This is a genomic window from Halomonas citrativorans (assembly GCF_014898005.1).
GTDB classification, from domain to species: Bacteria; Pseudomonadota; Gammaproteobacteria; order Pseudomonadales; family Halomonadaceae; genus Vreelandella; species Vreelandella citrativorans.
The window spans coordinates 115,343-173,013 of record NZ_JABUYX010000005.1; the positions used below are offsets into that span (position 1 = coordinate 115,343).

At 52.2% G+C, this 57,671-nt stretch carries 58 protein-coding genes and 1 pseudogene (2 of these 59 running past the window's edge); 14 read left to right on the plus strand and 45 right to left on the minus strand.

All coding sequences use genetic code 11. From position 1 onward, the window contains the following. Positions 1-473: pseudogene (locus tag INT20_RS08180) on the plus strand (transposase) (it extends 179 nt beyond the left edge of the window). Positions 474-604: 131 nt separating this feature from the next. Here INT20_RS08180 and INT20_RS08185 read toward each other — a convergent pair. Beyond that, a complete protein-coding gene (locus INT20_RS08185; protein ID WP_193054791.1) occupies positions 605-1,537 on the minus strand; it encodes a LysR substrate-binding domain-containing protein in 933 nt (310 codons plus the stop codon). Between the two features lie 103 nt (positions 1,538-1,640). On the opposite strand from INT20_RS08185, the gene INT20_RS08190 reads away from it, so the two are divergent. Next, entirely contained in the window at positions 1,641-2,483 is an 843-nt protein-coding gene (locus INT20_RS08190; protein WP_193054790.1) for a PhzF family phenazine biosynthesis protein, read from the plus strand. 90 nt (positions 2,484-2,573) lie between these two features. Here the strand turns inward: INT20_RS08190 and INT20_RS08195 are convergent, their stop codons facing one another. Beyond that, the gene (locus tag INT20_RS08195; protein WP_193054789.1) at positions 2,574-3,023 is read right to left on the minus strand and encodes a GNAT family N-acetyltransferase; all 450 of its coding nucleotides are present in this window, start codon (positions 3,021-3,023) and stop codon (positions 2,574-2,576) included. A gap of 99 nt (positions 3,024-3,122) precedes the next feature. After that, complete coding sequence (locus INT20_RS08200) at positions 3,123-3,875, minus strand: NAD(P)H-dependent oxidoreductase (RefSeq protein WP_193054788.1); 753 nt, start codon at positions 3,873-3,875, stop codon at positions 3,123-3,125. A gap of 88 nt (positions 3,876-3,963) precedes the next feature. Between INT20_RS08200 and INT20_RS08205 the strand changes: the two genes are divergently transcribed. Further along, entirely contained in the window at positions 3,964-4,842 is an 879-nt protein-coding gene (locus INT20_RS08205) for a LysR family transcriptional regulator (protein WP_193054787.1), read from the plus strand. Positions 4,843-4,860: 18 nt separating this feature from the next. Here INT20_RS08205 and INT20_RS08210 read toward each other — a convergent pair whose 3' ends face one another. Then, positions 4,861-5,358, minus strand: a complete 498-nt coding sequence (locus tag INT20_RS08210; RefSeq protein ID WP_319022151.1) for a MarR family winged helix-turn-helix transcriptional regulator — start codon at positions 5,356-5,358, stop codon at positions 4,861-4,863. Positions 5,359-5,458: 100 nt separating this feature from the next. Between INT20_RS08210 and INT20_RS08215 the strand changes: the two genes are divergently transcribed. After that, positions 5,459-6,385 carry a DMT family transporter gene (locus INT20_RS08215; RefSeq protein ID WP_193054786.1) on the plus strand — a complete coding sequence of 309 codons (927 nt, stop codon included), beginning with the start codon at positions 5,459-5,461 and terminating at the stop codon, positions 6,383-6,385. A 30-nt stretch (positions 6,386-6,415) separates the two neighbouring features. On the opposite strand, the gene INT20_RS08220 is transcribed toward INT20_RS08215, so the two are convergent. Further along, positions 6,416-6,841, minus strand: coding sequence for a GNAT family N-acetyltransferase (locus tag INT20_RS08220; RefSeq protein WP_193054785.1), 426 nt, complete (start codon positions 6,839-6,841; stop codon positions 6,416-6,418). Between the two features lie 175 nt (positions 6,842-7,016). On the opposite strand from INT20_RS08220, the gene INT20_RS08225 reads away from it, so the two are divergent. Both INT20_RS08225 and INT20_RS08230 read left to right on the plus strand, forming a co-directional pair. Continuing rightward, entirely contained in the window at positions 7,017-7,181 is a 165-nt protein-coding gene (locus INT20_RS08225) for a YhfG family protein (protein WP_193054784.1), read from the plus strand. Further along, entirely contained in the window at positions 7,181-7,777 is a 597-nt protein-coding gene (locus INT20_RS08230; RefSeq protein ID WP_193054783.1) for a putative adenosine monophosphate-protein transferase Fic, read from the plus strand. Before INT20_RS08225 ends, INT20_RS08230 begins: the two co-directional genes overlap by 1 nt. A gap of 45 nt (positions 7,778-7,822) precedes the next feature. On the opposite strand, the gene astB is transcribed toward INT20_RS08230, so the two are convergent. From astB to INT20_RS08265, 7 genes are all read right to left on the minus strand, one after another. Beyond that, positions 7,823-9,190 carry an N-succinylarginine dihydrolase gene (astB, locus tag INT20_RS08235; RefSeq protein WP_287077661.1) on the minus strand — a complete coding sequence of 456 codons (1,368 nt, stop codon included), beginning with the start codon at positions 9,188-9,190 and terminating at the stop codon, positions 7,823-7,825. Further along, entirely contained in the window at positions 9,187-10,659 is a 1,473-nt protein-coding gene (astD, locus tag INT20_RS08240) for a succinylglutamate-semialdehyde dehydrogenase (RefSeq protein ID WP_193054863.1), read from the minus strand. The genes astB and astD overlap by 4 nt, the downstream gene beginning before the upstream one ends. Positions 10,660-10,676: 17 nt before the next feature. Beyond that, entirely contained in the window at positions 10,677-11,705 is a 1,029-nt protein-coding gene (gene astA / locus INT20_RS08245) for an arginine N-succinyltransferase (RefSeq protein ID WP_087106373.1), read from the minus strand. Beyond that, entirely contained in the window at positions 11,705-12,787 is a 1,083-nt protein-coding gene (locus INT20_RS08250) for an arginine N-succinyltransferase (RefSeq protein ID WP_193054782.1), read from the minus strand. Before INT20_RS08250 ends, astA begins: the two co-directional genes overlap by 1 nt. A gap of 38 nt (positions 12,788-12,825) precedes the next feature. Further along, positions 12,826-14,040, minus strand: coding sequence for an aspartate aminotransferase family protein (locus tag INT20_RS08255; RefSeq protein ID WP_193054781.1), 1,215 nt, complete (start codon positions 14,038-14,040; stop codon positions 12,826-12,828). 175 nt (positions 14,041-14,215) lie between these two features. Further along, positions 14,216-15,190: a GlxA family transcriptional regulator gene (locus INT20_RS08260; RefSeq protein ID WP_193054780.1), complete on the minus strand. Its 975-nt coding sequence runs from the start codon at positions 15,188-15,190 to the stop codon at positions 14,216-14,218. A 309-nt stretch (positions 15,191-15,499) separates the two neighbouring features. Further along, positions 15,500-16,102, minus strand: coding sequence for a bactofilin family protein (locus tag INT20_RS08265; protein WP_193054779.1), 603 nt, complete (start codon positions 16,100-16,102; stop codon positions 15,500-15,502). Between the two features lie 201 nt (positions 16,103-16,303). Here INT20_RS08265 and INT20_RS08270 point away from each other — a divergent pair, with 201 nt between their 5' ends. Further along, entirely contained in the window at positions 16,304-16,891 is a 588-nt protein-coding gene (locus tag INT20_RS08270; protein WP_193054778.1) for a bactofilin family protein, read from the plus strand. 169 nt (positions 16,892-17,060) lie between these two features. Here the strand turns inward: INT20_RS08270 and INT20_RS08275 are convergent, their stop codons facing one another. From INT20_RS08275 to fabV, 5 genes are all read right to left on the minus strand, one after another. Further along, complete coding sequence (locus INT20_RS08275) at positions 17,061-17,900, minus strand: PRC-barrel domain-containing protein (protein ID WP_193056780.1); 840 nt, start codon at positions 17,898-17,900, stop codon at positions 17,061-17,063. Between the two features lie 152 nt (positions 17,901-18,052). Further along, a complete protein-coding gene (locus tag INT20_RS08280) occupies positions 18,053-18,400 on the minus strand; it encodes a hypothetical protein (protein WP_193054776.1) in 348 nt (115 codons plus the stop codon). A gap of 225 nt (positions 18,401-18,625) precedes the next feature. After that, a complete protein-coding gene (locus tag INT20_RS08285; RefSeq protein WP_193054775.1) occupies positions 18,626-19,189 on the minus strand; it encodes a PRC-barrel domain-containing protein in 564 nt (187 codons plus the stop codon). A gap of 159 nt (positions 19,190-19,348) precedes the next feature. Beyond that, the gene (locus tag INT20_RS08290) at positions 19,349-19,600 is read right to left on the minus strand and encodes a hypothetical protein (RefSeq protein ID WP_193054774.1); all 252 of its coding nucleotides are present in this window, start codon (positions 19,598-19,600) and stop codon (positions 19,349-19,351) included. 205 nt (positions 19,601-19,805) lie between these two features. Then, a complete protein-coding gene (gene fabV, locus INT20_RS08295) occupies positions 19,806-21,014 on the minus strand; it encodes an enoyl-ACP reductase FabV (RefSeq protein ID WP_193054773.1) in 1,209 nt (402 codons plus the stop codon). 157 nt (positions 21,015-21,171) lie between these two features. Between fabV and INT20_RS08300 the strand changes: the two genes are divergently transcribed. Then, positions 21,172-21,555 (plus strand): DUF7079 family protein, encoded by a 384-nt coding sequence (locus tag INT20_RS08300; protein ID WP_087106394.1) that lies wholly within the window; start codon positions 21,172-21,174, stop codon positions 21,553-21,555. A 38-nt stretch (positions 21,556-21,593) separates the two neighbouring features. Here INT20_RS08300 and INT20_RS08305 read toward each other — a convergent pair whose 3' ends face one another. Both INT20_RS08305 and INT20_RS08310 read right to left on the minus strand, forming a co-directional pair. Then, on the minus strand, positions 21,594-22,079 hold the full coding sequence (locus INT20_RS08305) for a glutathione peroxidase (RefSeq protein ID WP_087106396.1): 486 nt from the start codon (positions 22,077-22,079) through the stop codon (positions 21,594-21,596). Between the two features lie 102 nt (positions 22,080-22,181). Continuing rightward, positions 22,182-22,805, minus strand: coding sequence for a LysE family translocator (locus tag INT20_RS08310; RefSeq protein ID WP_192528522.1), 624 nt, complete (start codon positions 22,803-22,805; stop codon positions 22,182-22,184). 201 nt (positions 22,806-23,006) lie between these two features. Here INT20_RS08310 and INT20_RS08315 point away from each other — a divergent pair, with 201 nt between their 5' ends. Together INT20_RS08315 and INT20_RS08320 are read left to right on the plus strand one after the other, a co-directional pair. Next, a complete protein-coding gene (locus INT20_RS08315) occupies positions 23,007-23,738 on the plus strand; it encodes a YebC/PmpR family DNA-binding transcriptional regulator (RefSeq protein ID WP_087106400.1) in 732 nt (243 codons plus the stop codon). A gap of 389 nt (positions 23,739-24,127) precedes the next feature. Further along, on the plus strand, positions 24,128-24,394 hold the full coding sequence (locus tag INT20_RS08320; protein WP_087106403.1) for a hypothetical protein: 267 nt from the start codon (positions 24,128-24,130) through the stop codon (positions 24,392-24,394). 62 nt (positions 24,395-24,456) lie between these two features. On the opposite strand, the gene INT20_RS08325 is transcribed toward INT20_RS08320, so the two are convergent. From INT20_RS08325 to INT20_RS08425, 21 genes are all read right to left on the minus strand, one after another. Beyond that, the gene (locus tag INT20_RS08325; protein WP_192528521.1) at positions 24,457-25,464 is read right to left on the minus strand and encodes a zinc-dependent alcohol dehydrogenase family protein; all 1,008 of its coding nucleotides are present in this window, start codon (positions 25,462-25,464) and stop codon (positions 24,457-24,459) included. Positions 25,465-25,520: 56 nt separating this feature from the next. Then, entirely contained in the window at positions 25,521-27,389 is a 1,869-nt protein-coding gene (locus INT20_RS08330) for an ABC transporter ATP-binding protein (protein WP_087106407.1), read from the minus strand. 18 nt (positions 27,390-27,407) lie between these two features. Next, the gene (locus INT20_RS08335; protein ID WP_192528520.1) at positions 27,408-28,463 is read right to left on the minus strand and encodes an AbrB family transcriptional regulator; all 1,056 of its coding nucleotides are present in this window, start codon (positions 28,461-28,463) and stop codon (positions 27,408-27,410) included. A 225-nt stretch (positions 28,464-28,688) separates the two neighbouring features. Next, the gene (locus INT20_RS08340) at positions 28,689-29,408 is read right to left on the minus strand and encodes a FadR/GntR family transcriptional regulator (protein WP_193054772.1); all 720 of its coding nucleotides are present in this window, start codon (positions 29,406-29,408) and stop codon (positions 28,689-28,691) included. 59 nt (positions 29,409-29,467) lie between these two features. Then, positions 29,468-30,220 carry an SDR family NAD(P)-dependent oxidoreductase gene (locus tag INT20_RS08345; protein WP_193054771.1) on the minus strand — a complete coding sequence of 251 codons (753 nt, stop codon included), beginning with the start codon at positions 30,218-30,220 and terminating at the stop codon, positions 29,468-29,470. A 15-nt stretch (positions 30,221-30,235) separates the two neighbouring features. Then, positions 30,236-31,075, minus strand: coding sequence for a sugar phosphate isomerase/epimerase family protein (locus tag INT20_RS08350; protein ID WP_193054770.1), 840 nt, complete (start codon positions 31,073-31,075; stop codon positions 30,236-30,238). An 8-nt stretch (positions 31,076-31,083) separates the two neighbouring features. After that, positions 31,084-31,986 (minus strand): NAD(P)-dependent oxidoreductase, encoded by a 903-nt coding sequence (locus tag INT20_RS08355; RefSeq protein WP_193054769.1) that lies wholly within the window; start codon positions 31,984-31,986, stop codon positions 31,084-31,086. A gap of 8 nt (positions 31,987-31,994) precedes the next feature. Beyond that, positions 31,995-33,254, minus strand: coding sequence for a TRAP transporter large permease (locus tag INT20_RS08360; RefSeq protein WP_193054768.1), 1,260 nt, complete (start codon positions 33,252-33,254; stop codon positions 31,995-31,997). Beyond that, positions 33,251-33,814 carry a TRAP transporter small permease gene (locus INT20_RS08365; protein ID WP_193054767.1) on the minus strand — a complete coding sequence of 188 codons (564 nt, stop codon included), beginning with the start codon at positions 33,812-33,814 and terminating at the stop codon, positions 33,251-33,253. The genes INT20_RS08360 and INT20_RS08365 overlap by 4 nt, the downstream gene beginning before the upstream one ends. A gap of 19 nt (positions 33,815-33,833) precedes the next feature. Then, positions 33,834-34,814, minus strand: coding sequence for a TRAP transporter substrate-binding protein (locus INT20_RS08370; protein WP_193054766.1), 981 nt, complete (start codon positions 34,812-34,814; stop codon positions 33,834-33,836). Between the two features lie 60 nt (positions 34,815-34,874). Beyond that, positions 34,875-35,882 carry a transketolase family protein gene (locus INT20_RS08375; RefSeq protein ID WP_193054765.1) on the minus strand — a complete coding sequence of 336 codons (1,008 nt, stop codon included), beginning with the start codon at positions 35,880-35,882 and terminating at the stop codon, positions 34,875-34,877. Between the two features lies 1 nt (position 35,883). After that, positions 35,884-36,756, minus strand: coding sequence for a transketolase (locus INT20_RS08380; RefSeq protein WP_193054764.1), 873 nt, complete (start codon positions 36,754-36,756; stop codon positions 35,884-35,886). Positions 36,757-37,269: 513 nt separating this feature from the next. Further along, complete coding sequence (locus INT20_RS08385) at positions 37,270-38,172, minus strand: ribokinase (RefSeq protein WP_193054763.1); 903 nt, start codon at positions 38,170-38,172, stop codon at positions 37,270-37,272. Between the two features lie 70 nt (positions 38,173-38,242). Continuing rightward, the gene (locus INT20_RS08390) at positions 38,243-39,199 is read right to left on the minus strand and encodes a D-ribose ABC transporter substrate-binding protein (RefSeq protein ID WP_193054762.1); all 957 of its coding nucleotides are present in this window, start codon (positions 39,197-39,199) and stop codon (positions 38,243-38,245) included. Between the two features lie 74 nt (positions 39,200-39,273). Next, positions 39,274-40,371 (minus strand): ABC transporter permease, encoded by a 1,098-nt coding sequence (locus INT20_RS08395; protein ID WP_193054761.1) that lies wholly within the window; start codon positions 40,369-40,371, stop codon positions 39,274-39,276. A gap of 25 nt (positions 40,372-40,396) precedes the next feature. Then, a complete protein-coding gene (locus INT20_RS08400; RefSeq protein ID WP_193054760.1) occupies positions 40,397-41,947 on the minus strand; it encodes a sugar ABC transporter ATP-binding protein in 1,551 nt (516 codons plus the stop codon). 9 nt (positions 41,948-41,956) lie between these two features. Further along, positions 41,957-42,601 carry a DUF2291 family protein gene (locus INT20_RS08405; protein WP_193054759.1) on the minus strand — a complete coding sequence of 215 codons (645 nt, stop codon included), beginning with the start codon at positions 42,599-42,601 and terminating at the stop codon, positions 41,957-41,959. Between the two features lie 47 nt (positions 42,602-42,648). Beyond that, positions 42,649-43,755, minus strand: coding sequence for an MDR/zinc-dependent alcohol dehydrogenase-like family protein (locus tag INT20_RS08410; protein ID WP_193054758.1), 1,107 nt, complete (start codon positions 43,753-43,755; stop codon positions 42,649-42,651). Between the two features lie 427 nt (positions 43,756-44,182). Further along, on the minus strand, positions 44,183-45,160 hold the full coding sequence (locus INT20_RS08415; protein ID WP_193054757.1) for a sugar-binding transcriptional regulator: 978 nt from the start codon (positions 45,158-45,160) through the stop codon (positions 44,183-44,185). Between the two features lie 89 nt (positions 45,161-45,249). Continuing rightward, on the minus strand, positions 45,250-46,980 hold the full coding sequence (locus INT20_RS08420; RefSeq protein ID WP_193054756.1) for a dihydroxyacetone kinase family protein: 1,731 nt from the start codon (positions 46,978-46,980) through the stop codon (positions 45,250-45,252). Positions 46,981-47,086: 106 nt separating this feature from the next. Beyond that, positions 47,087-47,560: an RpiB/LacA/LacB family sugar-phosphate isomerase gene (locus tag INT20_RS08425; RefSeq protein ID WP_193054755.1), complete on the minus strand. Its 474-nt coding sequence runs from the start codon at positions 47,558-47,560 to the stop codon at positions 47,087-47,089. Positions 47,561-48,043: 483 nt separating this feature from the next. Here INT20_RS08425 and tkt point away from each other — a divergent pair, with 483 nt between their 5' ends. After that, positions 48,044-50,038 carry a transketolase gene (gene tkt, locus INT20_RS08430; RefSeq protein WP_193056781.1) on the plus strand — a complete coding sequence of 665 codons (1,995 nt, stop codon included), beginning with the start codon at positions 48,044-48,046 and terminating at the stop codon, positions 50,036-50,038. A 90-nt stretch (positions 50,039-50,128) separates the two neighbouring features. Here tkt and INT20_RS08435 read toward each other — a convergent pair whose 3' ends face one another. From INT20_RS08435 to ybaK, 3 genes are all read right to left on the minus strand, one after another. Next, positions 50,129-50,986 carry a PA4780 family RIO1-like protein kinase gene (locus INT20_RS08435; protein ID WP_193054535.1) on the minus strand — a complete coding sequence of 286 codons (858 nt, stop codon included), beginning with the start codon at positions 50,984-50,986 and terminating at the stop codon, positions 50,129-50,131. Positions 50,987-51,048: 62 nt separating this feature from the next. Continuing rightward, positions 51,049-52,446 (minus strand): ATP-dependent RNA helicase DbpA, encoded by a 1,398-nt coding sequence (gene dbpA / locus INT20_RS08440; protein ID WP_193054534.1) that lies wholly within the window; start codon positions 52,444-52,446, stop codon positions 51,049-51,051. Between the two features lie 104 nt (positions 52,447-52,550). Further along, entirely contained in the window at positions 52,551-53,018 is a 468-nt protein-coding gene (ybaK, locus tag INT20_RS08445) for a Cys-tRNA(Pro) deacylase (protein ID WP_193054533.1), read from the minus strand. A 124-nt stretch (positions 53,019-53,142) separates the two neighbouring features. Between ybaK and INT20_RS08450 the strand changes: the two genes are divergently transcribed. Beyond that, positions 53,143-53,328, plus strand: coding sequence for a DUF3008 family protein (locus INT20_RS08450; RefSeq protein ID WP_193054532.1), 186 nt, complete (start codon positions 53,143-53,145; stop codon positions 53,326-53,328). 99 nt (positions 53,329-53,427) lie between these two features. Here INT20_RS08450 and INT20_RS08455 read toward each other — a convergent pair whose 3' ends face one another. Then, a complete protein-coding gene (locus INT20_RS08455; RefSeq protein WP_193054531.1) occupies positions 53,428-54,294 on the minus strand; it encodes a cation diffusion facilitator family transporter in 867 nt (288 codons plus the stop codon). Positions 54,295-54,416: 122 nt separating this feature from the next. Here INT20_RS08455 and INT20_RS08460 point away from each other — a divergent pair, with 122 nt between their 5' ends. After that, positions 54,417-55,286 carry a LysR family transcriptional regulator gene (locus tag INT20_RS08460; RefSeq protein ID WP_193054530.1) on the plus strand — a complete coding sequence of 290 codons (870 nt, stop codon included), beginning with the start codon at positions 54,417-54,419 and terminating at the stop codon, positions 55,284-55,286. A 178-nt stretch (positions 55,287-55,464) separates the two neighbouring features. Beyond that, positions 55,465-56,874 (plus strand): PhoH family protein, encoded by a 1,410-nt coding sequence (locus tag INT20_RS08465; protein ID WP_193054529.1) that lies wholly within the window; start codon positions 55,465-55,467, stop codon positions 56,872-56,874. A gap of 77 nt (positions 56,875-56,951) precedes the next feature. On the opposite strand, the gene INT20_RS08470 is transcribed toward INT20_RS08465, so the two are convergent. Further along, positions 56,952-57,671, minus strand: partial view of a YihY/virulence factor BrkB family protein gene (locus INT20_RS08470; protein ID WP_172117273.1) — the 3' portion only. Its footprint extends 276 nt past the window's final position; the window shows 720 of its 996 coding nt (coding positions 277-996); its start codon lies off the right edge, out of view; the stop codon is at positions 56,952-56,954.

The window sequence follows — 57,671 nt, forward strand, 5'->3', positions numbered from 1 at the left end:
GAGTCCGGCTTTCACAATCGTCATCGATACCCTATGCGTGGAGCCCTATCGAACAGCCCTTTGAGGTGACCGTCCACTCACCCGGCCGAAGTCTGAACACATTGGGATTCCTCAGCCGCACTGGAAAACAAATCTACCGAACCACTACCGTATCGGTGACCTCCGAGACGGTTATCGAAGCGTTTGACGTACAGAAAAACCGGATACCTTCGCTGTTGTGTTGCTCGAAAATGCCAGCATGCATCGCTCGCAGGCCTTCGGCGAAAGATAATAGAGTGGATGTCACACCGTATGCATCTATTTTACCTGTCGGCCTACTCGCCGGAGCTGAGTCTGGTTGGGATACTGTGGCGTTAGATGAAGTACGCATGGCTGCCGTTGAGTGCTTACCTTTTATTTGGCCACCTCTGTGAAGAGGTACACACCGGCTATTGGATAGCTATGAAACTGACCGCACGATTAGTTTTGAATAAGCAATTAGTATGCGACACGCTTTTATAGAGATGCAGGATACCCCCACATACCCAACAACGTTTTTAACTTTTAGACAAATCAATAACCTGGCCCTATATTTTCGTCATCCAAATAAATATAGCTGTTTTTTTCAAATATTATTATCTGCGCGCATACTTTCAAAACTTTCAACCTGCCCCATTAACCACTGCTTAAATGCGATAACACGAAGATTTTCAACTTCAGCCGGATTTAAAACTAGATAATAGGCAAACTCATGTATACGCCATGGCATAATTGCTTGTACTGTTCTATCCAAAATAAGCTGACTAACAATAGAGTAACGCCCGATACAAAGGCCAAGCCCCTCAGCACAGGCTGCCAAGGTCAGATTACTGTCAGAAAACTGTAATTTACGTAGGGATGGATGAAACTCAACCCCAATTTCACGGAGCCAAGGCTGCCATGTATTCCAGGGTTCTGTTGGTTGAATACTACTATCTTCCAACAAAAACTGAGTACGCAATAAACTTTCAGGACGAATATCGCGAAGGCCGCTTACTCGTTTTGAAGGAGCCAGTATCGTCACGGCATCGCTCATTAGCTGTTCAGTATGTAGGTTTGGGTAGTTACCTGTACCAAAACGAATTCCAATATCTGCCTGATTATTTCGAAAGCTCAATAAATCACTTTCACCGCGCAACTTCAGTTGCAGACCAGGATAAAGAGCCTGGAAGCTTGCAAGCCGCGGAATCAGCCAGCAACGGATAAAAGAAGAAGGTGCTGATAGCGTCAACAGACCATCAATCCCCTCCTGTCTAAGCTCTTTTGTTGCTCGTTCGATTTGGGTAAAAATACTCGATAAACGCTCATAGTAACGACGTCCTGCATTTGTCAGAACTACTCCACGGGGTTGACGTACAAATAACAAAATATCGAGCCTACTTTCCAGCTCTTTTATACGGTGGCTAACAGCGGCTGGTGTCAGGTTAAGCTCCTGAGCAGCAGAGGCAAAGCTGCCTAATCGTGCAGCAGTTTCAAAGGCGCGAAGAGCGTTTAAAGGAGGGAAATTGACACTACTCATGGCTAAATTTTAGTAACCCTATAGGTGAGAAAAAAGAAGTTTCCATTATTTTTTTTGACGTCAAAATGATACTACCTTCCCCACCTTCAAGAGGAAAAGCCTCATGAGTAGCCTGTTATATCGATTAACTGCCTTTTCTGATGTTCCTTCTGGTGGTAACCCTGCAGGAGTATGGATTGGAGATGAGCTACCTAAAAAAAAGGAAATGCAAAATATCGCTGCAGAGGTTGGATACTCGGAAACAGCATTTATTGCACCATCAACAGGAGAAGTTAGAACTATTCGTTACTATAGCCCACTGGCAGAAGTTAGCTTTTGTGGGCATGCAACGATTGCAAGCGCCGTAATGCTGGGCCGCTTAAGTGGTATGGGCATTTATCAACTGAATACATCGGTGGGGCGCGTGCCAGTGAAAGTCGATATGATCGATGGTCAAATTCAGGCAGCGTTAACCTCAGTTGAACCTGACCATAGGCCTGCTCCTGTAGAGCTTGTTAATGAGGTATTAGAACGGCTTAATTGGTCTCTTGACAAAATGGATCCATCTATCCCTCCAGCTTTAGCCTATGGAGGAGCATGGCATCTTGTGCTGGCAGTTGGTTCTCGACACACATTAAGTCAACTTGATTACGATTTTAATGAGCTGAAATCTCTGATGTTACGAGAAGGGCTAACAACGCTACAGCTTGTTTTCCGCGAGAGTAATAACCTTTTCCATTCGCGAAACCCCTTTCCAGTCGGTGGCGTAGTAGAAGACCCGGCGACTGGAGCTGCGGCTGCAGCGCTAGGAGGATATCTACGCGAAGCCAAGCTGATTAACGCTCCTGAGAAATTTCTTATAAAGCAGGGTGAAGAAATGGGACGGTTAAGTCTTCTGCAAGTTGAAGTACCAGTGCAAGGAGGAGTCGTAGTGGCTGGCACAGCCGTAGAGATTACTACTCAATAGTCTACTACGCAGCCCTACGGTGATGTTGCTCCAGCGATACCCAGCAACACCATCTTCGAGACGGAACAGAGCGGTCGATAGCAACAGGTATTATCGCGGTTTTGCCATATCAATATGTGGTATGCCGTCTTCATCGTAGGGCTCACTGATGCGCTCGAACCCAAACGACTCGTAGAAAGCGTTTAAATAGACTTGTGCGCCGATCTTAATGCCCATACCAGGATAGGTTTGCTCGGTAAAACGAATCGCCTCGCCCATAAGCGCTCGGCCATACTGATGCCCTCGAAAAGCCTTAAGGGTCATCACCCGGCCAATTGAGGGCTCAGAAAACTTATCACCCGGCCCCACTACTCGGATATACGCCGCGAGCTGACCATCAACCGTTGCGGAAAGATGCCAGGCAAGCGGGTCCAGCTCATCAACTTCCTGATAGGCACACCGCTGTTCCACCACAAACACCGCTATGCGTGCCTTTACGATTTCATAAAATTCGCGCGTGCTGAGCTCATCAAACCGTGACCAGCGAAAATCCAAGGACATACCAGCTACCTTTTACCCGTGGCGTTATTTTGCGAACGCCAAGTGTACACAAGATTAAGTAGCGAAGCCTTTAGCACGGACATCGCCCAGTATATGTACCTAGCCTAGCCGCCAGCGAAGAGGTGCCGTTTTACTTAGCATGCCTTCTTCATCCCAGTCTTCCCATCCAGCAAACGGTATCGGCTTTTCACGCTCCCAGTGCGTTAGACGCTCGGCCCAGCGCTGTTTACAGACATTGAGATGTTTGCGTAGAGCTTCCTCATTCTGATACTTAATGCCGCCACCCTGCACGCCGTAACTCAGTTGAGGCGCCAGTACGTCAAACCCTACGTAATAAAGCGATGAGTGAATGGGCCATAGCCAGGCCGCCATATTGCCCGCCCGGCCAAAGGGTTGAAAAGCGGCTTCCGGTGAGCCTGCGGTCACCGACAGCATGGCGCGTTTACCTTTAAAGTAACCTTGATCGTAACGCATGCGACTTGTGTAGCGCCCGCCATAAACCAATACCCGATCAAACCATCCTTTTAGTACAGCAGGCTGTGCATGCCACCATAGCGGGAACTGAAAGATCACCAGATCGGCCCACTCCAGCCTTGCCAACTCGCGCTGGATATCCGCGGGCAGTGCTGCATTTTTGTGATGATGGCGCTGCTCATCTAGTGGTGCGAAATAGTCTTGATCAACTCGTTGGGAATAGTGTTCGGCGTGCTCTATCGCGTTGAAGCGTTCAGCATAAAGATCATCCACATCAACCGAATGCCCTGCTTTTTTCAATTGATTGACGGCGGTATCGACCAACCCACCATTAAACGAATGTGGCTCTGGGTGAGCCGTGACAATCAATGCGTTCATGAAGCTTCACACCTGTCGCTGGATTGAATGACAGGCTACCCTGTTCATATTTGCTCAAAAACCCCCTAATTATGAGAATTAACTTTGCATGAATGAACAGCAGCTAAAGTGGGACGATCTTCAAGTGATATTGGCTATCGCTCAAACAGGCTCTTTATCCGGCGCCAGCCGGCACCTGCGTATCAGCCACGCCACCGTATTTCGCCGTCTCAACGCGATTGAAAAACGCCTGAACGTCACTTTGTTTGAGCGTCATCGGCATGGCTATACCCCGACACTGGCAGGAGAAGATCTGGCGGCAACGGCAACGTGTGTTCAAATAGAGGTTGATAGCGCTGAACGCCGCCTTATTGGGCAAGATCTGAAGCTTTGTGGAAGCCTTCGCATCACCACTACCGACACGCTTTTTGCAGGATGGCTATGCCCTCTATTAACAAAGTTTCGTCAACAGTATCCTGATATTACGCTGGAAGTGGTGATCTCAAACCAGTTGCAAAGCCTATCGCGAAGAGAAGCGGACATTGCCATTCGACCGACACTCAGCCCACCGGAAACTCTTGTAGGCCGCAAGCTAAGCGATATCCGCTTAGCCATTTACGGCCAGAAAAACCGTTGGCAAATGGCACCTGTACCGCTGGATCCTACATCGCTCGACGGTGAAAGCTGGATAGGGCCAGATACGCATATGGGCGACGCAACGCTCGAAAAATGGATGATGGGTAAAAGCACGGGCTACAAATTAGATAGCATGCTGGGAATACAACTGGCAGTGCGTCAGGGAGCAGGTATCGCGGTACTTCCTTGCTACCTTGGGGATAGTGACGAGGAGCTAATCAGGCTTACCAAGCCAGTGGAAGAACTGACTACCCAGCTCTGGTTCCTGACTCACCCCGATTTGCGCTATGCGGCCAGAGTGCAGGTTTTCATGAAAGCGATAACGGAAGCAGTGCGCGAGCAGACAGACTAACCAAACAGCTAATACGCCTTATATTGGCTCAAGCCCTGCCAAAAACTGCTTGAGCAGTTCATCAAGCTGCGCCCGCTGGTCATCACTCAAACCACTGACCAGCTCTTCCTGTGTCGCCACATGAGCAGCAACGGCTTCATCAATTAACGCAAACCCTTTCTCAGATAGCGAAATCAGAAATCCTCGCCCGTCGGCGGGGTTTTTGACACGCTCAATCAACTCCGCTTTTTCCAACTGCTGAAGCCGATGTGTCATGGTGCCGGACGTCACCATGGTGGAGGCCATTAAGTCGCTGGGAGAAAGCGCGTAAGGTGGGCCTTCACGGCGCAGCGTGGCCAGTACGTCAAAGCTTGAGTCGTTAAGGCCGTACGCCGCCCACGTCTGCTCCATGCGCCGCATCACGCTATGATTCAGTCGTTTGAGTCGGCCCAGCGTGCCCATTGGGGCCACGTTCAAGTCGGGCCGCTGTTGCTGCCACTGTGTGAGTATTTTATCGACATGATCCATGGGGTTCATGCTTACCGCTTTTTAGCTTGACGTCAAGGTAAAAAGCCATATACCTTGACGTCAAGCTATTTTGAGAATCATATTAAAGATCAACCACAAGAGCCACACTATGCAACCATCCAAGGCAAGATCAGGGGCACTTCCCAAACAGAAGCGACTTGCCGCATTTATCTATCTTTTGGCAGGTGGCGCGCTGCTGGGACTTTCGACCAACGTGGCCAAACTGGCCGGTGATGCGCAGCTGTCGCCTCTCGCCTTTCTATTTTGGTCGATTACTGGCGCGGCTTTAATTCTGCTGGTCGTAGCAGCACTACGCAGCAATTTGCCGCCTGTCACGGGTCGTACGCTTGAGTATTACCTGGTTTCGGCCTTTATCGGCGTGGCGGGTTCTAACCTGATTTTCTTCTCGGCCATTCCGCATATTGGCGCAGGTTTTGTCGCCCTTGTGATTACATTGCCGCCGTTGCTTACCTACGTTGGTGCGCTGATAGTAAAGCTGGAACGCTTTCAGATGACGCGGGCGATAGGCGTTATGTCAGCGCTTGCGGGCGCCGTCACTTTGGCAGCTCACAAACTTTCCGCGCCTGATGCCGACTATGTGTGGATTTTGCTGGCGTTGGCGGGGCCGGTACTGTTGGCCATCGGCAATCTTTACCGAACGTTGCGCTGGCCAGCGGGTGTCTCAGGCGACGCTCTTGCGCCCGGTATGCTAGTCGCTGCGGCAGCCCTTCTGTTCAGCGTCAGCCTGCTGCCTGGATTTTCGCTTGGTATTCCAAGTGGGCAACGCCTTCCACTTCTCCTAATTGCCCTTCAATCAATGGTATTTGCAGGCCAGTTTTTACTGCTATTCCTGCTTCAGAAAACCGGCGGGCCAGTGCTTCTCAGCCTGTTGGGTTCCGTCGGCGCCGTGGTTGGCGTTCCGGTGGCGATAGTGCTCCAAGGAGAAGCCGCGCCGGAGGGCTTACTACCCGGCGCCCTGCTGATAGGCACAGGTATCGCTCTGCTTAACATCGGCAAAGCCAGGCAAATTTCCTAAATAAACAAAGGCATATCTGGCAGGTATCACTTAAACAATACGCCGTTCCATGTAGTGAGTATTGCCTTCCGTTTTACGAATGTGAAAGCCCATGCGTTCATAGAGCGCGACGGCAGGATTAATGCAGAACACCCGAAGGCGCAGCGTATCGATATTCGATTGCCGCGCCCTGTGTACCATATGGTGAATGGCTGCCGTACCAAAACCCTGACGCTGCCACTGCGGCGCGATTTGCAGCTCGCGAATATAGCAAGCCTCGGTAGCCTGGTTGATACACAGCAAGCCCACCGGGTGCGTATTGATGACCAACTGATAGCTCTCTAGGGTGCGCCACTCATTTTCAAACAAAGCGCTGTCCCAGTGCATATCCAGCTGTTCATAGTAGCCGGACATATTCTGGCGGATCAGTTGCTCTGCATAATCCTTATTGTTAGTCGGCTGAATGAGCGGCTCCATATTTACTCCCGGCGCTCCTGTCGGCACCTGTTGCGAATGTTGTTCCTGGAGAAGCTGACATCATAAATCATTACGTTGCCAGCGGTTTACAATATGACTCCGCTGTTAAGGTGAGAACCGCCCCCTTAATCCGCTATACTAGGCAGTAGCGTAGATAAATAACGAAGGAGGGAGTATGAACAACGTCTCTTTGGAAGCAAAGCGCCGCTATTATGCACAGGTCAGGCGTTCAAATTACCAGGCGAGCATGGCACTGGAAGGGATTATCGTTGATTCTCAGGCGTCTAAAACCAATAAAACCGATGTATTAGTTAAATATACAAAATATAAAAATTGCTAATGGATAAGTACGGCGTCGGCCAAGACCCTTATTGCTATCCCGGCACTGATATCTTGCGTAATAAGCTGGACATTTCCGACACGGCTGAGCTTGAAGAAGCGGAGCGCGATCTATCGCTTATTAACGCGGATAGCATTGAGTTTTTGCAGCCACCCTATAATTTTGCGTACTTGAAACACCTTCATCATCAGCTATTCCATGACCTCTATGATTGGGCAGGTAGTGTGCGCACTATTGATATAGCCAAAGGCGATACGCGATTTTGCCACGTTAATCGCATCATTCCCGAAGCTGAAAAGCTGTTTACCAAACTTGCAGAACACGATTATTTTATTCAGCTTGAGAAAGCAGAACTCATACCGGCGTGCGCTGAATTGTATGGTGATTTAAACGTTGTTCATCCCTTTAGAGAAGGTAACGGTCGCGCACAGCGATTACTCTTTGAACATCTCATCATCAACTGTGGCTATCACCTTTCATGGCACCCACTCGAGCAGAATGAATGGATAGCGGCCAATATCGCCAGCTACTATTGCGACTATCAACCGTTAGCATCCATTTTTGAGCGCTGCATCGGCTCACCTCTGACAGGCTAACGTCAGGGTAATGCCTGACGCTCTACTTTATTTCTGCCTTACCCCCTACCCCAACTGAAACGGGTAAACCGACCCTATTTGCAGAAGCTGCGTTAACTCATCCAGTGCGCTGAGCGACTCTTCTGCCAACTGCGGATCAGCGAGGTCATCAGGTGCCAAGCGATCCCGGTAGTGGCGGTTGACCCAAGCAGTAAGGTCTTCGTAAAGATCATTGGTGAGCAATACGCGGCCGGTCAGTGCTGCGCGCTCGGCTTCTGAAAGAGCAACGCGCAGGCGCAGGCAGGCGGGGCCGCCGCCGTTGCGCATACTTTGCTTGACGTCTTTCACCACCACGTCACTGATGGGGTTATTGCCTGCCAGCAGGTAGTCTTGAACGGTGCGCCAGACGGCTTCACGTTCCTGACATTCGCTGGGCACGACTAGCGTCATGGTGCCATCAGGGTTGGAAAGCAGCTGCGAGTTAAACAGGTACGACGCCACTGCATCTTCCAGGCTCACTGCTTCGATGGGTACGCGGACAGGAATCAAGGGCGTCGTCATCTTGCGGCGCAGCTCGTCGAGCGTGCCCTCTTCGTCCAGGAAAGCCATTTCGTGATATAGCAGCACGGGGCCGTTGCCCACGGCGATGACGTCGTTATGAAATACGCCCGCATCAATAGCGTCCGGATGCTGCTGAGCAAATACCGTTTGCGACTCAACAAGCCCATGCTGGCGGGCTACCGCTTGGCTGGCTTCCAACGTTTGGCGGGCGGGGTAACGAACAGGCTCGCGCTCGCCGCTACGCACGTCACCAAACGCTTGGCGGCCATACACAAACAGATGAACGCCCGGCTCACCGTACTCACCACACAGGCGAGTATGATTGGCAGCACCTTCATCGGAAAACGCCGGCGTGGCGGGCAGCACTGGGTGGTGGGCGAAGTGCTGTTCGCTGTGAAAAATGGCTTGCAGCACACGGCCCGTGGTTTGCGGCTCAAGAAAGCGATGAAAGCTTGATTGCAGGTTGGCCGGAGTGAAGTGCACCCGGCGGTCCGGCGCGTCGATGCTGGGGGTAACGGTGCCCGCATTGGCCGTCCACATGCTGGAAGCCGAGCAAACGGCCCGCAACAGCTGCGGTGCATCGGCGGCAGCACGGGCCAGCACATCATGATTGCTGCCGCTAAAACCCAAGTCGCGCAGCGCGCCGATATCCGGGCGCTGCTGAGGCGGCAGAACACCTTGGGCGTAGCCTGCCTCCATCAAGGATTTCATTTTTAAAAGCCCTTGTAGCGCCCCCTCTTTAGGATTGGACTCAAGGCCGCCGTGGCTCATGGAAGCCACATTGCCTACGGCGAGCCCTGAGTAGTTATGCGTCGGGCCTACCAGGCCGTCGAAATTGACTTCCCTAACGTTACTGATCACAGGTATTCTCACAGACTAACTCCCGGCGGCAGAGTATCGGGCATCTCCAACGCCTCGGCTTCCATGGAAGCCACCGGATAGGCGCAGTAGTCCGCCGCATAGTACGCGCTGGGGCGATGGTTGCCGCTGTCGCCGACGCCGCCGAACGGCGCATCACCCGAAGCCCCGGTAGTCTGGCGATTCCAGTTCACAATACCCGCACGGATGCGCAACAGAAAATCGTCCCAGTCGGCCTTTTCGCCGCCAATCAAACCCGCCGAGAGGCCATAGCGCGTGTTATTGGCAAGCGTTAACGCCTCGTCCCAATCGTGGTAACGGTGCACCTTCAATAACGGGCCAAAGTACTCCTCGTCAGGCACTTCCAGGCCCGTCACGTCGATTAACGCAGGCGTGAGCAGACTGGTATTGTCTTTAACACGCTGCATACGGTTAATCACCGTGCCACCCAACGCCTCCAGCGCATCCTGTGCTTTTAGCAGGCCATCAGCCGCCGCCACACTCACCAGGCCGCCGTAAAACGGTGTGGGCGACTCATCAAACTGCCCGGCCACATGAAGCCTGGCAATCGCTTCGGAAAGCGCGTCAATTAGCCGGTCGCCAACCTCGCCCTGGGGTACGATTAAACGGCGTGCACAAGTGCAGCGCTGGCCGCCAGACAGAAAGGCGGATTGCAAAATGGCCAGCACGGCGGCGCGCTCATCATCCACGTCCTTGACCACCAGCGGATTGTTGCCCCCAAGCTCCAGCGCGAGGATTTTATCCAGCTGCCCGGCAAACTGCTGTTGCAGCATGCCGCCAACCTTTGCACTGCCGGTAAACAGCAGGCCATCGATCCCAGGGTGTGCAGAGAGTGCCTGCCCCACCGGCACACCGCCTTGAACAAGATTGATGACGCCAGCAGGCAGCCCGGCTTCTTGCCAGCACTGCAGCGCCAAGTCCGCGGTTAGCGGTGTTTGATCGCTCGGTTTGAAGACCACCGTGTTACCTGCCAAGAGAGCCGGCACCATGTGGCCATTAGGCAAGTGGCCCGGGAAGTTATAGGGGCCAAACACCGCCATCACGCCATGCGGACGGTGGCGCAGCACCGCTTTGGCACTGCCTACAGCTTTTTCGCGCTCGCCGGTGCGCTCCTTGTACGCCTTGAGCGAGAGCGCTATTTTCCCCACCATAGCGCCCGCTTCCGTACGCGCCTCCCAAAGCGGCTTGCCGGTTTCAGAGGCAATGGCGACAGCCAGCGCTTCACTGCGCGATTTAAGTACCTCAGCAAAACGCTCAACCAACGCCTGGCGTTCGCTAAAGGGCGTTTTTGCCCATTCTGGAAACTCCTTACGCGCAGCGGCTACCGCTTCTTCAACCTGCGTATCACTGGCTGATGCCCCTTGCCAGAGCAGCCCGCCTGAGACGGGGTCAAACTTACTAAACGATGCTGCAGCGCCATTCACCCAGGCGCCGTTGATAAGCTGCTGTTGTTGGGCGTGCATCATGCTCTCCTACCTGTTCAGGTTTCCAGAAGCCGCACGGCATCACCTGTGGTAACCCCTAGGCGCTCAGCTTCTGTGTGGCTTAAAACAATCGTATCGCGGGTGGGTGCACGGCCTATCCACGCGGCGGTAAAGGCCTGCATGGTGGTGGTCGCAGCCAACCAGCGGCTAACGCTCTCATCAGGTGCCTTGGTCGATACTTCAACGTGATATAGCTGCGAATTGCGCACAGCCCGCACATCGTCGATATAGGCTTCAACCGTCGGGCCACCGTCAAAAATATCGATATAGCCTTCCCAGCGCAGCCCCTCTTTTTTAAGCATTTCAAGGGCAGGCCGGGTATGCCGATGCACTTGACCAATACACGCGCGCGCCTCCTCGGCCATAAACGTGGTGTAAATGGGAAAGCGCGGCATTAATTCACCGATAAAGCTTTTCTGCCCAAGACCGGTCAAGCGGTCGGCTTCACTGAAATCCATGGGAAAAAAGTGTTTTCCCAGGCTCTCCCAGAAGGGGCTGCGGTTCTGCTCATCGAACACGCCGCGCATTTCAGCGAGCACTTTCTCAGGAAAACGATCACGAAACTGTGCAATAAACAGCCAGCGCGCCTTGGAGAGCAGCGCACCGTTACGCAGGTGTTTATTGGCCTCACCCCGGTATTCCGGGCGCAAAAACAGTGAGCAGACTTCGGCATCGCCGGTATGGTCAGAGCTTAAAAACAGCGTATCGATGGTGCGGTGTAAATCCAGCTGTACCGACGAGTGCGCCAACGTACCCAACCGATAGTTATAAAAAGGCACTTCGTGCCCTACCTGGCCTTCAATGGCACAGCAGCCGGCCAGCTCGCCATTAGCCTCATCTTCCAGCACAAAGAAGTAGAGCCGATTGTTAACCGGGGTACGCTCTTCAAACGCGCGGACAGACGTTTCAATTTTTTCTGCCAGAAATTCTCGGTTATTGGGCAGCGAGGTAAAGCCCACGCCCGCCTGCTGCGCAAGCGCCAGCAACCCATCAACATCTGCACGGGCGATAGGACGAATGCGCATCATATTTCTCCTTCATCAAAGGCATCCACCGCGCTGGGCAGAGTAAGTGGTGCGGCAAATACAGCTCGCCCCTCCTCTACTCCCAAGCGTTTGGCATCCGCCTCTGAAAGCATCAGTTGCCCAGTGGCTGAAAGCGCGTAACGGGCGACAATGCAGCGAAAATCACCCAGCGCCTGATTAGCGATCAAGGCAGGTTCGGCATCGGGAAGCGTTTCGTCCGGGCGAAGGCGTACCGGATGCCAAGCGGCACGGTTGAATGTCGCCAAACGCTCGCGTTCGGCTTTCACAAGCGGCCCCGCGTCGAAAATGTCCACATGGCGCGAGCGCACGAAGCCTTCGGCAAGCATCTCCTGCAAAGCTTCTTCATGCGCAGGATGCTCCCGGCCAATCGCCGCCCGGGCCGGTGGCGTCAACAGCGGCAAATAGAGCGGGAACTGAGGCATCACCTCGGCAATAAAGCTTTTAGAGCGCACACCTGCGATGTGGTTGATATCGTGAAAACTGCGCGCAAAAAAGTGGTGGCCCACACTTTCCCAAAAGGGCGATTCGTTCTGCGCATCCAGGTAACCGGGAAACGCCACGGCCAATATGCGCGAAAAGCGCTCGGGGTACTGGGCAATAAACATCAGCCGAGCACGCCGCAACAGGCTTTCGGCGCTGGTCCCCTTGTAACGCGGATTTAGTGAATACGCGCACAGCAGCGTAGCGTCAGAAACTTCATGAGAGAGCGCCAGGGTTTGTACTTCGCGACGTACGTTGAGCTGTTGAGATGCATGAATCAACGTTTCCTGGCGGTAGGTGTAGTAGGCCTCATTGGCGCCCGCCTGGGCACGAATAGTGGCCGTTCCCAGTATTTCACCATGCCCCGCCTCATCCACCAGCGCGCTATTTTCAAGCACAAAGGTGTAGTGCTCGTTACCCGGAAACTCGATCTCATCATTAAACGCCGCCAGGGAGCGCTCAATGCGCTCCTCTAAACGTTCGCGGTTAGCGGGCAGGTTGGTAAGCTTGGGCGTCGCATGCTCTGCCAACACGACCAGCGCTTCGAGATCCGCCATTTTTACCGGACGAATGACCAGCATGCTTGACGCCCCCTCTCTCAATGTCGCCGTGGTCGAATTCATGCGTTGGCAACAAGGCGCTCAATCGCACGCTCCAAACGGGCCATACCTTCAGCAATGTCTGCCTCCGGCACCACCAGTGAAGGCGCCAGGCGAAGCACGTTAGGACCTGCAATCAGTGCCATTACGCCTTCTTCGATGGCCAGCGGCAGAATATCCTTGGCGCGGCCTTCATAGGCGTCCGACATCTGGGCACCTATCAACAGTCCCATGCCACGAATTTCTTTAAACACGCCATGCTTGCGATTAATGGTTTCCAACTGCTCACGGAACAGGTCGTGGCGCTTTTGAATGCCTTCCAGTACGTCTGGCGTATCGATAAATTCCAGCGCAGCCAACGCAATCGCGGAGCCCAAGGCATTACCGCCGTAGGTAGAACCATGGGTTCCAAACGCGAGGGATTTGGCGACGCTGTCAGTTGCCAGCATCGCGCCAACCGGGAAGCCGCCACCCAGCGACTTGGCACTGGTGAGAATATCGGGCGTTACGCCATAACGCTCATAGGCATACAACGTACCGCAACGGCCAACCCCGGTTTGCACTTCATCAAATACCAGCAGCGCATTGTGCTGATCGCACAGCTCGCGCAGGCCGTCTAGAAACTCGGGCGTCGCGGGCAAAATACCACCTTCACCCTGCATGGGTTCGACCATCACCGCACACGTGTCATCGCCCATTAGAGCGCGCACACTGTCAAGATCATTAAACTCAGCGTGCAAAATACCGCCAGGCACTGGACCAAACCCCTGGGAGTACTTGGGCTGACCACCCACGCTCACGGTAAACAGCGTGCGGCCATGGAAGGATTGGTTGAAGGAGATGATCTTGTCTTTCTTTTCGCCGTAATGGTCTACCGCGTAACGGCGCGCCAGCTTCAGTGCGGCCTCGTTGGCTTCACCGCCAGAAGAGCACAAGTACACCTTGTCAGCGAAGGTCCGTTCAACCAACTTTTTAGCCAGCTTAAGCGCGGGTTCATTGGTATAGATATTGGAGAGATGCCAAAGTTTTTCCCCCTGCTCTTTTAAGGCATTCACCAACACGGGATGGCAATGACCCAGCGAGTTCACCGCGATACCGCCCGCAAAATCAATATATTCACGCCCCTGCTGATCCCACAAGCGGCTGCCTTCTCCGCGCACCGGAATAATCTGCTGCGGCGCATAGTTGGGAGTCATGTAGTGATCAAAATCCTGCCGGGTTGGGGTCGTGCTCATGGGTCAGTCCCTCTCGTTGAGTCAATCAGTTATATCAGTATACGGGGCGAGCAAGCTCACCCGCTTTCAGTAATGTGACGGTAAATTATGTAATGCTGCCCATATTTCAGATTATTTCTGAAGGGAGGTCTCTGGTGCTAATGCGTTACTGCAGGTTTTGCGACGTGGGCGTGCATCAGCTCAAACGCTCTTCCCGTGGGGTTAATCCAAAATGATTGCGGTAAGCCGTTGAGAAATGAGCCGCCGAGGAAAACCCCGTCGCAAACGCGATATCGCCTACCGAGCGATCACTTTCACGCAACTGTTTACGGGCATCCTGCAAACGCAAATTGAGGTAATAGCGGCTAGGCACCGCCTGAAGATATTTTTTAAACAGGCGCTCCAACTGGCGGCGGGAAATGCCTAAATGCTCAGCCAGCTCCAGGGTCGAAAGCGGCTCTTCTATGTTGGCTTCCATCAGCGTCACAGCGTCTACCAGGCTCTGCGGGGCGTGACCCAAGCGGTGGCGCAGCGGCACATGTTGGCGCTCATCGGCCATGCGAATTCGCTCACACATAAAGTGCTCTGACACCTGTTCAACCAGATGATTGTTCTGCTGTTGGCGCACCAGCGTCAGCATCATGTCCATGGCCGCCGTACCGCTGGCACAAGTGATCCGGTTGCGGTCGATCTCAAAAAGCTGTTGCGACAGCGCCACCTGAGGATACGCTTGGGAAAAGGCTGCAAAACGTTGCCAAGGTAAGGTCGCTCGATAGCCTTCCAGCAATCCCGTGCGGGCCAACACCTCAGCCCCTCCCGCCAATCCGCCCAGCATCGTTCGGCTTGGCTGGTGGCGCAGCCACTCCATTAGTTTGGCCGGTAACGCATAGGGCAGAGGCGAAGGCGCGCAGATAAGCACCATGTCCAGATGAGGCGGTGCCCCTTCCAGGGTGTAGTCAGCATGACAGGATAATTGAGCGCTGCTTCGCACCGGCTGCTCATCGGTACTGAGCGTAAACACCTGATAGAGCACCTGGCCGCTAAGCTGATTAGCCATCAGCAGCGGCTCGACGGCACTGGCATGTGAGAGCATGGAAAAGCCAGGCAGCAGTAATACCCCAATGCGCTGGCGCGCAAGTGTTAACGGGGGAGACAAAGAGCTGAGCTGCATGCCAAAACGCCATCAGTAAATGAAACGTCATCTTACCCAATTGTGACGTTTTGGGCAGTGCCTGATAGCACCCAATAGAAAAAGGCATCGCCGTACGCTGGGCTGAGGCTATGAAGATAAAGCGCTGAGGCCTGAGAGACCGTAGCGATCCTACTCTTTAAAACGGTCTTGAGGCCCGTTCTGGGAAAACGTCTTAGGGTCTGTCTGAAAAGTCGACGAGCGAAGACAAGACAAGGCAAAAATTGGCGAAAAAACGGAGTTTACATGTGTAAATGAGTATTTTGATCGGACTCGCGCACGAGCCAATTTTTAACGCCGTATTGTCGAGCGCAGACACCTTTCAGACAGAGCCCAGGAAACCATCGCAGTAACGTTCTGCTGAACGGCGTGATGCCTAACACGTGCTTGAAGCCAGGCACCCGCTTCACACTCTAAACATGGCGTATCAATCACACCCTGTACAGTTGCTTGTGGCAGCAGGGTGGCCCTGGCATGCGCTTTCAGCGTGCCTGAAACATGGCCATCAACGGTGACAAAACCACCTTCTATATAGGGTGCTACTTGCCCTGATGCATTCACCGTTAAAGAATGCTGCGACGCGACGACTCTGCCCTGCACGTTCCCTTTAACCAGCACGGGCTCGTTGGCGGTGATATCCCCCGTAATCGATGTGGCCGCCCCAATTCGGCTGCCCTCTTTTAACGGGGCCACCAGTGGTGTAACGGTGGCTTTAGGTGGTGACTGTTCAACAGCGATGTCAGAAACGAGAGAGACAGCAGGCGACGGTTGAGGCACGTCACCTGAAGAGTATGAGCCTTCAGCGCGCTGCCTTGCCTTACGGCGCCTGCCATCCCATACAATCAGTGTCATTGCGCTAACACCAATAAGAATAAACCATGCTTGAATACCCATACACCGGTCCCGCCACTGTCAATATTTTGCCCAGACTAAGGTTATATGCGATTTATTTTTATGGCGGCGCGAATAACCTCCCCCACTCGGCTTAATTCTGAGCTTTATCCAGCCGTTAAGCAGATTAAAGTATTCAATGACTTTTTATGCTCAACGCGTGCGTCTTAAAAGCGCCAGGCCGACATTTACCAGGAGTTAACGATGTTTAATAAAGCCAAGAATGCAACTGCCGAGCAAAAAACGACGCCGCCCAGCTCACCAGACTCAAGTGACACGCTTCTAACGGGCACGCCAACCAGCAGCAATGCGCGCCCCAGCACCTCCATTATCGGTAGCCATACGCAAGTAGAAGGCGACATCAATAGTGATGAGGATTTGACCGTAAAAGGGCGTGTTAGCGGCACTATCACCTGCAAACAGCACACCGTCACATTAGGCGCAAATAGCTATTTTAAAGGCGATGTGTTTGCTCATACCTTGCACGTATCCGGCGAAGTAGAAGGTAATTTAATCGCTTTACACCGCGCAACGATCCACAAGGGCGCCCAAGTGACTGGCAACATCGTATCGCCCTGCCTTGTGCTTGAAGATGGCAGCGTTTTCCACGGCAGCATTGATATGAGCGCCGACAATGAAATGCTAAAAAACAGCTTTAATGACGCGCCCACCCATACCAAAAAGCTACCGGCGAAAGGTAATGCATCAGGTGTTAGTACGCGAGCGACCACCAAAGAGTCATCTGCTGATAAAGAGACCAGCCTTGCAGAGCAGGAAGAGGTAAAAGCCTAAGTATCGAAACCCACAGTCGCACCTGGCTAGCGCTGATCGTATTTGAGGGCCGAAGTGATGGGCATAGCGATACATCGTATTGATGGACAGAGCCATCAATAGAAAAAGGGCAAGGCGCGAACGCCCTGCCCTTCCTGTCAGCATCTAAGCCGCTTATCGATCAAATCGCTTATTGGTTTTGATTCTGCTTCGCTTCGGATAGCGTCATATCGCTATCGACCTGCGTATAATTATCCTCGACATAATCCTCTGAGGACGCTTCAATCTCGTCACTGCCATACGTGGTATTCATGATGAGCTGTTCATCCTGGAACTCCACTTCATCCATCGGCAAAGCGATTTCTGTCGCGCCGAAGCCCCAGATACCACCGACTGAGATAATGGCAAACAGGTCACCAGAGTCGTTGTGCTGAGCGATATGTTGAATATCACCGATCTCTTCGCCATCCTGGTTAATGACGGCCATACCTTCCAGCTCGCTAACCGGGTGAGACATCAATGAATTATTGCCATCCTGGTCGTTACAATTATCCTGGGCAGCCTGCTGGCGTTCTTGATCGTCATCGCTATTAACGTCGACCTGTGCATCATCGGCTTGCTCGACGTTAACGTCAGGCTCGCCACCCTGCTCAACAGTAACGTTAGGCTCAGCGTCTTCAACGGTAACGTTGGGCTCGGGCTGTTCAATCGTCACGTTGGGTTCAGGCTGCTCGACCGTCACGTCCGGCTCTGACTGCTCTACTCGAATATTGGGAGAGTCTTGTTCAACTTTTACTTCAGCAGGCTCCTGGTCGACTTCAACGTCCATCGTTTCGTCGCCATTAGGCTGAGACTGAGCACGGCTGTCAGTTTCTGTGCCTTGTGGCTGCGTTTGCGCCGTAGCATCTTGCTGCTGCGTCATTTGATCGGCATTGTCAGTGTCGTTCTGGTTAGCGTCTTGAGCCAGAGCGCCGCCTGAAAGTCCTGCACAAATCGCACCAATAGCAATGGCTAGTGTTGTCCGTTTCATAATATTGCTCCTTGTGTTGGCTTGCACTTAAAAAGCTAGTAGACCTAAGCGCCTAAGAGCAAAGCTAACGATGAATTATAATAAAAATTAACACGTATATTATCACCGCTTACTTAGTAAAACTCGTCAAGAAACAATGGTGAGGTTTTATACTATTCAACCGTGGTCTGGTCGGCATCCTCATCTTTCAAAACTTCCAAGCGGTTACCACCTTGTTCATTCTGCGTATCGTCGCTGTCTATATCGGCCTGGTCAGGCATATCCAGGTCGTCGCTTTCGGAACTCTGTTGAGGCCCTTGGGTACCGGTTTCACGCTCGGTATCATCCTGTTCCTGGTTACGGGGAGTGTCCGTACTTTGCTGCTGTCCGGCTGTTGAGTTGTCCTGCTGCTGGGTCATCTGACCGTCGCTCTGTGATGCATCATTTTCATTGGCCAACACGGCTGCTGAAATGCTCGTAAAGATAGCACCGATAGCAATGGCTACTATTGTCCGGTTCATATGATGTCCTCCTTGGATGAGTCACTCTTCAAACGTTAGCCAACGGAGGAAAAAAGTAACAATAAAAAACCATCTTTCTTAAAACTTGTATGAAAGTTAATAACGATCTTAATAATCGTTTAACGACCAAAAAAACGCCTTGCCTCATTATACAAGGCAAGGCGAACTCATGAACAAAGTGTTATGGCCTTTCAGGCATTAGATGGCCATTCTCATGACAGTATCTTAATCAGGATGCTGCTGGGCCTGCGTTACGGTCATACTGTTATCTATCTGGCTGAAATTGTCTTCGTCATACTGTTCTGCCGTCGCTTCTATCTCTTCACTACCGTAGGTGGTGTTGGTAACCAGTTGGTCGTCCTTCATCTCAATTTCATCTAATGGCAGCGCCACTTCATCGGCACCGATTCCCCATACGCCACCAATGGAAATAACCGCATACAGTTCGCCAGACTCTTTATGCTCAACGATCCGGTCAATACCGCCAATTTCTTCATCCTGCATGTTGACCACTGTCATGCCTTCGATATCACTTATTTGGCGAGACATTAGGTCGTTCGGATCATCACTCTCCTCCTGGTCAACATCCGAGGAAGACGCCGCGTTGCCACCTGTCATAGCGGCGGGCTGCTCATCCTGAGCGTCGTCCTGCTCATCGACCGCCTCTTCCTGTTGTTCCAGCGCACCTTCTGATTGACCATTCTCTTGCTGGTTATCCTCAGCAAACACGCCACTGGACATTCCAGTGCAAAGAGCTGCAATTGCAATCGCTAATGTAGTCCGTTTCATGCTGTCTCTCCTTGAGTGCCACACTCTTACAAGTTAGTTGAGCGAATTGAAAATCACCAATACCCGCCAGTTGCGGGATAATCGCTGCCTGTTTATCCAATCAGTTTCATGACATCGTTTGTGCATGGCATCTTCTGACCCGCAGCTGAAACGACTCTGTTACGAAACGTCTTTGCCTGCGTTGGGATCAGACGCATCGTAATCCTGAGTATCATCAGGCGCTGAACCAGGTTCGTGGGCAGTTTCGGCTTCAAAGCGGCGCGCTGCCTCAATTGCTTGCGGCTCAGTGTCGTGGCGGGATATTTCTTGAGGGGCATCAGGCTCGGTAACATCGACAACGCGCCAACCCGATACGATGATCGCGTCGCCCTTATCTTCGCTAACTGGCTCCACTCGTGCGGTACGGGTCATATTTCCTCCATGGTAAAAGCGAGTAACACTCTGCTTTTAACCATGGCAGAACCTTCAAGGACTTGCGTATCCAGCAGTAAACATTTAACAGTGATTGATTTTGCGCCTGCCGCTAGCGGACTTTACGCGTCAAACGCAAATTGCCGGGCACAAAGGCCCGGCAATTCGTTAAATCGGTAAGCAAGTCGCTTACCGATTTAACGGTTTATAAATTAACCACATCGAACGCAACGTTAGGGTTCACGTCAGCGTCGTAATCAACATCATCACGCTCAAAGCCGAACAGTTTTAAGAATTCATGCTTATAGCCAGCGTAATCAGTGATATCAAACAGATTCTCGGTAGTCACTTCCGGCCACAGATCCTGGCAAGCCTGTTGGATATCGTCGCGCAGCTCCCAATCATCCAGACGCAGACGGCCTTTATCATCAGTGGCCATATCACCGCTCTGACCTGCAGCATAGAGCCGTTCACCGAAGAGTCGATTGAGCTGATCAATGGTGCCTTCGTGTACGCCCTGCTCTTTCATGATGCGATACACCATGGCGATATACAGCGGCATCACCGGAATAGCTGCACTGGCCTGGGTAACAACAGATTTGAGTACCGCGACATTAGCGCCGCCGCCGCTAGTTTTAAGCTTGTCATCAATCGCCGTGGCCGCGCGATCCAAGTCTTCCTTGGCTTTACCCAAGGCGCCGTGCCAGTAAATCGGCCAGGTAATTTCCGTACCGATATAGCTAAACGCCACGCTGCGTGCGCCTTTGGCCAATACGCCCGCCTGGTCCAGTGCGTCCATCCACAATTCCCAATCTTCGCCACCCATCACGGTGATGGTATCGTCGATTTCCTGCTGGGTGGCAGGCTCCACTTCTGCCTCGATAATCCGGTCTTTATTGGTATCAATAGCCGTAGCGCGGTAGGTCTCACCGATCGGCTTCAGGCTTGAGCGCTTGAGTTCACCGCTATCCGGCAGCTTACGCACGGGGGATGCCAGTGAGTACACCACCAGGTCGATTTCGCCCATATCCTGTTTGATCAGTTCAATGGCTTTTTCACGCGCTTCGTTAGAGAAGGCGTCGCCATTGATAGACTTACTGTAAAGGCCTTCCTGCTTGGCAAACTTGTCAAACGCTGCGCTGTTGTACCATCCCGCCGTACCGGTTTTGGTTTCACTGCTGGGCTTTTCAAAAAACACGCCCAGCGTATCAGCACCGTAACCAAAGGCAGCGGTAATCCGAGCAGCCAAGCCGTAACCGCTGGAAGCCCCGATCACCAACACTTTTTTGGGGCCGGCGCTTTTATCCAAACCACGCGCGCGGGTTGCTTCAATCTGCTCGAGCACGTTTTGCTCGCAGCCTTTAGGGTGAGTAGTCGTGCAGATAAAGCCGCGTACTTTGGGTTTAATAATCACATCGAACCTCACTATCGGATTGATTTCATTATCAGCATGACAATGCTGTAAGCATGGCGGCTATTTTAGCTTGCCAGGCGGGCGCTGTCCGCTCTTGAGCTTATTTGCCTTTCACGGCAGGATAGTGCCCCTTCTTTTAAATGCCTGCGAGGCCATCATGAACGCACAGCAACTAGTCGACGAGCGCGGCGACCTTTGGCTTGCCTTGGCCCCCTTATGGCTAGACCGCGAACCCAGCGAACGGGATTACGCCCGCATGGTCGAGGTCATTAACCAGTACGACATGCCGCTGATGGAGCTTGAGTGGATGTTTCGCCTGGAGCTAGCCCCGGTGATGTCGCGCCATCAACTTTCGATTGCCAGCGAATGGCGAAAATTTGATGACCATAAGCTGATGCAACAGCTAGTGAGTCATAACCTGCGCTTAAAGGGGTGGCGGCGCAAAGGCTGGGCGCTTTTTTCCGGGCTAACCACCATGATGGTACGCCACCGCTGGGTCGAGCTTATGAACCGCGTTAAGGTTGCCCGTGGAGAGCATTAAGCCGCCGTCAACACTCTGATTCGTTGATGGCCAATGACCTATTCACGATCCAGCGCCGCTTCCAATGCCAAGCGTAAGGGTTGCCCATGATCTCGCGGGCCAAAACGGGCAATGACCCTGCCATCGCGCCCAACCAGAAACTTGGTGAAATTCCACTTAATGGCTTGGGTACCCAAAACCCCGGGCGCCTGTTGTTTCAGCATGACAAATAGCGGGTGTGCGTGGTTGCCATTAACACTGATTTTTTCCATCAGAGGGAAGCTTATCCCGTACGTTTGCTCACCAAACGCACAAAATGCTTCGGCACTTTCTGGCGACTGACGGCCAAACTGGTTGCAGGGAAACCCCAGCACGGTGAAGCCGCGGTCACGATAACGCTGGTATAACGCCTCAAGCTCTTTTAATTGCGGCGTAAATCCGCACTGGCTGGCCACATTAACTACCAACAGCACTTGCCCACGCAGCGCGCGTAAATTAAACGGCTGCCCTTGGTGGGTGTAACAGTCTTGATCGTAAATCGTCATTATTAAGCCTTACACCTTCCAGGCGATATAAACACTACCTTGCCACGGCTACAGGGATGGCACCAGCGCCTTATATCGATTATTGCCAAGCACAACGGCCTATTAACCTATGGTAATGGGCCCCATGACAACGCGCAGCGCCAGCGCAATCAGTAGCACGCCGGTTAATCGATTTATCCAGTGCGCATGGCGCTGCAACCAAGGCAGTACCCGCGAATGCGACAAGCCGACCGCCACCAGCACGTACCAACCACCATCAATAAGCATAGCGGTTAGTACGACGATCATCTTTGCCATACTACTCATATCAGGAGTAACAAACTGGCTCAGCAACGCTACAAAAAAGATAATCAGCTTGGGATTACCCAGCGCCACGAGCATCCCCTCTTTGGCCGCCTGACGGCGAGTGGTTACCACCCCCTGTTGACTCATCACCCCCGCCCTGCCAGCCCGTAACGCCTTGATGCCTAACCAGGCTAAATAGGCGGCGCCCGCCCAGGTAATCAGTTGAAAAACGTCAGGCGAACGAGTAACTAACGCGCCCAGCCCCCAGACAGTCAAAAGCGCATAAAACCCGACGCCAGCCGCATGAAATAAAGCAGCGGTAATACCTGGCAACCGCCCACCGCCCAACGTGTGTTTTAAAACCAGAGCGAGGCTGGGCCCGGGCGACATAGCCCCCATGGCGCAGATAGCCGCGAGTGACAACCAGAGTGAAAACGGCATTTTTTCCTCTTTGTACTTGTTAATGAATCGTCGTCTACATGCGCCAATGCCGTTACCGGCTGAGTTGCTTGCTGTATAACGTCGTCTCTCTTAAATAACGCTGTTAGCATGGTACGCTGTTGGGTAAAATTTGCCCCTTTTTCGATGAAAATGACGCCTGCTGTCAAAACAGGCGTGGCACGGCTAATAAAGGACTCCGATATGGGTAGGGCGTTTCAAAACCGTAAAGAATCGATGGCTAAAACGGCCGACGCAAAAACCAAGGTTTATAGCAAATACGGGCGTGAAATTTATGTCGTTGCAAAAGCAGGCGGCTCAGACCCGAACGGTAACCTTGCCCTGCGCGGTTTAATAGAGCGTGCGAAAAGAGATCAGGTTCCCTCGCACGTTATTGATAAAGCGCTAGACAAGGCCAGCGGCGCAGGTGGCGAAGACTTCTCTCCAGCACGCTACGAAGGCTTTGGCCCCGGTAACGCCATGGTGATTGTCGACTGCTTAACCGATAACCCTAACCGCACCTTTGGCGATGTACGCGGTTGCTTTACCAAAACGAAAAGCAAGATTGGCACCCCCGGCAGCGTTAGCCACATGTTCGATCACTGCGCGATTTTTGCGTTTGTCGGCCAGGAAGAAGAGGCGGTGCTTGAAGCGCTGATGGAAGCCGATGTTGATGTGACCGACATTGAGCAGGAAGAAGCGCGTATTACGGTTTATGCGCCACACACCGAATATTCTAAAGCCAAGCAAGCCCTGCTGAATGCGTTCGGTGAGCTCGATTTTGAAATTGATGAGATTCAGTTTCTGCCGCAAAACACCACGCCGCTCGAAGGCGATGACGTGGCGCTATTTGAAAAATTTGTGGGCATGCTCACCGATCTGGACGATGTACAAAACGTCTTCCACAGCGCTGAGTTGCCAGAAGAGACAGCGTAAATAGCACGATCGGTACGTTTAAAGTGGCCGTCAGCGTATTGCTGACGGCCAGCGCAGCATTTGGTGACAACAGCGCAGGCTTAATACCGGCATCGCTCAGCACCTGCTTCCCCCGCACGGTTAGATCGGTAATAAACCAAAACTGCTGCCACACCCAACAGCCCCGACAGTACACCGCTAAACGCTGTCGCTCTTTATGGACAAGCGCTTGATGAGGAGGCGCCATCAAACAACGAACGCCCTGAGGTTTACGGTCGATACACTAAACAAGAACAAGGTTAGTATTTTGAGGATAAATCACTGCGGAGCTATTCGAACTTATCGACTAAAATGACATCTTCAGAGATAACCATTATCCGCAACCATTTCATGTTACGCAGGAGGCGACCATGAGTATTGTTCATGTTAGCGAGGCAGAGCTCTACGCCAAGCTTGAAAAATGTATGTCGGGAGAGCGCGTTCTCATTGACCAGGCTGGCAACCGGTTTAGCGCGCGCATTCAGCTCGCCCGTAAAATGGATGCAACGGTCATTCCCGAAAAACAGCTACACAAAAGTCACGATGATCCTGATGAAGTGGATAGCATCACCGTGCCTTATGAGCATATCTGGGAGCTTGAAATTAAGGGCGTGGTGTATAGCCGTTTAGCAGAATAATCGCATCGTTCTACCAGCACCCCCTTACGGGCAGTGCTGGTAAAGATCGCAAGCGAAGGCCTTTAGAACGTTAAACAAATTTTTCCTAAATGCTTGCCCGCCTCCTGGTAGCGAAAGGCATCCGCAATCTCGGCTAATTCAAACTCTCGATCAATAATGGGGCGCATATCGTTAGCTTCAATAGCCTTGATCATCTCTATCTGATGGCGGCGACTGCCCACAATCAGGCCCTGCAAACGCGCCTGTTTTGCCATTAGCTTCGCGGTTGGAATGTCTCCCTGGCGGCCAGTCAGCACACCAATCAATGAGATATGCCCACCAATTTTGATCGCTTCGATAGATTGCGGCAGCGTTCCAGGTCCGCCTACTTCGACAATATGATCAACACCTTGCCCATCCGTCAGTTCATTAACCTGCTTGCCCCATTCAGGGGTTTCCTTGTAGTTAATCGTATGGGTAGCGCCCAATTCACGTAACCGCTCACGTTTCGCGTTGGAAGACGACGTCGCGATAACGTGGGCGCCCATCATGCGTGCAAACTGCAGCGCAAATATGGATACACCGCCAGAGCCCAGCACCAATACCGTATCGCCTGCTTTTAAGCCGCCATCCACCACAAGCGCACGCCATGCCGTTAACCCTGCAGTAGTGAGCGTTGCCGACTCAGCATGGCTATACCCCTTCGGCTGATGGGTAAACCACTGCGCAGGGCGAACCACCTGTTCACAGGCGTAGCCATCGACACCATCGCCAGGCGTCGTCGTAAAATCCGCAACGCGTGCAGGGCCTTCCAGCCAGTGAGGGAAGAATGTCGATACTACGCGATCACCCACTGAAAACTCGGATACTCCCTCACCTACCTCTTCAACAATACCCGCTCCATCCGACATGGGAATACGGCCGTCAGTGGTCGGCATTTTGCCCGCCACTACGCCGTAATCATGAAAATTCAGCGAGCTTGCATGAATGCGTACGCGAACCTCACCCGCTGCAGGTGCGCCAGGTGCCGTGGCATCCTGCACATTAAGTTTATCCAGCCCACCTGGGGCTTGTAGCGTTACCACTTGCATTGTCGATCTCCCGGTTTAGCTGTCGTCTGGAACACGTTAGCAGAGGATCAGAAAATTCACATATCAACCCCAAGAAAGCCGCCCGACTGGCGCTTCCATAGCCCGGCATAAATACCGTCTTGAGCGAGCAATTCCGTATGCGTGCCGCTTTCTACAATACGCCCCTGCTCAACCACGATCAGCCGATCAAGCATTGCGATGGTGGAAAGACGGTGGGCAATGGCAATAACCGTTTTGCCTTCCATTAACGTATCCAACTGCTCTTGAATGGCGGCTTCCACTTCAGAGTCCAGCGCCGACGTGGCTTCATCCAATACCAAAATAGGCGCGTTTTTCAACAGCACGCGCGCGATGGCAATACGTTGGCGCTGGCCACCCGACAGCTTAACGCCGCGCTCGCCCACATGTGCGTCCAACCCACGACGCCCCTGAGGATCCACCAGGTCGTTAATGAACGCATCCGCATGGGCGCGGCATACGGCGGCCCATACTGCCTCATCGTCTGCCTGTGGGGTGCCGTAGCGAATGTTATCGCGCAGCGAACGGTGCAAAAGCGAGGTATCCTGGGTCACCATGCCAATCTGGTGACGCAATGAGGTTTGCGTGACCTGAGCGATGTCCTGATCATCGATAAGAATGCGCCCGCCCTGAACATCATAAAAACGCAGCAGCAGGTTAGCGAGGGTCGATTTACCCGCGCCTGAACGACCAATCAGGCCAATTTTCTCACCGGGGGCGATTGTCAGATTCAGTCCATCAAACACGGTTCGGCTTTCGCCTTTGGCCTGCTCATAGCCAAAACGCAGCGCGTCAAAATGAATTTTACCCGCCGGTACATGGAGGGCTGGCGCATTGGGCACATCACTGATGGTCGGTTCGCGGGCGATAGTGTTCATGCCATCCTGTACCGTACCAATATTTTCAAACAAGCCCGCCACTTCCCATAAAATCCAGTCAGACATAAAGCGGATCCGCATCACCAGCGCAATCGCGATGGTTAATACGCCTAGCGAAATGGCATCGTAATACCAGGTGCTAATCGCCATACCTGCCGTGCCTACCAGCAGCGCGGTATTTAGCAGCGTCAGGCAGACACTCATAATGGTGACCAAACGCATCTGCTGATGCACGGTTTCCATGAATCCTTCCATGGCATCGCGTGCATAGCGCTGCTCACGCTCGGTATCCGCAAATAGCTTTATGGTTTGAATATTGCTGTAGCTGTCGACCACGCGCCCGGTCATCTGCGCGCGGGCGTCGGCCTGCGCCATGGACACATCACGCAGCCGAGGAACAAAAAAGCGCATGATGGCCAAATACCCAATGAGCCAAAGCCCCAAAGGGAGCAATAGCCATAAATCGGCCCGCCCCAACAAAATCGCCGCACCGGTAAAATACACAATCGCGTAGACCAAAAGGCCCATCACCTTAGTGACCGTTTCGCGGATCGCCAAGGCGGTTTGCATCACTTTTTGGGATACCCGCCCGGCAAACTCGTCCTGATAAAAAGCCAGGCTTTGGTTAAGCATATGACGATGCGAGAGCCAACGGCCAATCATCGGATAATTACCGAAGATGCTTTGATGAGTAATCAACGATTGAGCCAGCACCAACAGCGGCAGCCCCACAAGCATCAACACACCGACCCCGGTCAACCAAAGCCCATTCGCAGCCCAAAAGCCTTCACGCTCTACATTGCCCAGCCAATCAATCAGTTGCCCCATGTAGTTAAAGAAAAGCACCTCCGCGGATGACACCAGCGCAGTAAACAGCGTCATGGCAATCAGCAACGGCAATACCGGGCGCGAGAAGTGCTTGATGAAGGGCAATAGGCCTTTAGGCGGTGTTTGAACATCCTCCATGGGGTAAGGATCTACGCGCGTTTCAAAGTAACGAAATAGCGGCTGCAGCATACGAGAAAACATGAACGTTCCTTACGTTACTTATCGATCATTAGTAGGGTTAGATGCCTGATGCCGTAAAAGCCAGCGAGCCCAAAATGGCGCAAAGACCATCAACGTCACCATGCGAAGAAGGTGGTGAAATGCGACAAATACCGGATCAATATTAAGCGCCACCGCCAAAATGGCCATCTCGCCAACCCCGCCGGGTGCCAGCGCCAGCAGGGCTACATCACGGCCAACGCCCACAAACTGATGAATCAACTCAGCAAACAGGGCCAACACCATAAGCGCCAACAGCGTGGCAATGCCTGACTGCCATAAATAGCGCCCCCATAACCGTCGCGTCATGCCTTTAAAGCGAGAACCGATTGCGCTGCCCAATACCCAAAGCATCAGGTTCATCCCCCAGTCAGGCAACCGAAGACTTGCAATATCAAACCCTGAAAGCAGTGCAGCGGTAAGCAACGGTACCAATAAGGCGGGGGTAGGAAAGCGTAGCCAGCGCCCGAGCGGCAGTAGCAGAGGGATAAGCAACAGCATCCAGGCATGTTCAAACTCATTTGCCCGCAACGCCATGTCACCGTCCCCGCCCTCGTAGGCCCAAAAAAGAGGAGGTAACACTAAAATCACCAAAATCACGCGAATCGACTGGGCAATAGCAATACGCTGAGGGTCGCCGCCACATTTGTCGCCCAGAATAATCATCGCGGTCATGGCGCCGGGAGCGGCGGCAAACCAGGCGCTGACGGAATCAAACCCACAGCGCCGATACCAGGCCGAGGCCGCCACCGTAGAGGCGCTAATGCCCGCTAACAACAGCACGGCTGATATTGGCCAATCGACCACCCGCTGAGCGAGTTCCGGTGTTACCTGGCTGCCTAACACCAACCCCATAACAGCGAGAAAAACATTACGCAGTCGCTCCGGCACTACAACGTTAACGCCCCGAGAGGAAACCAGCAAATTGGCAACCAGAGGGCCAAGCATCCAGGCAAGCGGTAAACCGGTAAGTTGGAAAATCGTGCCGCCTATCGCGCCAACGATGAGCGACGTTAACAGCCCTTTTGCACTTCTTGTACTTACAACACCTTTCACACCAGCCCTCGCTACCGAAATCTGCGCTAGCGGGTTAATTTATTAACCCGCTAAATATAACGATAGTTTATCACTGACCAGGCTATACAAGGACACCAATAGCAAGGAAGCCGACGCTGCTTGCAGGATTGCCAGCGCTAACGCGGTGAAGACTGACGTGTATCAGGCAGGCAGCAACGCTACGCTGGCTATCAAAATAGCTCCGCTGCCTTGGAATATAAGCGCTTACTCTATCGAAAAAGCAGGCGCTTTCTTTTGAGGGAAGGAGCGTAATGTCTGCTGATTCCAGGTCTCAAAGTGGTCGTGCATAGCTTGGCGTGCCAACTCGCGATCACGGGTTTTAACAGCATCAACAAGCGCGATATGCGTCTCGTTGGTTTTCTTTTGTGCGCCCTTTGACTGCCTGGCAAGAACCCTGCGCTGATGAAGTACTTTTTTAAGCACCGATGACAGTCCTTGAAAAATAATCAACACAGCGGGATTTTTGGCCATAATCGCCAACAGCTCATGAAACTCGTAATCCGCCTGAATACCTTCAAGTACATCGGTGGAATTAACGATCTTGCTGCAGAGCCTTTCAAGCTGCTCTAGCTCATGGGCTTGATGGTTGACCGCGGCTGCCTGGACAATCTCTTTTTCAAACATTTCCCGGGCAGTTTCAAGATGATCAACAGAGATATAATTAAGTTTTAGCGCCAGCTCAAAGTAGAGCTGAATAAACACCGGCTCCGGCATTTTGAGAAAGGTGCCACTGCCCTGCTTGCGCTCAATGAACCCAAGGCTATGCAATACTGAAAGTACATTTCGTACCGATGAGCGGTGCATATCAAAGTGCTCACAGAGCGCTCTTTCTGGCGGGATCTTTAACCGGCCATCCCGGGAAAGTTCGGAGACAGAAACAAACTCCTTAAGCCTATCCAAAAGATTCGGATCCATTTGGCTCATAGCGTCATCCAAGTGCTACCCCTATACCGTATTTTAAGCATAAGGGTAGCTTATCATAGTCAATGAATGTGCATACCGCCGTTCACATCCAGGGTTGTCCCTGTCATGTAGCTTGAGAGATCGCTTGCCAGGAAAAGGAAAGCGTTGGCAACATCGGCAGGCCCACCCAAGCGAGCTAGCGGAATACCTTCCAGAATTTTAGCCTTCATTTGATCATCAAGTTTGCCAGCAGTAATGTCGGTGGCAATCAAGCCAGGCGTTACGGAGTTAACGCGAATGCCAGATGCACCGAGCTCGCGCGCCATGGCTTTGCCAAGCCCCAGCATACCGGCTTTGGCCGCACTATAATGTGGGCCACCGAAGATACCTCCGCCTCGCTGTGCAGAAACCGATGATGTATTGATGATAGACCCAGCTCCGCTCTGTTTCATGTGCGGCACGACAGCTTGCGACATATACATCATGCCACGCAGGTTAACGTCCAAAATACGGTCGTAATCTTCTGGCGTAATCTCTTCAAACTTAACCGGCTGAGTGATACCAGCGTTATTGACCAACACATCAATTCTGCCAAACCTTTCCATCACGGCTTTCGCTAGGCTGAAGCAGTCATCACGGCTTACCACGTTACCTGTTACGACCATCGAGCGGTCAGCATCAAACTCGCTGCGTACCTTCTCGCAGGCTGCCTCATTGATGTCGGAAATAACAATGGAAGCACCGTGCTCGTAGAAGAGACGCGCCGTTCTAAGGCCAATGCCTTTTTCACCTGCAGCACCAGTCACGATACATACTTTACCTTTAAGCAGCATGACGTTTTCCTTTTATTAATATTGGGTAAGTAAAGCCAGCTCCTCAAGGGAGCGTAAAATCTGCGATTCGATTCTATCGAGCGGCAGTGGTTGTTCATCGCGCCACGGCTGAGCGCCAGCATCGCGATGCAGTCGAAATGGAAGCTCCAGAGAGAACGGCTTGTCTTGGTCAAGCAGCACAGCAGCGAGTGCTTTGTCGTCTGTATCACCTTCGCCAAATGAAACAAAATCAAACCCATCACTGCGTCGAGCACAGGGCTTGAGATGAAAGTGATCGGCGATAGGCATGGCCGCTCGGGCATCAACAAGGGCATTCTGCCCAGGGCAGTGTGAGAGCAAATTCCCCATATCGTAGTTAATACCGAAGGCCTCATCACCCAACCGTTCAAGTAACGCCAACGCATCCGCCGAGCTATCGAACACGTTGGGCACCCCGTTACCGGGGTTTTCAAGCAAAATACGCACACCATACTCACGCGCTATGGCGGCCAGTGTAGCGGCCTGCTTAAAGAACGTGCTTTCATGCTCACACGTGGCCGCGTTAGTAATGACAAAACTCGCGCCTAGCGAAGCCGCAAAACGGCAGCGCGCTTCGAGCCTGGCAGCCGCGTTTTCAAGCCCAAGATCAATATGGCCTGAGAAGTAATGACACTGCTGACCATAGCGGCGCATTTCGTTTTTCAAATCGTTGGCAAATGACTCGGTAAAGTCGCTATCAGTAAACGCCTCTACGTACCCATCGATAAACGCGAATTCGACATTTGTCACCCCGCACCACGCAAGCGAAGGCAGGATCACATCGAACCCATAGCCATCGTAGGCAGCGGTACTGACGGATATAAAACTCGTTGCCATGGGTCGCCTCATCCCTTGCCGTTGAGCAGTCGGTAGGTGCGGATGACCTGGCTATCATCAAGCTTGCCCTCCCCCCGCTCGGAGCTTGCCACGAACATCTGCCGGGCGGCTTCCGCCAGCGGCGTGAACGCTTTGGCGCCCTTGGCGGAGTCGCAGACAATGCCCATGTCCTTACAGAAGATATCGACGACGCTGGTAACCTCGCCGGGTTCGGCAATCATGCGTGGGCCGCGGTCGCCCAGCATCCAGCTCGAAGCGGCCGAGCCCTGCACCATCGAAAGCATGACCGACGCCTCGATGCCGCTCTTTTCAGCAAGCGACAGCGCCTCGGCGGCCGCGGCAATATGCACGCCGCACAGCAGCTGATTGACGGCTTTCATGGCCGCCCCCTGGCCCGGCGTGGGCCCGGCGACGAACACCGCCTTTCCCATCACATCAAACGCTTTCGAGCATCGGCCAAGAGCTTCCTCGCTGCCAGCGGCCATGATGGTCAATTGGCCGGCTTGGGCGCCCACCACGCCACCGGACACCGGCGCGTCGACGTAGTGAAGGTCTGGACGCACCGCCGCCACTTCGCTGGCGATACCAGCGGCGTCGTCCGGCGCGATGGTCGACATCTGCACGATGCAGGCGCCCTCTTTCAGCGAACTAATCACGCTCGAAGCTTCGTCATCCGTTGGGTTACCAAACAGCACGGCGCGTACCTGCTCGGCGTTTACCACCATGATGAAAAGCGCCTCACTTTCGCTCAAGTGGCGGTGCTTCGTCTCATCTGTCGTGGTCTGGCCGTTGAAGACGGTTTCCACCTGCTCGAAGGCATCGACCCCCAACACGCTGAAACCGGCGTTTTTCAAGTTCGTGGCCATGGGGCGCCCCATGGCGCCGAGTCCTGCAAAAGCAATGTTATGCATGCCAAACCTCAGTAGATGATCAGTGCCGGTATATAAGAGACCAGCAACAGCACGATAATGGCCACCAGATAGAACGGAGCGAGCTCCTTGACGACCGCGCCGATGCGCTCACGGGCAATCGCCGCTGAGACGAACAGCGTAGTGCCGATGGGCGGTGTAAACAGACCGATACTCAGATTCACGCACATCATGATGCCAAGCTGCACCAGATCCAGGCCGATCGCGTTGGCAATGGAAACGAGCGTGGGTCCCAGTAGCAGGATCGCAGCGGGTAGATCCAAGAACATGCCGATTAACAGCAGGAGCAAATTGATCGCCAAAATGATCAGAATCGGGTGTTGAAGATACTCGACGGCCCACTGGGCCACGGCTTGCGGCACACCACCCGAGGTCAAGATATAGGCGATGATATTGGCCGCCGCGATTATTAGCATCACGATACCGGTGGTGATCACCGTATTGGCCAGTGCGGCCATCACCCGCTCGCCGGTCAAGTCGCGATAGATGATACCGCTGACCATCAGCGCGTAAGCCACAGCGATAATGCTGACCTCGGTGGGCGTGGCAATACCGGCTCTTAGCAGTACGACAATAAAAACAGGCATCAACAGTGCAGGTAGTGCGGTAAACAGCGTGCTGCGCATCTCGGCACGCGTGTGCTTGAGCTTAAGACGAGGAAACCCACGGCGCTTGCCCACAAAATAACAAGCCAGCATCATACCGGCCGCCAGCATCAGGGCGGGAATCACAGCGGCAATAAACAATGAGGCAATCGAGCTGTTGGACACCGTGGCAAACAGAATCAGTGGAATCGACGGAGGCATTAGCCCGGCGATGACCGAGGAAGCCGAGGTGACCGCTGCGCCGAACGCACCGGGGTAGCCTTCGCGTTTCTGCCAAGGAATGAGCATTGAACCCAGCGCCGAAGCTTCCGCTACGGACGAGCCGGATACCCCGCCGAACACCGTCGAACCAACTACGCTGACTTGGCCCAGCCCGCCAGGATACTTGCCCACCAGCATCGAAGCCAACCCGACCAGTTTCTGGCCGAGTTTGCCCGACATCATCAGGCTACCGGACAGAATGAAGAAAGGAATCGCCAGAAGTGGGAAGCTCTGCGTTGGTTGAAAAATCTTCATCAGCGCCATACTGGAAGGCATGGGCCCGAAGACCGACAATGCCGCCCAACCGCTAATGACTAGCGAATACCCCACGGGCATTGCCATCAGCAAGAAAAGAACAAACGCCACTAGCATTTGAACTGTCATATTCCTTCCTCCCCGTGCGATACCTGCGGGTCGGACTGCTCCTCACCGCCCACCAGAACCAATGCACTATTGATCAGCGAGACAAGCGCGAGCCCTGCAAACCCAGCAACCACCGACCAATACGCCCAAGACATGCCAAGACGCGTAATGGGAAAGCGCTGTCCGCCTGCAATCTCCACCACATTCAAGCCGTGATAAGCCATAGTGCTGAAGGCCACCAGCGCGATCACATTCACAGTGAGTGTCACAACTTTCCGGGGTAGCCTTGGTAGCTTCTCCACCACCAGCTCAATCCCGATATGCTCGTTTCTAGCCGCAGCCGCCACAATGGCGCCCATCGTTAACCAAGGAAAGAACAGGTTGGGAATTTCCGTCGCCCAGCCAAGGTTTGTCGAGAAAAGATAGCGAACGACCACCCCAGAGAGCAGGGACACGAAAATGGTCACGATCGAAATGATCGCCAACCACTTGGATACTTGATAAATCAAGTTCTTCGAGCCGATTAACAGCGAAGCCGGTAAGCCGGCTTCGCTGTTGCGGCTCTCGTCTGAGAGCGTCATGAAAAACCCCTCCGGTTCGTTACTGCTGCTCGTTTTGAGCGGCGTTAACTACCATATCCACAAGCTCTGGATATTCTTCCCGCCACAGATCGTAAACAGAGGAGGTCGCTTCGACAAAAGGCGCCTTATCAACCTCATTAATATTCACACCGGCATCTTCGATCAAGCTACGAAGCCGCTCATCCGCTTCAAGAGAAGCCTGGCGATTGAATTCACCTGCCTCGTCAGCCGCTTCCTGGACCGCCTGCTGCTGCTCAGCAGAGAGCATGTCCCACATCATCTTGCTCATCAGAAGTGGTGTGGACTCATATTTATGCCCGGTCAGCGAGATATAATCCTGAACTTCATGGAGCCTTGACGAGTAGGTATTCATCAAAGGATTTTCCTGGCCGTCTACCACACCCTGTTCAAGCGCGATGTAAAGCTCGGAGAAATTCATGGGGGTAGGATTGGCTTCCAACGCCTCAAAGATATCCACCGTCATTTCATCCGGCGGCGTGCGAATCTTCAAGCCTCGCAGGTCTTCCGGGGTCTCAATCGGGCGTACGTTGTTGCTGACGTGACGAATTCCATTATCCCACAGCCCAAGCAGTACCAGGTTCTGCTCTTCGGCCAAGCGTTTCAGCTCCGCACCCACTTCACCATCCATGACCTCCCAAGCGGCGGGCAGCGAGTCGAAGAGAAAAGGCAGACCCAGCACGGAGAATTGAGGCACTACGCTGGAGGTTGCGCCTTGGCTATTGGTACTGAACGCCAGAGTCCCCATACGCATGAGCGTCAAGGCTTCCATATCGTCGCCGTACTGGGCATTACCACCAACATCAACTATCAACTCACCATCGGTTTTCTCCTCAACCAATTCGGCAAAAAGCTCGGATGCCTCCCATTTGGGGTTTCCCTCTGCCGCATTATGCGTTAACTGAAGGGTCTGCTGGGCGGTGGCACTGCCTGCAAAGAAAACAGCGCCGGCGATGGCAGTAGCAAGAACAGTTTTTTTCATGACGTTTCTCTCAATTCGATTATTTGTTGTAAGTTGTAACTAGCGTATTAAGCTTCTGAATCAATTAACGTTTACAGCAACATGTTGCTCAATGGTTTTGACTACCTCCTTGGTAGAAATACCGTAGCGGTCATGTAGGGTGGGCAACGCACCGGCATCCAAAAACTCATCCGGCAGGCCGATCTGGTAGAACTTGACGGCCACACCCTCTTTCATTAGAAGCAAGGCCACGCTTTCACCCAAGCCGCCTACTACCGAGTGGTTCTCGGCGACGAAGACGGGGCGGTCCGGGTGGCGGCGCACTTCTTCCAGAATAGTCTGGGTATCCAGCGGCTTGATGGTGGCACAGTGCAGCACGCCCACCTCTTTGCCTTTCTCCTTGAGCTCGTCGGAAGCCTCGATAGCCCGCATAGTCATCAGGCCTGAGGAGATAATCAGGGCGTCTTTACCGTCGATCAGTTGCTTGGCCTTGCCAATTTCGAACTTGTAACCTTCGAAGCGGTCCAGCACGCGCGGCACCTTGCCCCGCAGCAGGCGCAGATATACCGGGCCGTTGAAATCCACCATCGCCTGAACGGACTGCTCGATATCGACCGCATCACACGGGTCGACGATCGTCAGGTTCGGCATGCCGCGAAAGATGGCAACATCTTCGGTGGCCTGGTGGCTCGGGCCGTAGCCGGTGGTCAGGCCAGGCAAGCCGCCGACGATCTTGACGTTAAGATTCTCTTCGGCAATCGCCAGGCAGATAAAATCATAGGCGCGGCGCGAGGCGAATACGCTATAGGTGGTCACGAAGGGAATGAAGCCTTCGCGAGCCATACCGGCACCGGCCATCATCAAAAGCTGCTCGGCCATACCCATCTGGTAATAACGATCCGGGTAGGCCTTGGCGAAAATATGCAGGTCGGTGTACTTGCCCAAGTCCGCGGTCATACCGACGATCTTGTCGTTTTTACCGGCGGCCTCGACCAGCGCGTGGCCAAACGGCGCCGAGGTAGTCGGCTGGTCTTCCCCCGCAATGGAGGCGATCATGGCCGATGTTTTAAGCTTCTTCTTGGCGCTCATCTTATTTCTCCCCTGACTGGATACCGTAAACGTCATCAAGCTCTTTGAGCGCCACGCTCCATTCGTTTTCATCCACACGAATAAAGTGGTTCTTATCCCGTTTTTCCAAAAAAGGCACGCCGCGGCCCATCAAGGTGTCGCAAATGATCACGCGGGGCTTGTCGGAGTTACTTGCCAAGGCGCTATCGAAGGCTTCAAGTACGGCTTCAAGATCGTTGCCATCAACGCGGTAGGTTTCCCAGCCAAACGCCGTCCACTTATCTGCGACGGGCTCGTAATTAAGCACCATTGAAGACTTGTCGTCGGCTTGCTGGTCGTTAACATCAACGATGGCAATCAGGTTATCCAGCTTCCAGTGCGCCGCTGAGGCTACCGCTTCCCAAGTGGAGCCTTCGTTCAACTCACCATCGGATAACAGATTAAAAATCCGTGAAGTGCTCTGTTTGCGCTTAAGTCCAAGCGCCATGCCAACACCGATACCTAAACCGTGCCCCAAGGAGCCGCCGGTGATTTCCATGCCCGGGGTATAAGCAGCCATGCCGGACATGGGCAGGATGCTGTCATCACTGCCGTAGTCTTCAATTTCGTCTTCACTGATAACGCCTGCCTCAATCAGAGCGGCATAAAGAGCGATGGCATAGTGGCCAATGGACAGCAGAAAGCGATCCCGCTCTTCCCATTCAGGATTTTTAGGGTCGATTTTTAAAGCGTGAAAGTAGGAAACGGCCAGCACATCGGCGATTCCCAGAGCTTGACCCACATAGCCCTGACCTTGCACTTCGCCCATACGAAGAGCGTGGCGGCGAATACTATAAGCCCGCTGTCGAAGCGCTTTTACGGTACTGGCTTTCGATGCGGTAGCTGTTTGACTCATGCAAGTCACCTCCAATTGGTTGACCAATTGAAGATAAAGGCAATTTATATTCCTCGAAACAGAACTTTAGTCTATGATAAATAACATTAAATTTAATAAATATAAAAAAAAGAACAATAAAAAACCATATAAAAGTCCAACAAAAACAAAAAGATAAACGAAAAACACTGCCTTACTATATAAAACAGACGCGCCAAATCAATGCCGTATCAACAGCCGCAGGCAATATAAATAAAACCATGGACAAATGGTCAACCAATGGCGAAGCGCAGAGAGAAAGGCAGGGTGCTCTCAAGGTCTGAGCATGTACGAGATAAACACACACTCAAACCCAGGATGTGGAAATACTGAGAGGAAGAAAAAGACCGGAAGATCAGCGAAAAAAATAAAAAGCCAACGAGCGGAATATCATCGCATCCAATTAATGTTAGCCACCAATACACATTGGTGGCCGCATCCCTACGTGTGTACAGGGCGGATAAATCTTAGCCATCAAAATATTAAAAAAGCACTTTATATCCCTTCTTGCCGCATCAACCGATCGACTTCTTCTGCCCTTGGAATACTGCTGGCAGCACCTCGGTACTGAACGGCTAACGCGGCGGCTGCCGTTGCTCTTTTGAGGCACTCAAGTGGCTCAGCGCCCGCCTGGCGAGCTGCGAGAAAATAGCCCACAAAGGTATCACCTGCCGCTGTGGTATCAATAGCTCTCACCGGTAAAGCGGCTTGAAAATAAGTTTTACTATTATATGAATACCATGCGCCCTCGCTTCCCAAGGTCAGTACTATCTCGGTACTGCCCAATTTATCCCTTAACTTTCTGAGCAAATCTGATGCGCTCGACTTTATCGGCATTTCTAATAAAGAAGCGGCTTCAGTGCGATTAAAAAAAAGTAACTTGCATTGATCCAAGGGTAGTTTTGATATATCTGCGGTCATGGGTGCGGGATTAAATATAACGTTACAACCACGGCTAGCTGCAAGCGGAATAATATAGCCAAGCCCATCACACTCGTTTTGAATAAGCAGCATATCTCCCGACTTAACCTTGGATAGCAACAATGCCAAACGTTCTTTTTCAGCACCGTGATTAACACCAGGGAACAAAATTATAGAATTCTCCCCTTGCTCATCAATCTGAACAATAGCATGTCCACTAGGCTGCTGGGTTAACTCTATATCACATACATCTACTCCTGCACTTTTCAGCTCTTCAACCGCCCAAGTATCTTTTAAAGACACTCTACCCCAATGGCTTACCATACCATTAGCGCGTGCTATTGACAGCGATTGATTTGCCCCCTTACCACCTAACCCTACACTGTGTTCATCGCACCCAAGTGTTTCTCCGGGACGAACAAAATAAGGAACGTGATAAATATAATCGATATTAATTGAACCATAATTATAAATCATCAACTCTTCTCTTTATTAAAAAGGCCAGCCAGTATAAAACTGGCTGGCCTTTAGGTCACTTTCTGATCATCTATCCTTTTAGTACAAAGGGTGCGATATAGTCATCAACATTATCTGGTGTAATAAGAATACAGTCATACAGCTGCTTTTCATTGTCCAAGCCAGTTTCGCCAGTACTAATATAATTATCAGCAATTCTGACGGCATCTTCTGCAAAGACAGCTACAGGCTGCAATACAGTATAAGACAACTCACCAGAACGAACTGCATCAACGGCATCAGGTGAACCATCGAACCCACCAACTAACACACCGTCAAGCAGGCCCTCTTGTTTGAGAGCCACAATAGCCCCTAGTGCCATTTCATCGTTACCGCTAATGACACCATTAATATCTGGGTGAGAACGCAGCATACTCTGCATCTTATTGCGCCCTTGGGTACGATCCCAATTAGCGATGTCAGAGGCTACTTGGGTTAGATCAGGATACTGGCTCAGGACAGTCTCATACCCATTAGAGCGTGTTGCTGCATTATTATCTGAAGGCGGACCTTCTAATTCTATATAGGTCCCTTCCCCGTTCAACTGCATTGCCCACTCTTGCGCACCTAACGCAGCCCCCTGAGCGTTGTTTGAAACTAACTGAGCCTTAGCTAATCCTTGTTCATTTATCTCAGCATTAATTATAAATACAGGAATACCTGCATCGACAGCCCTTCGGACAGCGCCAATGGAGCCATCTGCATTAGCAGGATCCAAAATTATAGCCTCAGCCCCATTGGTAATAGCCGTATCAACCTGATTACTTTCCGTATTTGTATCACCTACATGTGAGCTGACATTCGCTGTGTATCCTAATTCTTGTGCGGTGCGCTCAGCAATTGCTCCTTCTGTTTGCCAGTAGGGGTTAGACATATCATTCACGATAATAGATATTAGCCCTTTATCCTGAGCTACAATAGAGCCACTTACTAGCATTGACATGCTGGCAAGCGCTGTTAGAGCTAGCTTTTTACTTTTTGGAAACATACATCACCTCATAGTTATGATTATTAGAACTTCTGCGTAGTCCTTCGCAGGCCATACTTCTAAGCAAAACCACGCTAAGCGGCTGTTGCTTCAGAACTTTTATCTTTTGAATCTATTTGTTTTGTCTCTAACTTTTTAGAAGACTTATTTTTGGCACTGTACTGAATGTTATTAAGCATGACGGCAAAAACAATAACACTTCCTGTAAACACCATTTGCCAGTAGGCAGAAACCCCAACGATTACCAGGCCATCTGCCAGGAAGCCAATTACAAATGCACCCAGCAGAGTATTTCTTACTGAGCCGCGCCCACCCATTAGTGAAGCCCCCCCTATAACGACTGCAGCGATTGCCGTTAATTCATAGGTTGTTCCTGCAGTGGGCCCTGCTGACGTTAATTGAGAGGCAAGAACAATCCCAGCCAAGGCAGCGCATACACCGGAAATAATGTAAACAGAGAGCTTCACTCTATTAACAGGCACACCTGATAACTCTGCCGCCCTTGCATTACCACCCGTTGAGTAGACCCAGCGGCCAAACGGTGTGCGACTTAGCGCCAGCATGCACACAATAGCCACAAAAAAGAGGATCAGAACCCCCACAGGAATACCCAATAATTTGTTAAAACCAAGCCACTCGAACCCCGTATTACCTAATGCAGGATCACCACTCAAGCGATTAAAAGTCAGGCCATCAGTCAGCAACAGCGCTGCCCCACGAGCAACATACAACATGCCCAATGTGGCAACAAAAGCAGGCACTTTAAAATAGGCAACCAGAACACCGTTAATACTACCGACTAGCCCACCTAGTAAACACGTAAGCACTACAACAACCCACACGGAGGGAAAGAACGCTAAATTAAGCGCCTCAATCTCAACCCCTTCTAGCAGCATGCCGGCAAATACTCCGCACAGCGCCAACGTAGAGCCTACCGACAAATCTATACCGCCTGTTAGGATGACAAACAGCATTCCTATACCTAGCAAACCGAAAACAGCTACGTGCGAGGACATCGTCAAAAAATTGCCTGTCGAGAAATAAACAGGCGAGAGAATAGAGAAGACGATAATAATCGCGATCAATGCAAAAAAGGCCCTTCCTTCCAATAATATCTTGATGATATCAATATTGCCCTTTTTGACTCGTGATCCGTTGTTGTAATGAGACATGTTAATCACCTATCCGATTGAATACTCACGCGGCAACTGATTCGCCTGAAGCGGCCATAATTTCTTCCTTCGATACGCCAGGCCCGAATTCAGCAGAGATTCGCCCCTTGCTCATCACTACAACCCTATGCGGTATGCTTAAGCACTCGCTTACTTCAGATGTTGTAAAAACGACTGCCAAGCCCTCGCGCGCCCCTTCACTGAGCAGCTTGAAGACCTCTGCTTTCGCGCCAATATCAATACCTCGGCTCGGTTCATCAAGCATGAAGACGTCAGGATTGGTTGCCAGCATTTTACCGATAACAACTTTCTGCTGATTGCCTCCAGACAATGAGCCAATTTCAGCCTCACCACCATCTGTTTTGATATGTACCTTATTGATGGCTGAAGCAACCATTCCCTCCTCTAAGCTGGATGAAGTAAGTCCTTTGCGAGTAAATGCATTGATGCTAGCCAGCGACAAATTACGCCCGACTGTCATGGTTGCCACCAATCCATCCCGTTGGCGGTCCTCCGGTACTAGCACCAAACCTCTTTCTATTCGCTGTGCAATGTTGTAATGCGATATCTCTTGTGACTGGAGTCGTATTTTCCCCTCCGACTGCCGTACTCGCCCAGCAACACACTCTAGTAGCTCTGTTCTTCCTGCCCCCATCAATCCATAAATACAGACTATTTCTCCCGCACGAACATCAAGTGACAAGTCATCCACCACATAGCGATCTGCGACATTATCGTCACTTACGCAAAGGTGCTGAATAGAAAGCGCTATGCCTCCTTGCTCATACCCTTCCGGGGGTGAGCCAAGATCAAAGCTCTCGCCCACCATGTGCCTTACAATCCACTGAAGGTCGATTTCGCAGCGCGGGGCATAGGCGGTCATAACGCCATCACGCAGAACAACAGCATGATCTGTAATCTGCAGCGCTTCCTCTAAGTGGTGTGAGATATAGACAATCGATACACCCTTGCTTTTGAGATCCCGGACTACTTTGAACAGTGTCTCGACCTCCGACGCGCTTAATGCAGAAGTCGGCTCATCCATGATGAGAATGCGGGATTTTTTGGACAGCGCTCTAGCAATTTCAACGATCTGTTGTTGACCAACACGCAGATCTTCGACCGGCGTTAAGGGATGAATGGGCTCATCCAACTCTTTCATTAATAGCTCAGCCTGACGTGCCTCTTCGCTATAGTCGACGCTACCACTAACTTTAGTAAGCTCACGCCCCATGAAGATGTTATCGCGGACATTCAAATTAGGAGCCAAACTTAGCTCTTGGTGAATGATAGTAATACCTAATGCTTCCGCATCAGATGGTGAAGAAAAGCAAACGTTTTTTCCTTCAAGAACAATATCTCCAGCTGTCTGAGGGATGACGCCAGACAAAATTTTCATCAGTGTAGATTTTCCCGCCCCATTTTCGCCAAAAAGCGTAGTCACCAGCCCTCGGTGTATATCGAAATTGACTTCTTTAAGGGCTTGCACTGCACCAAAACGTTTTTCAATATTACGTGCAGAAAGGATCACCTCACGTGAAGTCGTTTTAGCTGTCGATTTCTGATTGTTATACATAGCTACTCCTTAGTCAGTGATCGCTATGCTCACCGGAGTAATTAGCCAGTTCTTTGGATTAATCATGTTAAAGGAGCCAGCGATCACTAAAGTTTTTCCCGTTAAATCCTGCCCTGCCATTTCCGAAAGTATCTGACGCTTCATTTCTTCATTTAAAGCAGCACCTGCATTTTGATATTCAATCTGGTTGGTGAAATCACTAAACTGAATATCCCCAGTGGTATCGCGAAGCGCGGTGCCATTAATCGCCGACCCAGCTTGTACCCGAACAACAATTTCATCGGACATACCAGCGACATTAACGGTATAAATGCCCGACTTTTCGTCTACAGCCACGCCTGTTAAAGTCACCGGTATAATATGGCCAATACCAGATGGAATACCGTATTTCTCTCCTGACGCAACGGCACTTTCAAGAGCCTCTGGCGCCAACACGGTTGCTTCTACTGCATTGGTTTCTACGTACTCTTTAATCTCAGGAAAGCTTTGTTGTGCAAAGTTTTCTGGTGAAAACCCCATTTCACTCTCAAGCTCGGTCAGGCTTACAATTTTGGTATCAAATGCCATTAACACAATAAGCGCTATGGCACAAACACCTACCACATAAACCTTTATACGCTTGTTAGCGGGCAACGAATTTAATGTCGCTGACATGGTCACTCCGGCATATTATTATGCTTATGATAAAAATCTTTAATGGCTTACTTCCAGTCTGGAATTAACACCACTTTTAATGCATCGGGATCATTGCGCATAAGATCCAGCCCCTCATGAAATTTATTCAATGGAAGCTTATGAGTTACTACACGATCCGTCGGAAAATCATTATTACCAATACCTTCAATAACCAATGGGTAGCAATAGGGACCTAAATGAGCACCCAATATATCCAGCTCTTTACGGTCACTAATAATACTCCAATCAACAGTAACAGGTTCTTTAAAAACACTAAACTCAACAAACCGCCCAAGTTTACGAATCATATAAAGCCCCTGCTCTACCGACTTAACTGCTCCCGTAGCCTCAATATAAATATCGCAGCCGTATCCCTCTGTAATACTTTTCACATAGTCGACAACATTAACCTCAGCTGGATTCAGAACGATGTCCGCACCAAATTCTTTGGCAAGCTCTAGCCGTTTATTATTGAGATCCAGGACTACCAGTTTCGAAGGGCCGGATTTTTTAATCGCGCCGATCATCCCTAACCCAAGCGTACCTGCACCGGAGAGAACCACGACATCACCCAGCTCCACCTGTGCACGTTTAACGGCATGCAGTGAACAAGCATAGGGTTCAATGAGGACCGCTTTTTCCATCGGGATTTCATCGGGGAGCTTATGGTTAATGGCTTCTTTGGGGAAGACCATGTATTCAGCCATACCACCATTTACATTGTTCTGAAACCCATAGACATCATGCTTTTCACACATCCAATACTGACCCCGGTTACAGAATCTGCATTCCCAGCAGGGCACAATTTGCTCAGATATAACGCGATCACCAATTTCCAAGTGTTTAACGCCGTCGCCCAATGCCATTACATGACCTATAAACTCATGCCCCGGAATCATAGGAGCCTTTATATAAGCGGGCTGAGTATCATCTCCCCAAAAGCTGGGTGCGCCTTCGTATGCCTTGAGATCACCTGCGCAGATGCCGCATGCTTCGACCTTAATCACCACTTCTCCCTCTTTCGCCTCTGGAACAGCAACCTCCTCAAGACGATAATCACCTGGAGCATAGGCCACGACAGCTTGCATGGTTAGTGGTAATTCAGCGTGCTTGTTGTTATCGGCATTACGCATTGCTCACTCCTAATGTCTCTTATTATGGTTTACAACCTTTCGTGCATTACAAAAGATATCACCGTGTACATATGAGTTAAGTACTTTAAGGATAGTCGAGTCAATTTATATTGTAACTTTTCATGCTAATACTTTAGACTAATACCATAACAAATTGATTATTAACAATAAAAAATAAAAATCCTATAAGACATAAAATCTCCCTATATAAGAAATACGTAAACCACCCTCGATCATATGATCATAGGACTATTAAATGCATCGCCTAACACATGACATCCTTGGCATACCAAAATGCATACACCATGGACAAAGTGATAAACAAAGAAGTGGCTGAAAAAGGGATTAAGCAGATAACCAAAGCTGCCAAGCAACTGAATAAATTGGGCGTTCAAGCCAGCCAAAAAGCCAATAGATAGGCATCTGCTTATGTCACATTGCGCTGAGTCGCTTCATCAAGGCGCAGAATAGTATGAGCATTAGTGACGCTGGTCGCTAATGTATCAATCACGCCTGTGCGAAGCGCACCCAAAATACCCACAGCTTTGGTATTCTCACTAGCGATAGCAATAACATCGGGAATTCGCGTAAGATCCTGAATATTAAGGCCTACTACACGCCCCTGCATGCGTGTATCAGAAGGCTGACCGTGGATATCGATAAAGTCATAACCCATCATATCCCCCACCGTCCCAGACAGGCGCGCTTCGGCTATCTCTTGGGCAGAAAACCATCCCATGCGTACCATATTGCTATCTTCACTTACGTCGCCCACGCCAATTAAAGCGGTATCGGCGCGTCGCGCACGGTCCAGCGTCTGGCGAACAGTGGAATTTTCGTACAATGCGTCCCTTACATCGCCGTTTTGTACCAAGGCAGGAGCGTAAAGTGTCTCACTATCGCCGCCAAACCGGCTCGCCAAGCGTCGACAAATATGATCAGGGTTCATATGCTCACCTGCACGCAGCGATCCGCCAATTGCACAGACAAAAGAAACCTTTAATACCTCTGCCTGAAAAACGTTATCTGCCACGGCGGCTACATTACGCCCCATACCAACGGCGACAATCTGGCCATCAATCAAGCTACGCGATAAGTGATCTGCCACCAGGCTCGCCACACCTGAACGCTGCGCATCTGGGTCCGCGTTATCCAGGGCAATTAGCGCCCGCTTGAGGCCAAAACGTCGCTTAAGCTCTTGCTCAATTTCAATGCTAACAGCGGGATGCACTCGTACTCGAACATCAACAATTCCCTCTGCTTGTGCCTTTTTAAGCAGACGTCCTATTCGTACTCGTGAATGACCAAGCCGATTAGCGATCGCTTCTTGGGTTTCCCCCTGTACATAGTAGAGAGTCGAAATCTCTGTCATCAAGTCAATGTCAGCAGTATCTTGACTATTCATTCAGCATCCGGGAATTGTTTAAAAGCATGGCACGTACTTAAAAACGAGGCGCTCCTACTTAAGAGCACCTCGCACGAGAACGTATAATGTCAGCTAGGCTCACACTTTTTCAATACAGGGATAAGCGCTTGAATGATCAGCGCGAGCGAAACAGCCCCTGCATCACGCGTGCCCAGACTTTTTTCTGCCAACGGGCGTGCCCGCCCCACTCGGGGTAACAGTTTCGCCGTTTCGTCAGCCGCTTTGCTAGCAGCGCGTGCGGCAACTTCCCAGCAAGCCACCAGCCCACCGCTCTTCTCAACCTCTTTGGATAAAGCATCGGCAAATGGGACCAGCACATCAACGAGCGTCTTATCACCCAACTCCGCCTTACCAAACGCCATTACCTGATCACGCGCACTTATCACACCTGCCGCAAGGCGCTGGCCAGAGAGCGGCCTATCATTACCTAGCGACTCTCCCATTGCTTTCAAAATCACCCGCCAGATAGCCCCTGATGTACCGCCCGCTTTATCTGACCAGCGCTGCCCTGCCCATTGCAGCACTGTTTGCGCGCCTGCACCCTTATTAAAAGCCTCGTTAGCACCTTCTAGCGCAGCTTTACTACCACGCTGCATACCGATGCCATGATCGCCGTCACCCGCGACGGCATCAATCTGACCCAATAAATCGCAATGGCTGTTCACGGTATTGGCAAGGACCTCCAGCGACTCGATAACGCCCCGCGCTAACTTACGAGAAGACTCGCTGGCCTCAGGAATAGTATCCTGCACCACGACCTCTACCTCAGCCGGGTCTAACGCCTCAGCGGGCTTGACACTGCCTTTTCGATAGCCAGGCGCATCAGCTGCAGCGGTCCAAAGCGGCTCCATTTGTTGATCAAGCCAGAAAAATGTCAGTGAAACCCCCGCCATGTCCAGGCTAGTCACCAGCTCACCCACATCCGGCTCTACAATATGTATGCCTACACTCTGCAATAGCTCATCGACTTTGCGATAAATAACAAATAGCTCTTCGTACTTTACGGTACCCAACCCATTAAGTACCACGGCCACGCGGGCTCCGCTGACTGCAATACCTTCAGGAACCTCTTGCAGCAATCGATTAACGAGCATTTCTGCCAGTTCATCGGCGGTGGGAACATCAGCCTCACTAATACCAGGCTCACCATGAATCCCCAACCCAATAGCCATCCTCCCCTCAGGCACATGGAAAAGGGAATCATCCGCTCCCGGCAGCGTGCATCCCTCAAAGGCAACACCAAAAGAGCGCGTGCAACGGTTTGCCTCTTTCGCCACCACGACGACTTCTTCAAGCGACAAGCCGTTTTCAGCAGCGGCAGCAGCGGCCTTAAAAACGGTTAAGTCCCCCGCAATGCCACGACGCTTATCTATCTCTTCTAGCGGTGCACTAGCTACATCATCAGTCACCAGCACGATTTCACAAGGAATGCCCTCGGCAATGAGGCGCTCTCGTGCCTCACCAAAATGCAGTACATCACCCGCATAGTTGCCAAACGAAAGCAGCACACCTCCACCGTTATGGGCTGCTTTAGCCACTGAGTAAACCTGCTGAGAGGAAGGAGAACAGAACAGATTCCCCATGACGGCGCCATGCGCTAACCCCTGCCCAACCAAACCAGCAAACGTGGGGTAGTGGCCGCTCCCACCCCCAATTACAACGGCTACCGTACCGGGTTCACTGCGCGTACTGCGCACAACACCACCGGGTACGGCCATCAACTTATCGCGATTAGCAGCCACTAATCCTAAGCGCGCTTCTTCAGGAAAATCACTCGGATCATTAAACAGGCGTGTCATTATTATACCTCCGGAGTGAAGACATACGGCGTCATCACAGCTTGCATAGTGGTGTTATTGTTAATTTCTGGCTATTAATCAGTCTCGCCATCTCATCAACTTATGCTTAGCGGGTTGTTAATCGAGACTCGTACTCATCAATTTTTGCTATTTTTAACTCGGAAGCACCACCAGAAAAATGATTACTCAAAAATGTGGAGACAATTAGCTTGGCTAATTCTGGCCCCACAACTCTCGCCCCGAGGGTCACGATTTGTGCGTTGTTACTGGTTTGAGCTTTAGCGGCCGAATAAACATCATGCGTTTGAGCAGCCCGTATACCAGGCACTTTATTAGCAGAAATAGCTACTCCAATACCTGTCCCACAAACCAGTACTCCACGATCAAAACGCCCTTCCTTAATGGCCGTTGCTACCTCAAATGCGACGTCAGGATATAGCACCGGCTCAGCATTAAACGTGCCAAAATCTTCAACCTCGAAGCCTAGCTCACGAACATGGCTAATCAGCATTTCCTTTAAGCCGTAAGCAGCCTCATCACCACCAATCGCGACCCTGAGAGTAGGCGTTTTATTAGACATTTTGGTTCTCTCCGCACAAGCAATAGAAGCACGGCGACCGATAGCAACAAATATTCAGACACTCTATCCAGCCGCCTACTGGTGCCTTCAATCTACCACCAGATGATCATTTGTAAATAGATTGATCATAAGAACATAAAGTATATGTCAGCGCTTATACAAAAGAGATAAAACATAAATATGGTAAGCGATTGAATAATATAAATTATTAGCCAAAAAAGCTGTAGAAGCATAATACTTATACTTTTGTATAGTAACCATCCATCCAAAAACTCCGTCACCATGCTTGACGAAAGACTCTTAACTGCCCAATCATTTGATCACAGACTGTTCATTTTAAAAATAGCAAAAATGACAAGCGAACACTCGCTGGCAGATGGCGTTCGGCTGTTGACATCGACTAACAGGACCAGGCGTCATTGATCTCGTAGCGCCTTATAGCTTGCAGTGTCATTTAATCAACAAGACCAAGGCATGATTCTTATGAAAAATCGCTCTGCCCTCGCCAATGCCATTCGCGCCCTTTCCATGGATGCTGTTCAGAAGGCCAAGTCCGGCCACCCTGGCGCCCCCATGGGCATGGCTGATATCGCCGAGGTGCTGTGGAATGATCACCTCAAGCACAACCCCGAAGACCCAAAATGGGCCGATCGTGACCGGTTCGTGCTGTCCAATGGCCACGGCTCAATGCTGCTCTACTCTTTGCTGCACTTAAGCGGCTATGAGTTAAGCCTGGAACAACTTCAGAACTTCCGTCAGTTGCACTCGCCCACCGCCGGCCATCCGGAATTTGGCTACGCGCCCGGCATCGAAACCACTACCGGCCCGCTCGGTCAGGGGTTTGCCAACGCCGTCGGCTTTGCGATTGCCGAAAAAACCCTGGCAGCGCAGTTCAACCGTCCGGGCCACACCATTGTCGATCACCACACCTGGTGCTTTTTGGGTGATGGCTGCCTGATGGAAGGCATTTCCCATGAGGCGGCGTCGCTGGCGGGTACTCAGCAGTTGGGCAAGCTGATTGCGCTCTACGACGACAACGGCATCTCGATTGATGGGGAAGTGGAAGGCTGGTTTACCGACGATACCGCCAAGCGCTTTGAAGCCTACGGCTGGCACGTGGTGCCCAATGTCGATGGTCACAAGCCGGAAGAGATCCAGGCCGCCATTGCACTTGCCAAACAGAACGATGACAAGCCCAGCCTGATTATCTGTAAAACGGTTATCGGTTTCGGGGCGCCCAACAAGCAGGGCAAGGAAGAGTCGCACGGCGCGCCGCTGGGCGAAGAAGAAGTTGCCCTGGCACGCAAGCAGTTGGACTGGCCCCACGCGCCGTTTCATATTCCCGAGCCCGTGTACGCTGGCTGGGATGCGCGTGAAGCAGGTAAAACCCGCCAGCAGGAATGGGAAAAACGCTTTGCCCGCTATGCCGAGGCGTTCCCGGCCGAGGCGCAGGAATTCAAGCGTCGCATGAAAGGCCAACTGCCGGCTGAAATACCGACCGAAGCCCTCATCGAGCAGGCCCAGGAAAAAGGCGCCAGCATCGCCACCCGTAAAGCGTCGCTGGAAGCGCTTAACGTGATTGGTCCGAAAATGCCGGAGCTGCTCGGCGGCAGTGCGGACCTTGCGCCGTCCAACCTGACCTTCTGGAAGGGTGCCAAAGCGATTACGCCGGAAGATGCCAGCGGTAACTACCTGCACTATGGCGTACGTGAGTTCGGCATGGGCGCGGTGATGAACGGTATCTCCCTGCACGGTGGTTTTGTCCCGTACGGCGCAACCTTCCTGATCTTCATGGAGTACATGCGTAACGCGGTTCGCATGGCGGCATTAATGGGTCAGCAGGCGATCTACGTATTTACCCATGACTCCATTGGCCTGGGTGAAGATGGCCCGACCCACCAGCCGATTGAGCAGTTGACCAGCCTGCGCACGACGCCGAACCTGAACACCTGGCGCCCGTGTGACGCGGTGGAAACCGCCGCGGCCTGGGATGCAGCCATCAAGCGTCACTCGGGCCCCACGGCGCTGATCCTGTCGCGTCAGAACCTGCCGCACCAGGCCCGCACCAAAGCCCAGCTGGCTTCCATTCAGCGTGGCGGGTATGTGCTGAAAGACAGCGACGGTACGCCCGAGCTGATCCTGATCGCCACCGGTTCGGAAGTGGGACTGGCCATGGACGCTGCCGCCGAGCTTGAAGCACAGGGCAAAGCAGTACGCGTGGTCTCCATGCCGTCGACCTACCGCTTCAACGGTCAGGACGCCGAGTACCGGGAAAGCGTCCTGCCCAGGGCGGTCACCAAGCGCATCGCCATTGAAGCCTCACATGCCGACTACTGGTACAAGTATGTAGGTCTGGACGGCCGTGTGATCGGCATGACCACGTTCGGCGAATCCGCCCCTGCGGGTGAGCTGTTCAAGCACTTCGGCTTTACGGTTGAGAATATTCTTGGCACAGCAGACGAAATGCTAAACAGGTAAGAAAAATAGCTGAACGACGTTCTACTCAGAGCATGGCTAGCGTCACCAAAAACGCCATGCCCTGATTATCCACGCTGACGACCAATAAGCTTAATCTTCATCCTCGTCATCGCGCATCCGCGCCTGACGCTCAGCCTCTTCTTCTTTGGCGTCATCGATCACTTCCATCAACTCATCGACATTGGCGATGTGGGTGTCGAAGTCGAAGTGGCCGGTCAACTTACTCTCTGGATGCAGCTCGCCTGCCTCATAAAGCGCCCACATCTCTTTGCCATAGTGGGTCTTTAGCAATTCAGGCGCATAGTGGCCAAAGTAGGCGCGCATGTTATTAACGTCACGCTCTAGCATGGCAGCGGCGCTATTGTTACCAGCAGCATCCACGGCCTGGGGCAGGTCAATAATGACCGGCCCCTCGGCATCTACCAGCACGTTAAATTCCGACAAGTCACCGTGGATCAGGCCAGCGCAGAGCATGCGCACCACATCCTTGATGACTTTATCGTGATAGCGCAGCGCTTGCTCGTGGGTCAGTGTTACGTCATCCAAGCGTGGCGCAACAGTGCCCTCGGCATCGGTAATCATCTCCATGAGCAGCACGCCATCCACAAAACCGAAAGGCTTGGGTACGCGTACTTCAGCCGCGGCAAGGCGATAAAGCGCGTCTACTTCCGCAGTTAGCCACGCCTGCTCCTGCTCTTTTTGACCATAGCGGGTCTTCTTCGCCATGGCCCGGGCACGCCGGCTATTACGCTCTTTACGCCCTTCCTGGTACTGTACCGCTTGCTTAAAGCTGCGCTGTTTTGCCTCTTTAAATACCTTGGCACAGCGTACTTCTTCGCCACAGCGCACCACGTAAACCTGTGCTTCCTTGCCGCTCATCAACTGCGTCAGCACCTCATCGATCAGGCCGTCATCGACCAGGGGCTGTAATCGTTTGGGTGTTTTCATGGCTAGCTGCAATGGCTCCTATAGAAGTAGAAACAGTTAGAAGTAGGGACAGTTTCTGGCACTCAGTAGCGAATGCGACGCACACGAAAGGCGCGTCCTTTTAGTTTGTCACGTTCGAGTTTGGCCTGGGCTTTTTGAACGGCGCTGCGCTCAACCGCGACATAAGCACTACGAGCCAACACTTTAATTTTACCGACCTGATCACCGCGCAGCCCGCCCTCGCTGGTCAGGGCACCCAAAATATCGCCTGGCCGCAGTTTATCCTTTTTGCCACCGGCTAATTGCAGCGTCGCCATGGGAGGTTCAAAGGGGGCTGTTTGTGTGGCTTTAGGAAGTGCTTCCGTAGTGAGCTGCTCGCTCAGAAGCTCTGCCAAGCGCCCCAGGCGATAGGTTTCTTGAGGGGTTACCAGTGTACAGGCAATGCCACTGGCGCCAGCCCGCCCGGTACGCCCTACGCGGTGGACATGAACCTCTAGCTCACGGGCAATTTGATAGTTAAACACCGCATCCAATTGCGCAATATCCAGGCCACGTGCCGCCACGTCGGTGGCCACCAGGATTGACGCACTTTGGTTGGCAAAGAGTATCAAAATACGATCACGGTCTTTTTGCTCTAAATCACCGTGCAGCGCTACCGCGCTAAAACCGGCATCCACTAGGCTATCGGCTACTGCCTGAGTTTCGCGCTTGGTGTTGCAAAACACCACGCTGGTCGTCGGGCGGTTGACCAGCAACAGCTGTTTAAGCGCACCAAAGCGGGCATCTTCACTAGGCACTTCATAGAAGTGCTGATCAATGGTAGTGGCGTCATGCACCTCAGCCACTTTAACGCTGACAGGATCCATCATGACGCCGCGCGTCATGGCCGCCAAGCCACCGGACTCCTGTTCATCAGGGAAGGTGGCGCTAAATAGCAGCGTCTGGCGATCTGCCGGGGTTTCCGCAATGATCGCGTCCAATGATGCTTGAAAGCCCATATCGAGCATACGATCCGCCTCGTCCAGCACAAGTGTGCTTAGCGAACCCAGCGTCAACGAACCTTTACGCAGATGCTCTTCAATACGCCCCGGGGTACCAACAACAATATGCGCGCCATGCTCAAGCGAGCCTAACTGTGGCCCAAACGGCGCTCCGCCACACAGTGTTAATACTTTAACGTTAGCCATGGCCCGCGCCAAGCGGCGCAGCTCTTCGGCCACCTGATCAGCAAGTTCACGAGTGGGGCAAAGTACCAGCCCCTGTACAGAAAATACTTCAACCCGCAGTTCAGCGAGTAGCGCCAAACCAAACGCCGCTGTTTTGCCCGAGCCTGTTTTGGCCTGTGCCAGCACATCCTGCCCGGCCAGCATGGGCGGCAGGCTTTGCGCCTGAACAGGCGTCATCTGGTGATAACCCAGCGACTCAAGGTTAGTAAGCAGCGTGGCCGGTAAGGCGAGCGACGAGAAGGAGACGTCTGACACAATAAAACCTGCAGGGCCGTTTAACGGCCAGTAAAGAGGTAACTAATACGGATACACTTTAATGTGAAGCACCATACCAGAAAGTGCCTGCCCCTGCGTGCATCTCATACCGCCAGTGGCGCAAGCTCAGCCTTGCAAAGGGTTGCCAGGTCATTGGGCGCCAGCTCAATTTCAAGCCCGCGCCGCCCGGCGCTGACAAAAATAGTGGCAAAGCCCACAGCCGACGCATCAATATAGGTTGCCAGGCGTTTTTTCTGCCCCAAGGGGCTTACCCCACCCAACACGTAACCAGTGGCACGCTCGACCTCGGCAGGCACCCCCATGACGGCTTTTTTAGCCCCAGCGGCCTTGGCAATCTGCTTTAGGCCCAACTGATGAGTGACCGGCACGATCCCCACAGCAAGCGTCTTGCCGTCCAGCGTTACTACCAGGGTCTTGAATACTTGCTCGACGGCCACCCCCAGTTTTTCAGCGGCTTCCAAGCCGTAAGACTCCGCCGCTACATCGTGCTGATACTCATGAATTTCAAACGGTATACCCGCTTTTTTGGCCGTATTAATGGCTGGTGTCATGACGCTCTCTTGATGTTTAGTAAAGTTGGGCAGCCCTTGTGGCGCGCTCTGGAAAGCCTATTCCTGCCTGCTACGCTAAATAGCGTAAGCGCTAAAGGGAAGTCAACCTAAAGGAGCCTTAATTATGCCAGCCACATCGAAAGCCCAGCAAAAAGCCGCAGGCGCCGCCCTTTCCGCCAAACGTGGAGAAACCAAGCCCAGTGAGCTTTATGATGCTTCCAAGGATATGTACGACTCAATGAGCGAAGAGGAGCTTGAGGAGATGGCAAGCACCGAGCGCAAAGGCAAACCAGAGAAGAAAGACGATTAACTGCGCTTGTAGTGCTCCGCTTTTACATCATAACGCCCGCTTCATTAAGCAGGCGTTATGATGAACACTAACGAAAGTGACAGTGCTATTCCCCCCGGTTTACGTGGCCACCAGGGTAATGCTGGTGACGGGGCGCAAATTACGCTGCAAGCAGTGCTGTTCAACGCTCTCTACAATCTCTTCAGCATCATCGATCTGTTGCTTGTCGAGCTGGATATCCACCATCAGAAAGCTGCCCACCTGCGCCAGGCGCACATCGTCACTGGCGATATCAAACTCGGCGATCTCTTCCACCATGTCCTGGCGAATGCTGCCCATGGGTTCGCCAAACATTAGTTCGCGAAGCGCTCCACGCACCATGCGGATAGGCATGGGTAAAAAGTAGCCTGCAATGATCAGCACCATTACCGGGTCAGCCAACCGCGCATAACTTGCCCAGGGCGTTAACGTGAGTCCCCAGGTAAGTGCAAAACCAAGCATTACCGCCGCGCTTAACCAGGTATCCATTTGCCACTGACGCAGCTCAGCCGCCAACAAGGAGGAGCGAGCAATACGGGCATAGCGCTTTAGCCACCACCAGGTCAACAAACAGCCGCTCACGTTAGCGACACCAAATAACAAGGCCAAATCAAGTGTCACCAAGCGTCCGCCCTGCGCCAGGCTCCACACGGCTGACACTAAAGAGAACAGACACACCAGCGCAATCACCACGCCTTTGAGCAGCACCGCTAGCGGCTCTACCGTTAGCCGCCCAAAGGGGTAGTGATCATCTGCGGGTTTGCGGGCATGCTGTAACGCAAGCAGTGAGAGCGAAGCGAGAACAAGGCTTAACAGTGAATATCCGCTATCGAATAAAATCGTGATAGAGCCACTGGCTAATCCCAGAACCAAGCCAGACAGCGCAAAAAAGCTTGCTGAAACAGCTGAAAATCTTAGCGCACGGCGCTCAGCAATAAAGGGGGTCACGCAGAAAACTCCATTCTGATTTAGCAGGATTATAGGAAATCGTGCTGCATGGTAAAGGGTGTACTAACGTTTAACGAATCACTCAGCGCTAAAAAAAATAGCACTCAACCACGAGACCCCGTATGCGAGCTGAACAAGTCCAGGCATTTGTTGAAGTTACTGAGCACGGCTCCTTTGCCGCCGCTGCGCGGCAGTCAGGTATAAAGCGCGGTACGCTAAGTGCGGCGGTCCATGCGCTGGAAGATAGCCTGGGGGTGGCACTGTTTGAACGCTCGGGAAATAGCCTGACACTAACCGCCGTAGGTGAAAGCGTACTCCCCGACTGTTACCGGCTACTGACAAGTGCCAGCCGAATCAAAAAGCATTGCCACCAACATCTGCAAGGGGTCGAAAACCAGCTGTGCATTGCCCGCGATGATGCGCTTCCTGAGCGGTTCTGGCACCAGGTCATGCACGATTTAAAGCAGCAGTTCCCGCTGACCGCGGTATCGGTTTATCTTGTTCCACCGCAGGAGCACAGCCAATTTATTCTGCGCCAAACTGTCGATATTGCGTTTGGGCTTTATACCGCCGAAGGCGTTGCCCCCCATGCAGCCAACCTGGCACCTGTGAGTATGCGCTTAGTGGCCTCTCCACAGCACCCACTGAGTCGGCTTCCTAGCGTCAATCGCGATGATCTCGCCCAATACACGCAAGTCTGCTTAACCCACATTCAGGACGACAAACTGGTCAGCGAGGCGCTGTTTTCCGCTAACTACCTGGGCTTCACCATGTTTGAGGTGATCCGAGATGCGGTAATAAACGGCACGGGATGGGCACTGCTTCCCCACCCGCTGGTTAAAGAAGCATTGGAAAGTGATCAGCTCTGTTCACTGAATCACGACCTTGCCCTGGATAGCCACTATTACCGCTATGTAGAGAGTGAAAACCTGGGCGTAGTGGCCACCGCACTCCTTAACAAAGTGGCGCGTTTTCTAGGCAATGCGCAGTAGTGGTCACTTCGGTGAAATATAGCAGTGGAAAAAAGTGCAATATCCTTCCACGCTATAAAAAAGTGCCTCACAAGGAGATTTAAAGACACGCCAGAGGAACGACACAGGCAAGTGTCATCTAGGCGTAAGATGTAGCTGCCAGTGTCGATGTTGCCGTCAACCAAGGAGCTATCGCCCGATGGTAAGACTCGATAAGAAAGCGACAAGGCTTTATGTCCTGGACACCAATGTCCTAATCCATGACCCCACAGCGCTCTACCACTTTGAAGAGCATGACGTGGTTATCCCCATGACGGTTCTTGAGGAACTGGATAAGCATAAAAACGGAATTCGTGAGATTGCCCGTACGGCACGTCAAGTTAGCCGTACGCTCTCTGACCTTACCAACCAGGTTACTTTTGACGAGATTCAACGCGGCATCCCCATCCCACGTATTAGCGGCGAATCTGGACGCCTGCACTTTCTCTGCTTCAACGATTTAAAGCCCTTCGACTCGATGGACGACAGTCCGGATAACCGTATTCTGGCGGAAACCTGTCGGCTGCGCGATGAGCGCCCCGATGCCTCGGTCATTCTAATTACCAAAGATATCAACCTGCGCGTAAAGGCGGCCGCGCTAAAAGTCCCTGTGGAGGATTACTTTAACGATCGGGCATTCTCAGACAGCGATGCCATGATTGAGGGTGCCCAGGTATACGCATCGGCGGGGCACAACGGCAGGGCACTTTGGGAAGCGCTGAATGTTGATGTCAGCGTTGAGCGGGTGGAGCATCAAACGTTTTATCAATTAAGTGGCGACATGCCCCGTCACTGGCACTTGGGAATGCTTGTCTCCGACAGCGAGAACGGCGCTGAGTTTGAGGCCATTATTCGTGAGCTGTCGCCCTCATCAGCGCGGTTACAGCTGTTGACCAACTACCGCCACCACGCTGGGGCGTGGGGCGTTCACGCCCATGATAGCCGTCAAAACTTTACCCTGAACCTGCTGATGGACCCGGACATTGATCTGGTCACCATTGCCGGTAACGCGGGCACGGGTAAGACCTTTATGACGCTGGCCGCCGCTTTCCAGCAAACCCTGGATGCCAAGCAGTTTGAGCGCATCGTGTTTACCCGCGCACCTATTCCGATGGGCGAGGACATTGGTTTTTTGCCCGGTACCGAGGAGGAGAAGATGTCGCCGTGGATGGGTGCCTTCCACGACAATATGGATAACCTGCTGCGCAATGACGAAGGAGAGTCGACCTGGGATAATGGCGCAACACGGCAACTGATTGGCTCACGCGTGCAAATTCGCTCGCCAGGCTTTATGCGAGGGCGCACTTTAAACGACACCTTTTTGATTATCGACGAGGCACAAAACTTTACACCCAAACAGCTTAAATCACTGGTTACCCGTGCCGGACGTAATACCAAAATTGTCTGTTTAGGCAACGTGGGGCAAATCGATACGCCCTACCTAACCGCCAATACCTGCGGCATGGCGGCCGTGGTTGAGCGCTTCCGTGACTGGCCACACGCCGGGCATATTACCCTCAAAAGCGTTGAGCGTTCGCGCCTGGCGCTGGCGGCTGAAGAGCTTTTGTAAAAAGGCTGTTCTAAAAAGGGCTCTTACAGCGAGGGTAACCGCCTAATACGTAAACGTACGGTAAAACCGCCAGCTCGCTACTGGCGGTTTTTTTCTTTATCGCCGTTCCAAGGGTTTTCAACCCCCAGCGTATCGGCGGCAAAGGCTTCGCGCTCACCTAATGGGCGCTCTTCGCCAATAGTGGTGTCTTTATAGGTCTGACGCTCCATTTCACTGTTCACTTCTGCACCCAGCAGTACCACAAACGCAGACAGCCAAAACCACATCATCAGTACAACCACGGCGCCCAATGACCCATAAAGCTCACTGAAGCTTGAAAAGTAGCGGACATAAAGTGAAAGCCCGCCTGACCCAAGTAACCATAAAGTGGTCGCCAGCAGCGTGCCATAGCTTAACCAGCGCCATTGTGCGGCACGCCGATAAGGCGCAAACCGGTACAGCAGGGCAATTAAAAAGCTCATGATGATCAACAAGGCAGGCCAACGCAGCCACTTAAATACTTGATCGAAAGGATCATCCACCGCTAAGGCATCGACCAACACAGGCACAATCGCAATAAAGCCAAGCGATACCAGCGTCATGCCAATCAGGCCAAACGTCAGTAGCACCAACACAACACCGCGAAGAAAGAAGTTACGCCGCTCCTTTTCGCCATAAACCACATTCAGCCCTACCACAAGCACTCCCACGCTTTTGGAAGCGATATACATGGCGACCAACAGCCCTAAAAGCACCGCCATTACGTTGCCAGATTCGGCACTCTCAACCACTGTCTGGGTTTGCTGATCAATAAGGCT

Coding starts and splice junctions, on each gene's coding strand:
- INT20_RS08185 (WP_193054791.1), bottom strand. CDS start 1,537: ATGAGTAGTGTCAATTTCCCTCCTTTAAACGCTCTTCGCGCCTTTGAA.
- INT20_RS08190 (WP_193054790.1), top strand. CDS start 1,641: ATGAGTAGCCTGTTATATCGATTAACTGCCTTTTCTGATGTTCCTTCT.
- INT20_RS08195 (WP_193054789.1), bottom strand. CDS start 3,023: ATGTCCTTGGATTTTCGCTGGTCACGGTTTGATGAGCTCAGCACGCGC.
- INT20_RS08200 (WP_193054788.1), bottom strand. CDS start 3,875: ATGAACGCATTGATTGTCACGGCTCACCCAGAGCCACATTCGTTTAAT.
- INT20_RS08205 (WP_193054787.1), top strand. CDS start 3,964: ATGAATGAACAGCAGCTAAAGTGGGACGATCTTCAAGTGATATTGGCT.
- INT20_RS08210 (WP_319022151.1), bottom strand. CDS start 5,358: ATGAACCCCATGGATCATGTCGATAAAATACTCACACAGTGGCAGCAA.
- INT20_RS08215 (WP_193054786.1), top strand. CDS start 5,459: ATGCAACCATCCAAGGCAAGATCAGGGGCACTTCCCAAACAGAAGCGA.
- INT20_RS08220 (WP_193054785.1), bottom strand. CDS start 6,841: ATGGAGCCGCTCATTCAGCCGACTAACAATAAGGATTATGCAGAGCAA.
- INT20_RS08225 (WP_193054784.1), top strand. CDS start 7,017: ATGAACAACGTCTCTTTGGAAGCAAAGCGCCGCTATTATGCACAGGTC.
- INT20_RS08230 (WP_193054783.1), top strand. CDS start 7,181: ATGGATAAGTACGGCGTCGGCCAAGACCCTTATTGCTATCCCGGCACT.
- astD (WP_193054863.1), bottom strand. CDS start 10,659: ATGCACGCCCAACAACAGCAGCTTATCAACGGCGCCTGGGTGAATGGC.
- astA (WP_087106373.1), bottom strand. CDS start 11,705: ATGCGCATTCGTCCTATCGCCCGTGCAGATGTTGATGGGTTGCTGGCG.
- INT20_RS08250 (WP_193054782.1), bottom strand. CDS start 12,787: ATGCTGGTCATTCGTCCGGTAAAAATGGCGGATCTCGAAGCGCTGGTC.
- INT20_RS08255 (WP_193054781.1), bottom strand. CDS start 14,040: ATGAGCACGACCCCAACCCGGCAGGATTTTGATCACTACATGACTCCC.
- INT20_RS08260 (WP_193054780.1), bottom strand. CDS start 15,190: ATGCAGCTCAGCTCTTTGTCTCCCCCGTTAACACTTGCGCGCCAGCGC.
- INT20_RS08265 (WP_193054779.1), bottom strand. CDS start 16,102: ATGGGTATTCAAGCATGGTTTATTCTTATTGGTGTTAGCGCAATGACA.
- INT20_RS08270 (WP_193054778.1), top strand. CDS start 16,304: ATGTTTAATAAAGCCAAGAATGCAACTGCCGAGCAAAAAACGACGCCG.
- INT20_RS08275 (WP_193056780.1), bottom strand. CDS start 17,900: ATGAAACGGACAACACTAGCCATTGCTATTGGTGCGATTTGTGCAGGA.
- INT20_RS08280 (WP_193054776.1), bottom strand. CDS start 18,400: ATGAACCGGACAATAGTAGCCATTGCTATCGGTGCTATCTTTACGAGC.
- INT20_RS08285 (WP_193054775.1), bottom strand. CDS start 19,189: ATGAAACGGACTACATTAGCGATTGCAATTGCAGCTCTTTGCACTGGA.
- INT20_RS08290 (WP_193054774.1), bottom strand. CDS start 19,600: ATGACCCGTACCGCACGAGTGGAGCCAGTTAGCGAAGATAAGGGCGAC.
- INT20_RS08300 (WP_087106394.1), top strand. CDS start 21,172: ATGAACGCACAGCAACTAGTCGACGAGCGCGGCGACCTTTGGCTTGCC.
- INT20_RS08305 (WP_087106396.1), bottom strand. CDS start 22,079: ATGACGATTTACGATCAAGACTGTTACACCCACCAAGGGCAGCCGTTT.
- INT20_RS08310 (WP_192528522.1), bottom strand. CDS start 22,805: ATGCCGTTTTCACTCTGGTTGTCACTCGCGGCTATCTGCGCCATGGGG.
- INT20_RS08315 (WP_087106400.1), top strand. CDS start 23,007: ATGGGTAGGGCGTTTCAAAACCGTAAAGAATCGATGGCTAAAACGGCC.
- INT20_RS08320 (WP_087106403.1), top strand. CDS start 24,128: ATGAGTATTGTTCATGTTAGCGAGGCAGAGCTCTACGCCAAGCTTGAA.
- INT20_RS08325 (WP_192528521.1), bottom strand. CDS start 25,464: ATGCAAGTGGTAACGCTACAAGCCCCAGGTGGGCTGGATAAACTTAAT.
- INT20_RS08330 (WP_087106407.1), bottom strand. CDS start 27,389: ATGTTTTCTCGTATGCTGCAGCCGCTATTTCGTTACTTTGAAACGCGC.
- INT20_RS08340 (WP_193054772.1), bottom strand. CDS start 29,408: ATGAGCCAAATGGATCCGAATCTTTTGGATAGGCTTAAGGAGTTTGTT.
- INT20_RS08345 (WP_193054771.1), bottom strand. CDS start 30,220: ATGCTGCTTAAAGGTAAAGTATGTATCGTGACTGGTGCTGCAGGTGAA.
- INT20_RS08350 (WP_193054770.1), bottom strand. CDS start 31,075: ATGGCAACGAGTTTTATATCCGTCAGTACCGCTGCCTACGATGGCTAT.
- INT20_RS08355 (WP_193054769.1), bottom strand. CDS start 31,986: ATGCATAACATTGCTTTTGCAGGACTCGGCGCCATGGGGCGCCCCATG.
- INT20_RS08360 (WP_193054768.1), bottom strand. CDS start 33,254: ATGACAGTTCAAATGCTAGTGGCGTTTGTTCTTTTCTTGCTGATGGCA.
- INT20_RS08365 (WP_193054767.1), bottom strand. CDS start 33,814: ATGACGCTCTCAGACGAGAGCCGCAACAGCGAAGCCGGCTTACCGGCT.
- INT20_RS08370 (WP_193054766.1), bottom strand. CDS start 34,814: ATGAAAAAAACTGTTCTTGCTACTGCCATCGCCGGCGCTGTTTTCTTT.
- INT20_RS08375 (WP_193054765.1), bottom strand. CDS start 35,882: ATGAGCGCCAAGAAGAAGCTTAAAACATCGGCCATGATCGCCTCCATT.
- INT20_RS08380 (WP_193054764.1), bottom strand. CDS start 36,756: ATGAGTCAAACAGCTACCGCATCGAAAGCCAGTACCGTAAAAGCGCTT.
- INT20_RS08385 (WP_193054763.1), bottom strand. CDS start 38,172: ATGATTTATAATTATGGTTCAATTAATATCGATTATATTTATCACGTT.
- INT20_RS08390 (WP_193054762.1), bottom strand. CDS start 39,199: ATGTTTCCAAAAAGTAAAAAGCTAGCTCTAACAGCGCTTGCCAGCATG.
- INT20_RS08395 (WP_193054761.1), bottom strand. CDS start 40,371: ATGTCTCATTACAACAACGGATCACGAGTCAAAAAGGGCAATATTGAT.
- INT20_RS08400 (WP_193054760.1), bottom strand. CDS start 41,947: ATGTATAACAATCAGAAATCGACAGCTAAAACGACTTCACGTGAGGTG.
- INT20_RS08405 (WP_193054759.1), bottom strand. CDS start 42,601: ATGTCAGCGACATTAAATTCGTTGCCCGCTAACAAGCGTATAAAGGTT.
- INT20_RS08410 (WP_193054758.1), bottom strand. CDS start 43,755: ATGCGTAATGCCGATAACAACAAGCACGCTGAATTACCACTAACCATG.
- INT20_RS08415 (WP_193054757.1), bottom strand. CDS start 45,160: ATGAATAGTCAAGATACTGCTGACATTGACTTGATGACAGAGATTTCG.
- INT20_RS08420 (WP_193054756.1), bottom strand. CDS start 46,980: ATGACACGCCTGTTTAATGATCCGAGTGATTTTCCTGAAGAAGCGCGC.
- INT20_RS08425 (WP_193054755.1), bottom strand. CDS start 47,560: ATGTCTAATAAAACGCCTACTCTCAGGGTCGCGATTGGTGGTGATGAG.
- tkt (WP_193056781.1), top strand. CDS start 48,044: ATGAAAAATCGCTCTGCCCTCGCCAATGCCATTCGCGCCCTTTCCATG.
- INT20_RS08435 (WP_193054535.1), bottom strand. CDS start 50,986: ATGAAAACACCCAAACGATTACAGCCCCTGGTCGATGACGGCCTGATC.
- ybaK (WP_193054533.1), bottom strand. CDS start 53,018: ATGACACCAGCCATTAATACGGCCAAAAAAGCGGGTATACCGTTTGAA.
- INT20_RS08450 (WP_193054532.1), top strand. CDS start 53,143: ATGCCAGCCACATCGAAAGCCCAGCAAAAAGCCGCAGGCGCCGCCCTT.
- INT20_RS08460 (WP_193054530.1), top strand. CDS start 54,417: ATGCGAGCTGAACAAGTCCAGGCATTTGTTGAAGTTACTGAGCACGGC.
- INT20_RS08465 (WP_193054529.1), top strand. CDS start 55,465: ATGGTAAGACTCGATAAGAAAGCGACAAGGCTTTATGTCCTGGACACC.